This is a genomic window from Moraxella sp. TY6, assembly GCF_048551375.1.
Lineage (GTDB): Bacteria > Pseudomonadota > Gammaproteobacteria > Pseudomonadales > Moraxellaceae > Faucicola.
This window is the reverse complement of record NZ_JBLYZJ010000012.1, coordinates 1-57,671: the sequence shown is the minus strand read 5'-3', so window position 1 is coordinate 57,671 and position 57,671 is coordinate 1. Positions and strand designations below refer to the sequence as shown.

Annotated in this window: 49 protein-coding genes, 2 tRNA genes and 1 pseudogene (1 of these 52 running past the window's edge); 30 read left to right on the top strand and 22 right to left on the bottom strand. The window is 42.4% G+C overall.

Going from position 1 to position 57,671, the window contains the following annotated elements:
- Positions 1 to 214 carry the final stretch of a diguanylate cyclase regulator RdcB family protein gene (locus ACK1U4_RS09495; RefSeq protein ID WP_419401367.1) on the top strand. 683 nt of this gene lie to the left of the window's left edge, so the window shows 214 of its 897 coding nt (coding positions 684-897); the start codon falls outside the window, past its left edge; its stop codon occupies positions 212 to 214.
- A 12-nt stretch (positions 215 to 226) separates the two neighbouring features.
- Positions 227 to 1,291 (top strand): patatin-like phospholipase family protein, encoded by a 1,065-nt coding sequence (locus ACK1U4_RS09490; protein WP_419401366.1) that lies wholly within the window; start codon positions 227 to 229, stop codon positions 1,289 to 1,291.
- Between the two features lie 398 nt (positions 1,292 to 1,689).
- Here ACK1U4_RS09490 and ACK1U4_RS09485 read toward each other — a convergent pair whose 3' ends face one another.
- Positions 1,690 to 3,054 carry a tyrosine-type recombinase/integrase gene (locus tag ACK1U4_RS09485; RefSeq protein ID WP_419401365.1) on the bottom strand — a complete coding sequence of 455 codons (1,365 nt, stop codon included), beginning with the start codon at positions 3,052 to 3,054 and terminating at the stop codon, positions 1,690 to 1,692.
- Positions 3,055 to 3,329: 275 nt separating this feature from the next.
- Here ACK1U4_RS09485 and ACK1U4_RS09480 point away from each other — a divergent pair.
- From ACK1U4_RS09480 to truB, 6 genes are all read left to right on the top strand, one after another.
- Positions 3,330 to 3,406: transfer RNA gene (locus ACK1U4_RS09480), tRNA-Met, on the top strand.
- Positions 3,407 to 3,621: 215 nt separating this feature from the next.
- The gene (rimP, locus tag ACK1U4_RS09475) at positions 3,622 to 4,116 is read left to right on the top strand and encodes a ribosome maturation factor RimP (protein WP_419401364.1); all 495 of its coding nucleotides are present in this window, start codon (positions 3,622 to 3,624) and stop codon (positions 4,114 to 4,116) included.
- A gap of 129 nt (positions 4,117 to 4,245) precedes the next feature.
- On the top strand, positions 4,246 to 5,730 hold the full coding sequence (gene nusA / locus ACK1U4_RS09470) for a transcription termination factor NusA (protein ID WP_419401363.1): 1,485 nt from the start codon (positions 4,246 to 4,248) through the stop codon (positions 5,728 to 5,730).
- 13 nt (positions 5,731 to 5,743) lie between these two features.
- Positions 5,744 to 8,545: a translation initiation factor IF-2 gene (infB, locus tag ACK1U4_RS09465; RefSeq protein WP_419401362.1), complete on the top strand. Its 2,802-nt coding sequence runs from the start codon at positions 5,744 to 5,746 to the stop codon at positions 8,543 to 8,545.
- A 534-nt stretch (positions 8,546 to 9,079) separates the two neighbouring features.
- Entirely contained in the window at positions 9,080 to 9,490 is a 411-nt protein-coding gene (locus tag ACK1U4_RS09460; RefSeq protein ID WP_419401361.1) for a ribosome-binding factor A, read from the top strand.
- On the top strand, positions 9,477 to 10,436 hold the full coding sequence (gene truB / locus ACK1U4_RS09455; RefSeq protein ID WP_419401360.1) for a tRNA pseudouridine(55) synthase TruB: 960 nt from the start codon (positions 9,477 to 9,479) through the stop codon (positions 10,434 to 10,436). The genes ACK1U4_RS09460 and truB overlap by 14 nt, the downstream gene beginning before the upstream one ends.
- A gap of 170 nt (positions 10,437 to 10,606) precedes the next feature.
- Here the strand turns inward: truB and ACK1U4_RS09450 are convergent, their stop codons facing one another.
- From ACK1U4_RS09450 to ACK1U4_RS09435, 4 genes are all read right to left on the bottom strand, one after another.
- The gene (locus ACK1U4_RS09450) at positions 10,607 to 11,107 is read right to left on the bottom strand and encodes a hypothetical protein (protein WP_419401359.1); all 501 of its coding nucleotides are present in this window, start codon (positions 11,105 to 11,107) and stop codon (positions 10,607 to 10,609) included.
- Positions 11,108 to 11,131: 24 nt separating this feature from the next.
- Complete coding sequence (locus tag ACK1U4_RS09445) at positions 11,132 to 12,577, bottom strand: hypothetical protein (protein ID WP_419401358.1); 1,446 nt, start codon at positions 12,575 to 12,577, stop codon at positions 11,132 to 11,134.
- Positions 12,578 to 12,808: 231 nt separating this feature from the next.
- A complete protein-coding gene (locus ACK1U4_RS09440; protein WP_419401357.1) occupies positions 12,809 to 13,039 on the bottom strand; it encodes a YheV family putative metal-binding protein in 231 nt (76 codons plus the stop codon).
- Between the two features lie 81 nt (positions 13,040 to 13,120).
- Positions 13,121 to 15,229: a M3 family metallopeptidase gene (locus ACK1U4_RS09435; protein WP_419401356.1), complete on the bottom strand. Its 2,109-nt coding sequence runs from the start codon at positions 15,227 to 15,229 to the stop codon at positions 13,121 to 13,123.
- Positions 15,230 to 15,657: 428 nt separating this feature from the next.
- Here ACK1U4_RS09435 and ACK1U4_RS09430 point away from each other — a divergent pair, with 428 nt between their 5' ends.
- From ACK1U4_RS09430 to ACK1U4_RS09390, 9 genes are all read left to right on the top strand, one after another.
- Positions 15,658 to 16,785: a hypothetical protein gene (locus tag ACK1U4_RS09430; protein ID WP_419401355.1), complete on the top strand. Its 1,128-nt coding sequence runs from the start codon at positions 15,658 to 15,660 to the stop codon at positions 16,783 to 16,785.
- Between the two features lie 215 nt (positions 16,786 to 17,000).
- Positions 17,001 to 17,459: an NfeD family protein gene (locus ACK1U4_RS09425; protein WP_419401354.1), complete on the top strand. Its 459-nt coding sequence runs from the start codon at positions 17,001 to 17,003 to the stop codon at positions 17,457 to 17,459.
- A gap of 141 nt (positions 17,460 to 17,600) precedes the next feature.
- The gene (locus ACK1U4_RS09420) at positions 17,601 to 18,470 is read left to right on the top strand and encodes an SPFH domain-containing protein (protein WP_419401353.1); all 870 of its coding nucleotides are present in this window, start codon (positions 17,601 to 17,603) and stop codon (positions 18,468 to 18,470) included.
- A gap of 262 nt (positions 18,471 to 18,732) precedes the next feature.
- Positions 18,733 to 19,317, top strand: coding sequence for a BLUF domain-containing protein (locus ACK1U4_RS09415; protein WP_419401352.1), 585 nt, complete (start codon positions 18,733 to 18,735; stop codon positions 19,315 to 19,317).
- Between the two features lie 394 nt (positions 19,318 to 19,711).
- The gene (yegQ, locus tag ACK1U4_RS09410; protein ID WP_419401351.1) at positions 19,712 to 21,190 is read left to right on the top strand and encodes a tRNA 5-hydroxyuridine modification protein YegQ; all 1,479 of its coding nucleotides are present in this window, start codon (positions 19,712 to 19,714) and stop codon (positions 21,188 to 21,190) included.
- A 153-nt stretch (positions 21,191 to 21,343) separates the two neighbouring features.
- Positions 21,344 to 21,826 (top strand): hypothetical protein, encoded by a 483-nt coding sequence (locus tag ACK1U4_RS09405; protein ID WP_419401350.1) that lies wholly within the window; start codon positions 21,344 to 21,346, stop codon positions 21,824 to 21,826.
- 110 nt (positions 21,827 to 21,936) lie between these two features.
- The gene (locus tag ACK1U4_RS09400) at positions 21,937 to 22,317 is read left to right on the top strand and encodes a hypothetical protein (protein ID WP_419401349.1); all 381 of its coding nucleotides are present in this window, start codon (positions 21,937 to 21,939) and stop codon (positions 22,315 to 22,317) included.
- Positions 22,318 to 22,326: 9 nt separating this feature from the next.
- Positions 22,327 to 22,584, top strand: coding sequence for a YfhL family 4Fe-4S dicluster ferredoxin (locus tag ACK1U4_RS09395; RefSeq protein WP_419401348.1), 258 nt, complete (start codon positions 22,327 to 22,329; stop codon positions 22,582 to 22,584).
- 212 nt (positions 22,585 to 22,796) lie between these two features.
- Entirely contained in the window at positions 22,797 to 23,021 is a 225-nt protein-coding gene (locus tag ACK1U4_RS09390; protein ID WP_419401347.1) for a CsbD family protein, read from the top strand.
- A gap of 110 nt (positions 23,022 to 23,131) precedes the next feature.
- Here ACK1U4_RS09390 and ACK1U4_RS09385 read toward each other — a convergent pair whose 3' ends face one another.
- The 3 genes from ACK1U4_RS09385 to cysM form a co-directional block, all read right to left on the bottom strand.
- Positions 23,132 to 23,836, bottom strand: a complete 705-nt coding sequence (locus ACK1U4_RS09385; protein WP_419401346.1) for a fumarylacetoacetate hydrolase family protein — start codon at positions 23,834 to 23,836, stop codon at positions 23,132 to 23,134.
- 20 nt (positions 23,837 to 23,856) lie between these two features.
- Positions 23,857 to 24,690, bottom strand: coding sequence for a 3'-5' exonuclease (locus ACK1U4_RS09380; protein ID WP_419401345.1), 834 nt, complete (start codon positions 24,688 to 24,690; stop codon positions 23,857 to 23,859).
- 61 nt (positions 24,691 to 24,751) lie between these two features.
- Entirely contained in the window at positions 24,752 to 25,654 is a 903-nt protein-coding gene (gene cysM, locus ACK1U4_RS09375) for a cysteine synthase CysM (RefSeq protein ID WP_419401344.1), read from the bottom strand.
- 383 nt (positions 25,655 to 26,037) lie between these two features.
- Between cysM and ACK1U4_RS09370 the strand changes: the two genes are divergently transcribed.
- Entirely contained in the window at positions 26,038 to 29,361 is a 3,324-nt protein-coding gene (locus ACK1U4_RS09370) for an ATP-binding protein (RefSeq protein ID WP_419401343.1), read from the top strand.
- Between the two features lie 91 nt (positions 29,362 to 29,452).
- Entirely contained in the window at positions 29,453 to 30,346 is an 894-nt protein-coding gene (locus ACK1U4_RS09365; RefSeq protein ID WP_419401342.1) for a crotonase/enoyl-CoA hydratase family protein, read from the top strand.
- 146 nt (positions 30,347 to 30,492) lie between these two features.
- Here ACK1U4_RS09365 and ACK1U4_RS09360 read toward each other — a convergent pair whose 3' ends face one another.
- A complete protein-coding gene (locus ACK1U4_RS09360) occupies positions 30,493 to 31,197 on the bottom strand; it encodes a Bsp6I family type II restriction endonuclease (RefSeq protein ID WP_419401341.1) in 705 nt (234 codons plus the stop codon).
- Between the two features lie 157 nt (positions 31,198 to 31,354).
- Here ACK1U4_RS09360 and ACK1U4_RS09355 point away from each other — a divergent pair, with 157 nt between their 5' ends.
- Positions 31,355 to 32,311 carry a DNA cytosine methyltransferase gene (locus ACK1U4_RS09355; RefSeq protein ID WP_419401340.1) on the top strand — a complete coding sequence of 319 codons (957 nt, stop codon included), beginning with the start codon at positions 31,355 to 31,357 and terminating at the stop codon, positions 32,309 to 32,311.
- A gap of 60 nt (positions 32,312 to 32,371) precedes the next feature.
- On the opposite strand, the gene ACK1U4_RS09350 is transcribed toward ACK1U4_RS09355, so the two are convergent.
- Genes ACK1U4_RS09350 through ubiG form a run of 3 tightly spaced genes read right to left on the bottom strand, consistent with a single transcriptional unit; the run spans position 32,372 to position 34,639 of the window.
- Positions 32,372 to 33,142, bottom strand: coding sequence for a YciK family oxidoreductase (locus tag ACK1U4_RS09350; protein WP_419401339.1), 771 nt, complete (start codon positions 33,140 to 33,142; stop codon positions 32,372 to 32,374).
- Between the two features lie 33 nt (positions 33,143 to 33,175).
- The gene (locus ACK1U4_RS09345; RefSeq protein ID WP_419401338.1) at positions 33,176 to 33,901 is read right to left on the bottom strand and encodes an HAD family hydrolase; all 726 of its coding nucleotides are present in this window, start codon (positions 33,899 to 33,901) and stop codon (positions 33,176 to 33,178) included.
- 9 nt (positions 33,902 to 33,910) lie between these two features.
- Positions 33,911 to 34,639, bottom strand: coding sequence for a bifunctional 2-polyprenyl-6-hydroxyphenol methylase/3-demethylubiquinol 3-O-methyltransferase UbiG (gene ubiG, locus ACK1U4_RS09340; RefSeq protein WP_419401337.1), 729 nt, complete (start codon positions 34,637 to 34,639; stop codon positions 33,911 to 33,913).
- 407 nt (positions 34,640 to 35,046) lie between these two features.
- Between ubiG and ACK1U4_RS09335 the strand changes: the two genes are divergently transcribed.
- The gene (locus ACK1U4_RS09335) at positions 35,047 to 35,676 is read left to right on the top strand and encodes a thiol:disulfide interchange protein DsbA/DsbL (RefSeq protein WP_419401336.1); all 630 of its coding nucleotides are present in this window, start codon (positions 35,047 to 35,049) and stop codon (positions 35,674 to 35,676) included.
- Between the two features lie 104 nt (positions 35,677 to 35,780).
- On the opposite strand, the gene ACK1U4_RS09330 is transcribed toward ACK1U4_RS09335, so the two are convergent.
- The 4 genes from ACK1U4_RS09330 to ACK1U4_RS09315 all read right to left on the bottom strand — a co-directional run bounded on the left by ACK1U4_RS09330 (position 35,781) and on the right by ACK1U4_RS09315 (position 42,754).
- Positions 35,781 to 37,019, bottom strand: coding sequence for a lipoprotein-releasing ABC transporter permease subunit (locus tag ACK1U4_RS09330; protein WP_419401335.1), 1,239 nt, complete (start codon positions 37,017 to 37,019; stop codon positions 35,781 to 35,783).
- Between the two features lie 69 nt (positions 37,020 to 37,088).
- The gene (locus ACK1U4_RS09325) at positions 37,089 to 38,519 is read right to left on the bottom strand and encodes a surface lipoprotein assembly modifier (RefSeq protein WP_419401334.1); all 1,431 of its coding nucleotides are present in this window, start codon (positions 38,517 to 38,519) and stop codon (positions 37,089 to 37,091) included.
- A 173-nt stretch (positions 38,520 to 38,692) separates the two neighbouring features.
- Positions 38,693 to 40,357 (bottom strand): transferrin-binding protein-like solute binding protein, encoded by a 1,665-nt coding sequence (locus tag ACK1U4_RS09320; protein WP_419401333.1) that lies wholly within the window; start codon positions 40,355 to 40,357, stop codon positions 38,693 to 38,695.
- A gap of 363 nt (positions 40,358 to 40,720) precedes the next feature.
- The gene (locus ACK1U4_RS09315) at positions 40,721 to 42,754 is read right to left on the bottom strand and encodes a hypothetical protein (protein WP_419401332.1); all 2,034 of its coding nucleotides are present in this window, start codon (positions 42,752 to 42,754) and stop codon (positions 40,721 to 40,723) included.
- 224 nt (positions 42,755 to 42,978) lie between these two features.
- Between ACK1U4_RS09315 and ACK1U4_RS09310 the strand changes: the two genes are divergently transcribed.
- Together ACK1U4_RS09310 and ACK1U4_RS09305 are read left to right on the top strand one after the other, a co-directional pair.
- Positions 42,979 to 44,526: a leucyl aminopeptidase gene (locus tag ACK1U4_RS09310; RefSeq protein WP_419401331.1), complete on the top strand. Its 1,548-nt coding sequence runs from the start codon at positions 42,979 to 42,981 to the stop codon at positions 44,524 to 44,526.
- The gene (locus ACK1U4_RS09305; protein WP_419401330.1) at positions 44,514 to 44,960 is read left to right on the top strand and encodes a DNA polymerase III subunit chi; all 447 of its coding nucleotides are present in this window, start codon (positions 44,514 to 44,516) and stop codon (positions 44,958 to 44,960) included. Before ACK1U4_RS09310 ends, ACK1U4_RS09305 begins: the two co-directional genes overlap by 13 nt.
- Positions 44,961 to 45,169: 209 nt before the next feature.
- Here ACK1U4_RS09305 and ACK1U4_RS09300 read toward each other — a convergent pair whose 3' ends face one another.
- The gene (locus ACK1U4_RS09300) at positions 45,170 to 45,628 is read right to left on the bottom strand and encodes a hypothetical protein (protein ID WP_419401329.1); all 459 of its coding nucleotides are present in this window, start codon (positions 45,626 to 45,628) and stop codon (positions 45,170 to 45,172) included.
- A gap of 145 nt (positions 45,629 to 45,773) precedes the next feature.
- A complete protein-coding gene (locus ACK1U4_RS09295; protein ID WP_419401328.1) occupies positions 45,774 to 46,760 on the bottom strand; it encodes a lysylphosphatidylglycerol synthase domain-containing protein in 987 nt (328 codons plus the stop codon).
- Positions 46,761 to 47,024: 264 nt separating this feature from the next.
- Between ACK1U4_RS09295 and ACK1U4_RS09290 the strand changes: the two genes are divergently transcribed.
- The 7 genes and pseudogenes from ACK1U4_RS09290 (at position 47,025) to folK (ending at position 55,088) form a co-directional block, all read left to right on the top strand.
- Positions 47,025 to 47,639 carry a YqiA/YcfP family alpha/beta fold hydrolase gene (locus tag ACK1U4_RS09290; RefSeq protein ID WP_419401327.1) on the top strand — a complete coding sequence of 205 codons (615 nt, stop codon included), beginning with the start codon at positions 47,025 to 47,027 and terminating at the stop codon, positions 47,637 to 47,639.
- Positions 47,640 to 47,765: 126 nt separating this feature from the next.
- Positions 47,766 to 48,884 carry a hypothetical protein gene (locus ACK1U4_RS09285; protein WP_419401326.1) on the top strand — a complete coding sequence of 373 codons (1,119 nt, stop codon included), beginning with the start codon at positions 47,766 to 47,768 and terminating at the stop codon, positions 48,882 to 48,884.
- A 369-nt stretch (positions 48,885 to 49,253) separates the two neighbouring features.
- Positions 49,254 to 51,137 carry a DNA topoisomerase IV subunit B gene (gene parE / locus ACK1U4_RS09280; protein WP_419401325.1) on the top strand — a complete coding sequence of 628 codons (1,884 nt, stop codon included), beginning with the start codon at positions 49,254 to 49,256 and terminating at the stop codon, positions 51,135 to 51,137.
- Positions 51,138 to 51,266: 129 nt separating this feature from the next.
- The gene (locus ACK1U4_RS09275; protein WP_419401324.1) at positions 51,267 to 51,521 is read left to right on the top strand and encodes a DUF4288 domain-containing protein; all 255 of its coding nucleotides are present in this window, start codon (positions 51,267 to 51,269) and stop codon (positions 51,519 to 51,521) included.
- Between the two features lie 71 nt (positions 51,522 to 51,592).
- Positions 51,593 to 51,970 carry a ComEA family DNA-binding protein gene (locus ACK1U4_RS09270; protein WP_419401323.1) on the top strand — a complete coding sequence of 126 codons (378 nt, stop codon included), beginning with the start codon at positions 51,593 to 51,595 and terminating at the stop codon, positions 51,968 to 51,970.
- 150 nt (positions 51,971 to 52,120) lie between these two features.
- A pseudogene (pcnB, locus tag ACK1U4_RS09265) lies at positions 52,121 to 53,398 on the top strand (polynucleotide adenylyltransferase PcnB); the annotation flags it as partial.
- A gap of 1,192 nt (positions 53,399 to 54,590) precedes the next feature.
- A complete protein-coding gene (gene folK, locus ACK1U4_RS09260) occupies positions 54,591 to 55,088 on the top strand; it encodes a 2-amino-4-hydroxy-6-hydroxymethyldihydropteridine diphosphokinase (RefSeq protein WP_419401322.1) in 498 nt (165 codons plus the stop codon).
- A 46-nt stretch (positions 55,089 to 55,134) separates the two neighbouring features.
- Here folK and pth read toward each other — a convergent pair whose 3' ends face one another.
- From pth to ACK1U4_RS09240, 4 genes are all read right to left on the bottom strand, one after another.
- Positions 55,135 to 55,719: an aminoacyl-tRNA hydrolase gene (gene pth, locus ACK1U4_RS09255; protein WP_419401321.1), complete on the bottom strand. Its 585-nt coding sequence runs from the start codon at positions 55,717 to 55,719 to the stop codon at positions 55,135 to 55,137.
- 22 nt (positions 55,720 to 55,741) lie between these two features.
- The gene (locus tag ACK1U4_RS09250) at positions 55,742 to 56,386 is read right to left on the bottom strand and encodes a 50S ribosomal protein L25/general stress protein Ctc (protein WP_419401320.1); all 645 of its coding nucleotides are present in this window, start codon (positions 56,384 to 56,386) and stop codon (positions 55,742 to 55,744) included.
- Between the two features lie 126 nt (positions 56,387 to 56,512).
- Positions 56,513 to 57,463, bottom strand: coding sequence for a ribose-phosphate pyrophosphokinase (locus tag ACK1U4_RS09245; protein WP_419401319.1), 951 nt, complete (start codon positions 57,461 to 57,463; stop codon positions 56,513 to 56,515).
- 132 nt (positions 57,464 to 57,595) lie between these two features.
- Positions 57,596 to 57,671 (bottom strand) — tRNA-Gln (locus ACK1U4_RS09240).

The window sequence follows — 57,671 nt, the reverse complement described above, 5'->3', positions numbered from 1 at the left end:
CGCTCATCGTGCAAGTACCCAAGATATGCAGTACGCCTTACAATATCAAGGAGATTGGAGTTGGAAAAATCCTAAACATTCCCCAATGGTATTCACAGCAACACAACTCCCCATGCTAACAGAGAACGTAGAAGAATATGATGACCTAGTAATTGAAATGATTGATATCAATCGAGTAAGCCAACGCATGATGCAAAATATATTTGTGGCATAAGGGATAAAAACGATGAATGATAAAATTGGATTGGTATTGTCAGGCGGTGGGGCAAAAGGTGCGTATCACGTTGGTGTTATGCAGGCGATGCAAGAATTGAATATCCCAGTGGATATGATTGCTGGAGCAAGTATTGGTGCATTAAATGGGGCAATTTTAGCTTCTGCCCCTAATCTCAATGAAGGCATTACACGCATGAAAAACGTATGGCGTGTACTCCCCGAGCAAAACCCTATACAGTTTGGAGTGAGGGGGGTTAGATTTGATTTATCACCGAAGCAATCACTAGGCTACATCACATTTTTAGTTTCGGCGGGTTTAAAATTTAGCAACCCTATTGGTATCGCAACAACATTGGTTCAAAACTTAGAAGTTGAAAGTATTATCAAAGATGATGTCTTACAGGATTTGCTACAGGAATATTTGGATTTGTCACACCTTCAAAAATCCATTCCTTTGTATGTATCAATATTCCCACAGACCCATAATGGTAAAGCATTGACCGATTTTTATATGGGAATTAAAGATGGCTTTCAAACTGAAATATTGGGTATAAATAACCATTCATCAGAGTTTCGTCATATTCAATCCTTGCCACTTGAACAACAAAAAGAAACTATTTTGGCTTCTTCTGCCTTACCTTTGCTGTTTAAAGCCTATCAAGATGAAAACCAATCACGCTATACAGATGGTGGTCAAGGTGGCATGATAAAGTCACAAGGTAATACACCGATTGAACCCCTTATCAAAGCAGGTTGTAAACATATTGTAGTAGTTCATCTCGATGGTACGTCATTATGGCATCGGCATGATTTTCCCGAAGCAAGTATTATTGAGATTCGCCCAAGTATTGATATGGGTGGTTTTGGGGCAATGTTGGATTTTTCTGAAGCCACCGTTACTAAACTTATTCAAACAGGCTATCAAGATGCTATAACAACATTTAAGAAAGTACAAGCAAGTTTAGGTAGTCTATATGCCATGCGTGATAGTACCGAGCGGTTAAAAGAAGTTGGAAATAGTGACAGTAGTCAAAATTTAGAAAACGCAATGGCAAGATTAAGAGCGAGTAAGTAAGACATACTGTAATAATTCAAACCTCATCTGACAGATATTCATAAAGAGAAGGTAGGCTTGTCAGATTAGGTTTGGACTAACACATTAAAATGTTTGGGTAATGTGATTATCTTGTATGGTGACTTGTCTGCTATCTTGTACGGCAATATTTATATCGGTCAAACAATCCTCATGAATCGGCAAGCTAATCAAAAAGTAGCTATGTTCATCATCCATTTCAAAAATTGGGAAATTTAGTTCTGCTGTTTTCTTCTGCCACGCCAACAATAAAATAGCTACTGCTTAGATTGTACAAATTATTGATATTAGTCAGTAATTTATGTTGCATACTCAACACTAAAAAGAAGAAATAAAGTTTTTTATAAATACTGTATATTTTATTAATTTTTAATAAATAATCAATTTAATAATTTTAATAAACTTTCTTTGCCCATCTGATTTGCAAGTATCTCAAGCATTTTAGCAGGGTCTTGGATGGTATTGCCTTGTAAGCGATTTTTAAAGCGTGTGGTATCTTCCTCATTGCGTAACGCATCTAGGTAATCCGCCCATGTTTGCATCATCTCGATTCTATCATCTAAAAACTCAAATCGTCCATAAGCTGTGCCGTTTTGGTCTTTGGTGATATGACCCAAGCCCATTTCGACAATGACCGCAGGATACTTTAGCTGTTCTTGTAGCATGGTTTTGGCACTTGCACGAAAACCATGCACACAATGGATGTCTTTATAACCCAGTTCTTTTAAATGGTTATTAGCAGTTACATCTGAAATAACCCCTTTCTTTTTTGCTGATGTACTATGAAAAACATAGTCAGTATGCCCCGTAAACTGATAATGATGCTTCAATATCTCAATGGCTTGTTTTGACAAAGGCACAACCATTTCATGAACCATATTTTCCCTACCCTTGCCTTTCATAGGTTGAAAACGCCATTTACTCTCTTCAAAATCAATATCGCCCCACTTCATATGCCTTAAATCGCCATTACGCACAAATAACAAGGGTAACAGACGTAGCGAGGTGATTGTATTAGCATCTACCTTATTGGCAATAGATTCAATATCTCGCAATAACTGTCCAAACGCCAAAGGCTTAATAATCGCAGGTCTATGTCCATAACGAGGTTTATCCAATTGACTTTTCATAAGCATAGCAGGATTGTTGATACAATGACCTCTAGTAATTGCATAGGTAAATATATCACTGGCAATACTGGCACAACGCTCCGCCTTTTGAGTAGGCACACCATTGGCTTGTAGCGAATGTTGTTGGATATCTAATAATACCTCCAACATTTTAGGTGAACTGATTTCACTAATCGGCATATCCCCTAGATAGCTACACAATAACGCAATATGATTACGCTTACGATTAATTGTATTATCAGCAAGTGTTGATTCAATCGTTTTAAAATAACACTGTGAAAAGTAATCAAACGTATTACGATTCTCATCTATAATGTTTTGCTTTACTTGTTCTCTGTGACTTTTGGGGTCAATGTTTTTGCTTAATAATTCGGTATATTCTTGCCATAACTCCCCTGCCCTAGCTAAAGATATGCTAGGATAAACACCAAGCGAGATTCGTTGTCTTTTACCATTAATTGGTGAAGTGTAACGAAAAATCCAAGACTTTGTGCCATTGGGTCGTACCATCAAAAAAAGATTTGGTCGTTGCGATACCCCAACCAAATATTCTTTATCTTCGGCTTTATGGCTACTGATACTACGGTCTGTGCTTATAGTTTTGCGTTCTGACATATTAATTTCCTTGTCTAACCAATTTTTTTAGTGTACCATGCAGTGTACCAAAAGAGCAGAGATTAAGTGTTCATCATGAAACAGTATGATTTAACCAAATCATGCAACTTATTGATGAATCTAGTGATGTGATACGGTATGGTACTATATGAATGGAAGGTTGTACTCTCTCCATTCGCACCAAAATTTGAGCGTTAGTATATTTTTTTAATAAATCACTCAAATAAGCCTTGACAAGTATATGAATTATCTTTAGAATATGCCTTCTAAATTGTTGCGGGGTGGAGCAGTCTGGTAGCTCGTCGGGCTCATAACCCGAAGGTCGTTGGTTCAAATCCAGCCCCCGCTACCACTTTTTAGTTAATTAAAAATTTGTTATTTGATACGAATTTTTAATTCTACACACTTTTATTAAGTTAAAAGCCCACCAATTTGTTTGTGGGTTTTTTTGTATCTATCGGTTTATCAATTGCATTTTTTTTGCTAGATTAACCCTTATCGTGATTCAACATACCATGAATACATTCACCTTTAACTTAAAAAGCTTTTAGGAAGCCAAAAAAAGACATGAAACTATCAACTAAAGTCGCTGAGTTGACCCAAATTATTGAGCCAGCGGTGACCGCTTGTGATGTGAGTTTGTGGGGAATTGAGTTTGTTCCCCAAGGGCGTAAATCGCTGTTACGTATTTATATTGAGTCATTGCCTGAGGATAAAGCAGGGGGTCAGCAGGTGACCATTGAGGATTGTGCTGCCGTGACCCATCAAGTCAGTGGCGTACTCGATGTCCATGACCCGATTGCAGGTGAATACATGCTTGAGGTGTCTTCCCCAGGGCTTGACCGTTCGTTCTTTTCTGCCAATCAATTACATGATTATGTGGGACAAACCATCAGTTTGCGTTTGATTCATGCGATTGGTGCAGGCACAGAAAAACGCCGTAAAGTGACAGGCGTGCTATCTGCCATTGATGATAAGCAGTTGAGCATTCAGGCAGACAATGAGCTTATCAGCGTGGTGTTGGATAATATTGATAAAGCCAATTTGGTGTATCAATTTTAACCTATCAATATTAACCAATTTAAATAACGACTAAATTTTACTCGTTGTGCAGGGTTAAAACCTTTTGCTTATTCAGTCTTTTGTTAACATGATGATGTTTAACAAAAATAGCTAACCGTAGGTGATTAAATGAATCGAGAAATTTTGACAGTTGTCGAAACTGTAAGTAATGAAAAAGGCTTAAACCCTGAAGATATTTTTGAGGCGATTGAGCAAGCCTTGGTGGTATCAACCAAGAAAAAGGTCTATAGTGAGCAACCTGAGGTCGCAATTCGTGTGCATATCGACCGCAAAACAGGCGATTATGACACCTATCGTTTTTGGACAGTGGTTGCTGATGAAGACCACGAAATGCCCGCTTGCCAACTTGCCATTACTGATTTAGACCAAGATGAGTGGAAAATCGGTGATGTCAAAGAAGAACAAATCGAGTCCATTGAATTTGGTCGTATCGCTGCCACCCAAGCCAAACAGGTGATTATCCAAAAAATCCGTGAAGCCGAGCGTTCATTGGTCGCAGATGCGTTTGAACCTCGTGTGGGCGAGATGATTACAGGTGAGGTCAAAAAACCTGCTCGTGATGGCTATATCATTGATTTGGGTGATAATGTTGAAGGTTATTTGCCTCGTGACAAGATGTTACCTCGTGAGCAATTACGTGCCAAAAGCCGTATCAATGCAATTTTAGAGCAAGTCAATCGTGACAATCGTGGGGCTCAATTGGTGTTATCACGCACCTCACCCCAAATGCTGATTGCCTTGATGCAAAAAGAAGTGCCAGAAATCGCCGAACAAATCATCGAAATCCGTGATGTCGCTCGCCAACCTGGTTTAAGAGCGAAAATCTCGGTTAAAACCAATGACCATCGTATCGACCCAGTCGGTGCGTGTATCGGTATGCGTGGCACACGTATCCAAGCGGTACAGCAAGAACTTGAAGGCGAACGCATTGATGTGGTAGTGTGGTCAGATGATCCTGTCCAATACATCATCAGTGCCTTAGAGCCTGCGGACGTTGACCGTATCATCCTTGATGAAGATACCAAAATTGCCGATATTATTTTCGCCACCAATGACCAATTGGCTCGTGCCATTGGCTCACAAGGGCAAAACGTGCGTTTGGCTTCTGAGTTGACAGGCTATCGCCTCAATATGATGCTTGAAGACGAATACAACGCCAAACAAGAAACCGAAACCAAAGTCTATCGTGATTTATTCTACCATCGCCTAGAAGTAGACGAAGACCTTGCCCAAGCCTTGGTTGATATCGGCTTTACGACCCTTGAGGAAGTTGCCTATGTACCAGCCGAAACATTTTATGACATTGACGGTTTAGACGATGAAGCCATTGATGCCATTCAAGAGCGTGCCAAAGAAGCGGTAATTGCCGATGAATTGGTCAAACAACAAAATATCAAAGAGCCAAGCCCAGAACTCCTTAACATGGAAGGCATGACTGCCGCATGGGCGTACAAACTTGCCGAACGTGATGTTATCACCCTTGATGACCTTGCAGAACAAGCCATTTTTGACATTCAAGACATCGAAGGCTTGGACGAAAAAACCGCAGGTGAGTTGATTATGAAAGCTCGTGAATCATGGTTTAACGAATAATAAAGGTGTATGAATGGCAGATAAAACCGTCAAAGAACTTGCAGAAATGAGCAAAAATACGACCGTTGATGCAATCAAAAAACAACTGGTTGATGCTGGTCTGCCTGCTCGTGGCGATAACGACATCGTCACCGAACGGGAACAAGAACAGCTCGTGGCGTATCTAAAACACAGCCACGGCGAACAAGAAAAATCTCGCATCAGCATTAACCGCAAACAAACCTCGACTGCTAAAGTCACAGGTACGTCTGGTAAAGCGAAAAACGTTGAAGTAGAAAGACGTAAAAAAGTCGTGTTTGAAAAACCCAACCCAGAAAAAATGGCCCAAGAACTTGAAGCCCAAAAGCAAGCTGCTGTTGAAAAAGCTGAAAAAGCCAAAGCCCTAGCAGAACAAAAAGCCAAAGAGCAACAAGCCAAAGAGCAAGCCAAAAAGGAAGCCGAACAACGTCAGCAAGCGACCCTTGCTGCCATGCGTGCCAATTTGGGCGGTGGTAAAAAAGACAGCAATGACAGCAGTGTCACGACTAGCAGTGTCGTAGTGCGTAAAGGCAAAACAGAAGATAGCTCGACCTCTGCGGTCAGCAGTGTATCGGTCGAAGTGCGTAAAGGCGACAAAAAAGCCACTACACCTGCAAAACCTGTCAAAAAAGCAGATGTGAAAAAAGAAAGCGATGCTGAACGCAAAGCCCGTGAAGCGGAAGAAGAACGCTTACGTAAGTTGGAAGCTGAAAGTCGCCGTAAATCAGCGGAAGAAGCTCAACAACGCACTTTAGAGCAAATGCGTCAGATGGCAAGCAAATACGCCAATGACACCGAACCAACCACTACCACTGTGGTACGTGGCAAGGATGAACCCTTGGCTGAAGGTCTAGTCGGAGCGGCACTTGAAGACTCATTTGAACAAGAACGCCGTGAAATCAAACGTGGCTCAACCACCTCTGCCAACAAAAACCGCCGTCGTCGCCGTGATGATGATGGCGAACAGGAAATCAAGAACCGCAGTCGTGGGCTAAAATCCTCACAGGCAAACAAACATAAGTTTGAAAAACCTGTGGAAAAAATCGTACATAACGTTGAAATTGGCGAAACCATCATCGTATCTGACCTTGCTCAAAAAATGGCAATCAAGGCACGTGAAGTGGTCAAAATGCTGATGAAAATGGGTGAATTGGCACGTGAAAGCGAAGCCATTGACCAAGAAACCGCTGCGTTATTGGTCGAAGAACTCGGTCATAACCCTGTGTTGGTCAGCTCGACCCAAGTTGAAGACTCACTGCGTGAAGCGGTGGGCGAAAAGAGTAGTAATATTCAATCTCGTCCGCCTGTCGTCACCATCATGGGTCACGTTGACCACGGTAAAACCTCATTGCTTGACAAAATCCGCTCAACCAAAGTGGCATCAGGTGAAGCAGGTGGTATTACACAGCACATTGGTGCATACCATGTTGAAACTGACCAAGGCGTTATCACCTTCCTTGACACCCCCGGTCACGCCGCCTTTACTGCGATGCGTTCTCGTGGTGCAAAAGCCACTGATATCGTGGTATTGGTCGTGGCTGCCGATGATGGCTTGATGCCTCAAACTGCCGAAGCAATTGACCATGCTCGTGCCGCAGGTACACCGATTATCGTTGCCATTAACAAAATGGACAAAGACAGTGCCGACCCTGACCGTGTGATGAACGAATTGACCACCAAAGAAGTCGTGCCAGAAGAATGGGGCGGTGATACACCGATTGTTAAAGTATCAGCGTTAACAGGTCAAGGCATTGACGAATTACTTGAAGTGATTCACCTACAAGCCGAAGTCATGGAACTTGAAGTTGCCACTGACGGTGCTGCTCAAGGTGTCGTTATCGAATCTCGCCTTGAAAAAGGTCGTGGTGCAGTGGTCAGCGTATTGGTCAAACAAGGTACGCTAAACCAAGGTGATTTGGTATTGGCAGGCGAATATTATGGGCGTGTGCGTGCGATGACCGATGAAAATGGTCAACGTATTACCACGGCAGGCCCTTCAATTCCTGTTGAAATTCTCGGTTTACCAGACACCCCAATGGCAGGTAGTGAGTTCATGGTGGTGGATGATGAGAAAAAAGCCCGTGAAGTCGCTGAATACCGTACCGTGCGTGAGCGTGAAAAAGTGCTTGAGCGTCAAGCCAAATCACGTCTTGAAAATCTCTTTGACCAAATGAACGATGCCAAACTACCATCAGTAAATTTGATTCTCAAAACCGATGTGCGTGGTTCATTGGAAGCATTGCTTGCCTCATTGGATGAACTATCTACCGATGAAGTGAAAGTTAAAGTCATTTCATCAGGCGTAGGCCCTATTTCAGAATCGGATGTGGTACTTGCCGAATCTAGCGAAGCGGTACTATTGGGCTTTAATGTGCGTGCCGACAATGCCGCCAAACGCAAAGCCGATGAATCAGGACTGGACATTCGCTATTACAGCGTGATTTATGGCTTGATTGACGATGTTAAAGCTGCCATGAGCGGTCTATTAGCCCCAGAACACCGTGAACAAATCTTGGGTATTGCTGAAGTGCGTGAAGTATTCCATTCAAGTCGCTTTGGTTATGCCGCAGGTTGTATGGTCATGGAAGGCAATATTATCCGTAATAAGCCGATTCGTGTACTGCGTGATGACCAAGTGGTATTTACAGGTCAACTGCAATCACTTCGCCGTTTTAAAGACGATGTCAATGAAGTACGTGCAGGTATGGAATGTGGTCTAGCGGTAAAAGGCTATGAAGTCAAAGCAGGCGATAAAATCGAAGTCTTTGAAATCCATGAAGTTAAACGCACCCTGTAATCGTGTGTAATCTTAGGTGGGTTAACCAACTTTCTTTGGCTTAATTCACCGATATAGGACTTACGCATTTAGCCAAATCGTAGGTTGGGTAGAGCTTGCGACACCCAACAATTTGAAGGCTTTATGTTGGGTGTCATTCTTTCCACCCAACCTACAAATGGCATTTTTGCGTAAGCCCTACGATATATAGTAGATACAATTAGGAATCATCTTTGCAGATTTTGGGCGTATACAATACGCCCCTACAAAATCCACGTTAATTGCTAATTCAACTCACTATATAAGGCTGTATCAACGCTTTAAATTATTAATAAAAGGTCTAATTTAAACGTTAGACCTTTTTTATAAGACCTTTTAAAAGTAAGGTGCGTCCCACGCACCCAAAAATGACAAAGATATAGTAATTTGAAATAGAAATAATCTACCTTGTTGTAGGGGCGTATTGCATACGCCCTTTAATAACATGGTTATTTCCCATTAAATTAACTATAAAGAGTGCGTAAGACACACCTTACAATATTTTAGGAATATAACATGAACCAACGTTTACAACGATTAGCCGACCAAATCCAACGTGATTTAGCCGTACTAATCCGTGACGAAGTCAACGACCCACGTTTGACAGGCTTTGTCACCATTTCGAGTGTCAAAATTAGCCCAGATTTGGGTTATGCCGACATCTACGTCACCATCATGGAAAAATCCATGGACGATGCGATGGCAAAGGATTATCACACCGAAAGCCTTGATGTATTAAACAAAGCCAGTGGTTTTTTACGTACCCAACTTAGCCATTTGTTAAAAACTCGCACCACCCCTCGCCTACGCTTCCATTATGATGAAGTCACCGCCAATGCCAACTATATGATGAATTTGATTTCTAAAGCGGTGCAAAGCAGTGATGGTAATGCTAGCGAAGAAAATCCTAACAATGATGCAAGCTAAATCCATCGTTTCAGGCGTATTACTCATTGACAAGCCCCAAGGCATGACTTCACAACAAGTCGTGTCCAAGGTCAAGTATTTGCTAAAATCCCCTGTCCATGACAGCAAAAAAGCAGGGCATACAGGTACGCTTGACCCGATGGCGACTGGCTTACTGCCAATTTGTCTAGGTGAAGCGACCAAATTTAGCCATTATCAACTCGAAGCCATCAAATCCTACCAAGCCATTATCAAATTGGGTGAGCAAACCGACACAGGCGATGCCGAGGGGCAAGTGATTGCCACCGCTCCGTTACTCAACCTAGACACAGCCAACCTTGATACCACTACTTTAGAGGGTGTTCGTCAGCAGTTTTTGGGTGAGCAAACCCAAATTCCACCCATGTATTCCGCCCTCAAAAAAGACGGCAAAAAACTGTATGAACTGGCTCGTGAAGGTATTGAAATTGAGCGTGAGGCTCGAAATATTACTATTTTTCAGCTTGACCTCAAGCCACTATCTGCCAATGAGTTACAACTGAACGTAACTTGTTCCAAAGGCACGTATGTGCGTGTATTGGGGGAAGATATCGCCAAAGCTCTCGGTACTTTGGGGCATTTGACTGCCCTTAGACGTACCGCCACAGGTGATTTTAGCCTTGAGAATGCGATAACGTTGGCTGACTTTGAGCAGTTGGATTTTGAGGCACGTTTTGACAAGCTATTGCCAGTGGATGAATGTGTTAAAACTTTGCCAAGGCTACAACTGGATGAAGCACAAGCGGAACGTATCAAACACGGTCAACGTCTTAATATCAAAACGGATGCAACTCAACAACAGGTTTTAAGCGACAATACACAAGAAGTACGCCTATTTTGTGGTGAACAGTTTTTGGGGATTGCTGAATTGGAAGCCAATGGACGATTACAGCCAATTAAATTGGTGAATAACCTAAATTCGGTATAACAAACGCTATTATTATTGATAAGTCTATGATTCTAAAATAATTTACATTCGTAAGGTGCGTCATACGCACCATTCAAAATCAATATCTTCAATCGGTGCGTATGACGCACCTTACCTTTCTGAGGTGAAATAGTTGATGGGCTTTAGTTAAAGCAATAGCTCTATACACACTAACGATATAGTACCACATTCAATCGACTGATAGGCTGTAGGTATTTTTCGACCATCGGTAAAATCGCCCCGTCAAAACTCAAATCCGTTGGGATTATCAAATCATCACTCCCAAGCAATGCCACACGGCGAATGCCATCATAACGACCCCATCGCATCAGCAATGGCTCAAGGGCTTGAAAACACCCTTGTATGGCAGACAGATGCGGTGAGCTTTCACTAACTGTTGTCACTGCCATCATCACGATAAATTTGGGCTTGGATACCGCTCGTCCCACACCCATACCGATTAAATCTTGTTGCACGTCCAATACCAAGATTTCCCCCAATGCCAATTCGCTACGCTCACAGATTTGCTTATATTGGGCATATTGTTCTGGGTATAACGATTGAAATCTTAGCAGTAGGCGATGACGAAAAATGCCCGACACTGGGACGGGCATGATTAACGCTTGATAGCGGTCTTGAAACAAGGTGGATTGATTGGCAATCGTCAGCATGATTTAACGTCAGTCGCCTGAGGGTTATGGCTTGGCTGGTGCGGTTTTACCTGCTTTTTCGGCGGCCTTTTGTTGTTCCAATTGAGCCACTTGTTGCTCTAGCAATTTGATACGCTCTTCTTTTTTGCTTGATAGCTCATTCATCATGGCAAGCTGTTCTTCAATCATTTTTTCTTGCTCTTTTAGCTGATTACTCTGCTCTGCCAAGCGGTCGATTTCTTCTTTGGCAATCGCTGGGTCAGTCGGTACAGCAGGGGCAAGGATTTGCTCTGGGGTAGCAACTGGGGCGACTTTGGTCGCTGTGTCGCTGGCTGTACTGGCTGAGGTCGTGGTGGCGGTGGCAGTCGAAGCCGAAGTTGAGGCGGTAGCTGAGGCACTGGCAGTCGCTGAAGCTACACTGGCGACCGTGGGTGTGGATGCAGGGGCAGAAGCAACAGGTTTTGGTTTGACCACAGGGGCAACAACTGGGGCTGGTGCAGGGGTATCATTGTTCATTTGGGTCAAGAAATACCATGCCCCCACCGCCAATAATACCAACGGCAATAACAATAATAATAGCTTGTTGGGCTGTTTGGCAGATTTGTTAGGGACGTTAGGGGTATTGGGGGTGTTGACAATTTTATCTACTTTTTTATCTTTTTTATCTTTTTTATCTTTTTTGTCTTTTTTACCAAACCCACCAAATGCAAATTTTTTGCCTTTGGTTTTTGCTACAGGTACAGCTGAGTTGGCAGGGATGTCTTCAGGTAAGGATGACTGTAACACTGAGTCATCATTGGCTATATTAAGCAACTCATCATAAGCATCAGCTGGCTTATTCATACTCAAAGGTGCTAAGTTATCTTGAGCATTTTGTTGCAGATGATGGGCTTGGGTATCTAAAGCGTCTAACGTATCTAGATTATCTAAACTATCTAAATTATCTAGGGCATCAAAAGTCGGCTCAGACGTGGTGGCAGATGGCGTATGGATAGCTTGGGCAGTTGATGGCGTGGCGGTCATCTTAGGCTCTTGGAAGTCCAAATTATCAAATGCCATCATTTCATCAAAATTGATGTCTGAGGTGTGTGTTTGCCCTGTGGTGGCTGTGCTAGGCGTATTAACAACAGGCGTAGCCGTGGTCAAATCACCCAAGTCAAAATTGTCAAAATCTAAAATATCGGTATTGTTGGCTTGCTGGGCAACAGGTGCGGTATTTTGGCTAGGTTTTGTGCCGAACAAGTCATCATCTAAACTACTTAAGTCCAACGCTTCTAGCGAAAATTCATCCATGGGGTCTTTATTGGGATTCAGATTAGTATTTGTACTATTTGCAGTCATGGCTGGCTCGTGATTAATTTTTGTTAAGTCTAATCCTTCGTCTAGCAGATTTGGCTCATCAGCAAGGTCAGGGATTGAGGTGTTGGCAAGGGGGTCAGCAGATAACTTTGCTGGTTCTTTGGGTTCTTTTTTTAGGCTAAATAGTTTCATTTGGGGGAGTTTCCCTTTTAATCACTTGATATTATTAGCATTTTATAAACCCTTATCCATCGTCTACATGAGCGTAACACAGAATTTAGGGCGATGGGGCGTGTAAACATTTCATCAAATGGCAATCGTTGTTTACAGTTAATGATTACTATAGCAAAGATACAGCAAAAATAAAATTGTTTAGGATAAAATTGCTTTTTTTTAAGCCAAAATGTTGTATGCAATAAGCCGTTATTTAAACTGTACCACGCCAACTTCATCGGTTTGGTTGACTTGCTGAATTAGGGGCAATTCCTCTTTGGTCGGTCGGCGTTCGCTGTAGCCACAGGCGACACATTCAATGTATTCGTCTAGGATCGGTTCAAAGAGGGTGATTTGGACGGTTTTGTCAAGTTCACCGCAGTTTTTACAGGTCACACCTGCCAAAAATTGGCGTTTTGGGCGGTTGGATTGGTAACGCATGATTTTTTCCAAATAATAAACCAAATATTAATGAGGGCGTATACAATACGCCCCTACCACAATGCGATATTTATCAATATTTTACCACGATTGTGTATGTTGATTATCACTATCATCACTCAGCAATTCATCATAAAACCCTGAATGGCGAAGCAACGCCTCAATACTCGCTTCACGCCCACGAAACGCCTCAAAATTCACTTTGGCATCTCGAGAACCGCCCCTTGCCAAAATCTGCTCACGAAATGCCTTGCCTGTATCGGCATTAAAAATCCCCTCTTGCTCGAATTTATCAAACGCATCAGCCGACAACAGTTCCGCCCATTTATACGAATAATATCCTGCCGAGTAACCCCCTGCAAAAATATGACTAAATCCATTGGCAAAGCGGTTATACTCTGCCACAGGTATAATCGCCACGTCTTGTCGCACTTGGTTTAACAACTCAAGCAAGTCCTCATAGCTCGTTTCAGAACGCTTGGCATGAAGCAATAAATCAAACAACGCAAATTCTAACTGACGAAGCGTTTGCATACCGCTTTGGAAATTTTTAGCAGACAATAAACTGTTGAGCATAGCCATTGGCAAGGTATCGCCTGTTTCGACATGACCGCTAATCAATGCAATGCCTTCAGCGTGCCACGCCCAATTTTCCAAAAACTGACTGGGTAACTCGACCGCATCCCATTCAACACCGTTCACCCCTGCCACATCGCTGACGCTGACTTCGGTGAGTAAATGGTGCAAGCCATGCCCAAATTCATGGAACAAAGTCGTGACTTCATCATGGGTCAACAGGCTCGGTTTACCATCAATCGAGGGGCTAAAATTTGCGACCATAAAGCACACAGGCAACTGCTGATGACCGCTTGGGGTGTGCTGATAACGGGCTTGGAAGCCACTCATCCACGCACCGCCACGCTTGCCTTGACGGGCATATAAATCAAAATAAAAACCGCCAACCAATTCGCCTTTATCATCAAGAATGTGGTAAAAACGCACATCATCGTGCCAACGCTGTACGCTATCGGTTTGTTCGACAATGGTCACCGCAAACAGGCGTTTGACAATCTCAAACAAACCTGCAATCACAGTCGGTAACGGAAAATACGGACGTACCGCTTCTTGGGAGAGGTTAAATTTGCGTTGTTTGACTTTTTCTGCCAAATACGCCGTATCCCACGCTTTTACCTCTTCGATATCAAATGCCAAGCCCTCGGTTTGTAGCTGTTTAAGGTCTTGGAGGGCAAAGGGTTTGGCACGCACCGCCAAATCACGCAAAAACTGCGCCACAGTCGCCACATCATCCGCCATTTTGGTGGCAAGCGACAGTTCGGCATAATTGGTAAAGCCGAGTAATTGTGCCTTTTGTTGGCGTTTTGCCAAAATCTCGACCATGATATCGGCATTGTTAAATTCAGGTTTGACAAAATTTTCAGAGGCACGAGTGACATACGCATGATACAGTTGTTCACGTAACGCTCGGTCATCGGCATAGGTCATCACCGCCAAATACACAGGAATATTAAGGGTTGCGACATATTCAGTCGGTGTGGTGTCGCCTGTTTGCTCACGGTAGCGTTGCCCTGCATCGGCAAGCATCGCAAGGGCGGTATCGGGCAATCCTGCCAACTGGTCTTGGGTCAAGGGTAAAAAATAACTTTGCGTTGCGTCCAGTACATTGTCCGAGAATTTGGCAGATAAACTCGATAATTCGGTAGCAAGCTTGGCAAATTGTTGCTGTTGCTCGCTTGGCAATGCCACGCCTGATAATTCAAAACCTTGTTTGGCAAGGGTTAAGGCTCTTTGACGTGCTGGCTCAAGGTTATCAAAAAATGGCGTATCGGCAATGATTTGTTGATAACGGCTAAATAACGCCAAATGCTGTCCCACACTGGTGCTGTAGTCGGACACTTGGGGCAATAGCTCGTGGTGCAAGGCACGAATGTCATCACTGCTCATCACGCTATTAAGGTGTGATAGCAAGCCCCAACTGCGGTCTAGGCTCATGTTGACGTGTTCAAAGGCAATTATATCGTTAAATGCGTGTTGGCTATCGCTTGCGGTCGGTTCATCATCGAGCATTGCCAAAAATGCCTTGCCATCGTCCAATGCGTCAAGGATTTGGGTTTTGAGGGTAGTCAAATCGACTTGGTGAAAATTCACAAGGTGTAAGTTGTGGGTCGGCATGGGTTTTCCTTTATTCTAAATCGACTGTTATAAATCTAATGCGAATACGTTAGTTTAGCAGACCTTTAGTTTAACAAACAGTGGCGTAAAGTTACCACTTTTCACCATTACAAGGCAATTTTTTACAAACCACGCTTATTTTATCTTAGCGGTTACCCTCTTCATATGTTATTAACTCATTGCTAACAGTTAAGGGATAAAAACTTTACATTGTTTTACTTATCAGCAAGACTAGCTTGGTATAGTCCTATTAAGCCCAAGTGATTAATTTACATTATTAGTCATTGATTTTTATAGGGATTTGGGTGTTTTTTACTCCCTATTATTTTGCCGTTTGCCATCAGCGACTTTGCTGTTATTACTAATTTTTGGCAAATTCTTTACTTATCAAACTTTTTATAACGACAATTTAATTAAGGAATACCTTCATGTCAACCAGCGACTTTAAAGCAACGTTAAAACAATTAAAAACCATCAAAGGTGAACCTGCGGTCAGTGTCTTTGTCCCTACCCATCGCACATTTCCAGACAATGAGCAAGACCCCATTGTCCTAAAAAATCAGCTTAAAGTAGTCGAAGAGCGTGTCACCGAAAGCTATGACAAACGCACAGCTCAAGCGGTACTTGACCAAATTCTTGTAAAAACCAATGAGCTTGACCATAACTACAATTTAGATACCTTGGCGATTTTTGCGACCCCAAATTCTGCCGAAGTGATGCGTTTACCATTTGACACAGCTGAACGTGTAGTCGTGGATACCAAGTTTGCCACTCGTGACTTTATGCGTCACCTATCACAGTCATATCATTATTATATTTTGGTGATTACCAGTGAAATGGCACGTCTGATTGAAGCGGTGGATAACCGTGTAATTAAAGAGGTCAAAGGTGGTAGCGAACGTCAACAAAGCATGAGCGAATTGACCTTCCCTGTCAATAACACCACTTTACCAACAGGCTCGAAAGCTGACCGCACAGGCTCATCAGACGATGATAAATACCTTAAAGAGTTCTTTAACCGTGTGGATAAAAGTTTGCAAGAGCTATATAACAAAACCCCACTACCTGTGATTTTGGTGGGTGATGACCGCAATGTTGGCAAATACAATACCATCGTTGACCGTCCTGACATGATTGTGGCAAGCGTGTCGCATCTATCTGCTGACCTTGATGACGATGCTCCAACTGTGTTTGTCGAAGGTGTGCAAGAGATTGTTGGCGAGCAACGTCAAACTCGCTTTGACAGTGCCAAAGGCGACCTTGAAAAAGCCCGTAACGAAAAAATGGTACGCAATGACCTGCAACAAATCTATCGTTCTGCTTTTGAAGGCAATGCGGTGACCTTGTTGGTACGTCAAGGCTATAGCGTCCCTGCGATGATTGACGAAGCCAAGCAGACACTACAAGTCACAGACGATGCCACCCAAGCAGGCGTAACCGATGATGCGGTAGCAGAAGTGATTGAACTTGCCAGCCATAATGGGGCAAACGTGGTATTTATGCCAGTTGACATGATGGATGAAAAAGAGCCGATTGCATTAATCACACGTTACTAATTCATCAACGTTTAATCATAAAAGTTTTAATCATAAAAAACAGGACATTGATTGTCCTGTTTTTTATTGTACGCTTCTTAGTATACACACCATTTACTAAAACATCATTGCGTATATTACTACTAGGCTTTATTCTTTTGTCATATAACTATTGGATAATGGGTGAAAACCACCCAAACAAACTCCACCCCAATAACTCAACAAAAGGACACCACATGACGCTACAACCTTGGTACTGGCTGATATTAGGTTTGGTGCTGATTATTGGCGATTTATTTATTACCAGTTTTGTCAGCCTCACCATCGGTATGGGAGCTATCATTACTGGGCTGTTGGCTTGGGTATTGCCGATTGGTTGGTTTGGACAAGTGGTGATTTGGTTGGTGTTGTCGGTCATCATTACCATTGTCGGCTTTAAATTTATCAAACCTCGTTTGACCAATCGCACTACCGCAGGCTTAGGGGCTGGCTCAATCGTTGGTGAAACAGGCATGCTTATCCACAGCCCCCAACTGGATAAACTCGGCAAAGTTCGCTTTAGTGTGCCGATTTTTGGGGCGGATGAATGGGCTTGCCGTAGCTTAGACAATATGCCATTAGCCGTGGGTGAACGTGTGGTGGTGGTCGATGTGATTGGTAATGAATTGTTGGTAAAAGCCACGACAGTACATTAAATTTATGCTAAACCCAAAATTTCAGTTGTAGGGGCGTAAGGCTTACGCCCTGTTTAAAATTTTAAAGATTGGGCTTATACAATAAGCCCCTACAATACGATAGTTATTGGGTTTGTTTTTATAACAATAAGAGGAAAAATTATGGAGTTTTTTGGCGGATTTGGCATTGTGTTAATTGCCTTTGTGGTGATGACCTTATATAAAGGGGTGAAAATCGTACCGCAAGGCTATAAATGGATTGTGCAACGACTGGGGAAATACCACCAAACCCTAGAACCCGGTTTGAGTTTTGTAATTCCGTATGTCGATAATGTCGCATATAAAATCACCACCAAAGACATCGTACTGGATATCCCATCCCAAGAGGTCATCACTCGAGATAACGTGGTCATCATCGCCAATGCGGTGGCGTATATCAATATCGTGCATCCAGAACGTGCGGTATATGGGATTGAAAACTATGAGCAAGGGATTCGTAATTTGGTACAAACCTCATTGCGTTCGATTATTGGTGACATGGATTTTGACAGTGCGTTGTCCTCTCGTGACCAAATTAAGGCTTCGTTAAAAAACAGCATTTCTGATGACATTGCTGATTGGGGCATCACCCTAAAAACCGTGGAAATTCAAGATATTAGCCCATCACCCACCATGCAAATGGCAATGGAAGAACAAGCCGCCGCCGAGCGTCAACGCCGTGCTACCGTCACCAAAGCCGATGGTCAACGACAAGCAGCCATTGCCGAGGCAGACGGTCGCCTTGAAGCATCCAAACGAGATGCCCAAGCCCAAGTGGTACTTGCCAAAGGTAGTGAGCAGTCGATTCGCTTGATTACTGATGCGGTTGGCGAACAAGAAATTCCACTGCTATATCTACTAGGTGAGCAGTACATCAAAGCTATGACCGATATGGCAAAATCACCGAATGCCAAAACCGTGGTATTGCCTGCCGATATTTTAAACACCGTCAAAGGTATGGTAGGTGACGTGGGTGGTAAAGTGACTCGTTAACATGATTCGTTAACATCGCTAGCTATATGGCTAATCAGCATCTTTAACTCCAGCTAAAATCTGACTTTAATTTGTTGTTTAGTTTTATTTATCATAAAGATGATACAAAATTGTTTATAAAGATTATTTTTTGTGCAAACGATACGCCCCATGCGATTTTCTCATGGGGTTTTTATTGTAACTTTTATTTCCTTTTGGTAAAATTTTGCTACAATAATTGTTTAAATTTCAATCAATAAGCAATCGTGTGGTGAACAACGTTATGTCAGGTTTTTATTATTTAGCGTATGCTAGCACCATCACTCGCAAAGGATGGCTGAATCCCAATACTCTTTATGACATCATTACGGTTGCTCATGCCTTTAATGCCAAACATGAAATTTCAGGCTTTTTATGTTATGGCACACGCCAATTTTTTCAGTATATCGAAGGCACGGAAGCTGAAATCAAAGGCTTATACCAAAGCCTACTCACCGATGATAGGCATAAAAAACTCCAGATTTTAGCCGAAGGTTATCACCCCACTAGACGGTTTAACCAATGGTCGAGGTTTGGCGTTACCTTTGACCAATTTATCACCGAAAATGTGCGTGCTTATGAGTTTATGCCATTTCGCCCTTATCAATGGAGCGAGTATCAAGTGATGGATTTTGTGGCATTGTTTGAAGATTATTATTCGATTCCCAATCGCGTGCTAGCCAACTTACAATTGCCTATTGTCTATAATGATATGGGCGTTGCCCTGCTCCGCCGTGCCTCTCAGCATCAATTGACATTATATTTTTATCTATTTATTGTGGGATTGTTGCTTGCTATTTTATGGCTATTGTTTGTAATCTATTTTTAGTAAAAAATCAAACAATTTCAAATAATTATCTCAAATGTCGTGGGTAATGCCTTATTAAACCTACTATCAGCGTTAATCTTATCAGATAAGTAGGACTTACGCAAAAGACACTGGATTCCTGCATTCGCAGGATGAGAGCCGTTAAAGTAAAACACTGTTTTGCAGGCTCGCAAGACGAGGGCTATGCCCGAAGTAACGAACATTTTAATTACTCGTCACCCCTGCGTAGGCAGGGGTCTAGCGTCTTTATTCAGCAAGATAAATTTAAAATTTGCGTAAGTCCTAATAAGTTTATTTTGACAGTTATTTCCCACTAATTTACTCAAGTATTTTCCGCAGGGGCTAAAATTTTGTTATAATACAGCTAATTTATTTATTAATTAGCTACTGACTTATGAGCCACTCTAACCTTTCTGCACCAACTTCCCCTATCAAAAAATCCGAACTACTATGTCCTGCTGGGACGTTTCGCAATATGCAATACGCCTTTGCCTATGGGGCAGATGCGGTTTATGCGGGGCAAGCCCGTTATAGCTTGCGTGTGCGTAACAATGACTTTGATGAAGACAATCTGCGTAAAGGCATTGAATATGCCCATTCACTCGGCAAGCAATTTTATGTCGTAGTCAATATCCAAGCCCACAATGCCAAGCTCAAGACCTTTATCGAAGATATTCGTCCTGTCATCGAGATGAAGCCTGATGCCTTGATTATGTCGGATGCTGGTATGATTATGATGGTGCGTGAGGCGTTTCCAGAGCAGGTCATTCATCTGTCGGTACAAGCCAATGCGGTGAACTGGGCGACGGTGAAATTTTGGAAACAAATGGGCGTAAGCCGTGTGATTTTGAGCCGTGAATTGTCGCTCAAAGAAATCGAGCAAATCATCGCTGAAGTGCCTGATATGGAAATCGAAGTGTTCGTGCATGGGGCATTGTGCATGGCGTATTCAGGGCGTTGCTTGCTGTCTGGCTATATCAATAAGCGTGATGCCAATCAAGGCACTTGCACCAATGCGTGCCGTTGGTCATATAACACTTATAAAGCGGAAGAAAACGAAACTGGCGATATTGTGCCTGTTACGCCTATTTCTACTACCTCACCTGAAGTTTTTATTCCCAATCAAAATCAAGATGACAATGCCATTCAAAATGTGAATCTAAACGGCGACCTTAATCTAAATGGTGATAGGGTGATGGGTGATAATTATGTCGAAAAACCGTCTGATGAGGTGGTGCTAATCGAAGAACAAGGTCGTAAAGGCGAGTTAATGGCGATGTTTGAAGACGAACATGGCACGTACATTATGAACTCAAAAGACTTGCGAGCGGTGGAGCTTGTACCTGATTTGGTCAATATGGGTGTGCATTCGCTTAAAATCGAAGGTCGTACCAAGTCGCATTATTATGTGGCTCGTACCGCCCAAGTGTATCGCCAAGCGATTGACGATGCGGTGGCAGGTAAGCCATTTGATACCAATTTGATTACTGCCCTTGATGGTTTGGCAAATCGTGGCTATACCGAGGGCTTTTTACGCCGTCATGTGCATAGCGATTACCAAAACTACGAATACGGCTCATCAAAAACCGATTATCAGCAATTTGTTGCCGAAGTGAGTGATATCACGCCAGAGCGTTTGACGTTAATTATCAAAAACAAACTGATGGTCGGTGATACCATCGAAATCATGACCCCGCAAGGCAACGTGAGCTATGAGCTGACCGAAATGTGGGATAAAAAAGGCGAGTCAATTGATGGAGCGTTAGGCTCGGGTTGGGTTTGTCAAATCGCCAATCCCTTTAAAGACATGAGTGATGACGTGCTACAATTTGCCTTGATTATGAAACACGTGAATGAGCCGATTTTCACCTAATGGTTGGCAAAAAATCACGTGATTTAGGATTGGATAAAAAATTTGTTAATTTTTGACCATTTCCGACAAACGGTAAAGATTTTGTAATAAAAGGTGTGTATTATACCCCTATGCCATCTGATTTCAGTATGAATGGCTAATCAGGGAGATAAAATGAGAAGACTTGCCACACCATCGAACTTAACCACCCAGCAACCTATTGGTACGGTTGGCTTGCTAAATACCGCTAGTGTACCTGCCAAGACTGGGGCTTCTATCGAGCGTGAGCAAGCCAATCAAACATCAAGCTTATTAAGTCATCGTAACTGTTGGCTAGAAGCTTATGCACAGCGAGATGTTCAGACCTTTAATGCCCTCGCCTGCAAAGATTTTTTTATGGTGTGTGCCAAAGAAGTGAGCAAAAAAAGCGACTGTCAGCAATTTTTAGCTACAGGTATGGGGCATGCCATCTACCCTGCGTTGACCACTGCGATTGACAGCAAAACCAGCTATGACTATAGCCTAAATAATGCCTGTATCATCACTTGTTACCATAAATTTGACGCAGAATTGATTATTATCAAAGAAATGTGGCTTCTCAATAGCGACCAATGGCAAATCAGCTCAATTACCAAAAACCACATGCGTTACTGGTAAGTATTTATTGCTTGTTACCACAGGTTTATATTGTAGGCTAACCGTTTATCCCTGTTTTTTACTGGTTAAATCGTGTATGATTTAGCCAGTTTTTTTATGATTACTGAGTCATGCCAACATTCAACGATATTCCCCAAATTCAACCTTGTGAACAACTGGTGGAACAACGCCAACATTGGTTTTCTGCCTATCAAAATAAAGACATTGGCACGATGTCGAGCATCGAAACCAGTGAGTTTTTTGTGGTGCATTATCAAAATGTTGAAAAAAAAGCCGATTGGCACAATAATGTACAGAATGTCACTGAGCCAAATGACGTGTTGTTAACTATTCATAACCCTAACAAAATTCGCCATGACTGCTTGGGAGATAGCTCATGTATCATCACCTCGTATTTTAAACAGCCCACCCAGACCATCTTGGTGAAAGAAATGTGGACGAATCAACACGGTCACTGGCAAATCAACTCATTGGCGATTGCTAAAATTTAAGCGGTAGCTATGGCACTCAAAATCACTTCCGACTGTATCAATTGCGACATCTGCGAGCCAGAATGCCCCAATGAAGCCATCAGTTATGACAATAAAGTCCAAAAAACTTACGTCATCAATCCTGACCTTTGCACCGAATGTATCGGCTTTTATGACGAGCCGACTTGCGACAAAGTTTGTCCCATCGACTGCATCATCACCGATGAAGAGCGACCCGAAACGCCAGAAGATTTGTTAATAAAATATAAAAAAATTTGGCAAAAATAACCCTTCATTCGCAAATTACTTAAAAAGTTTACTTTCTTTCACATTTTACCTTGCATTGGTTACAGAAAATTGCGGTGAGGTGTGGCAAAATGATTTTATTCAAATTTTTGGATGAAGGGGCTTATTACATAAACCCAATCTTTAACATTTCAACTAGGGCGTAAATATTATGCCCCTACAAACTAAATTTCATATAACAAAAGGAAAGACATATGAACAGCGATAGACTACAAGGTAAATGGGAACAATTAAAAGGCGAAGCCAAACAACAATGGGGCGAGCTAACCGATGATGACATGACCAAACTTGACGGCAAAACCGACAGCTTAATTGGTGCATTACAAGAACGTTATGGTCATGCCAAAGAAATGATTGCCAAAGAAGTCAATGAATGGCTTGATAAATTTGATGATGAGAAAAAAGAACAAAACGTCTAATTTTGTTTTTGATTATATCCAAAAACCCAATCGCAGACCGTCATATGGCTTGTTATTGGGTTTTTTGTTGTTAATAATTATCCCAAAGATTGGATTGTAGGGGCTTACAATTAAACCACCACCAATTCCACTTTTGGCAATCCCTCAACTTCTACCACCAACTTATCGCCTTTCACCACCGCCCCCACGCCAGCAGGTGTGCCTGTAAAAATCAAATCCCCTGCTTTTAGCTCAAAATAAGTGGATAAATTGGCAATCGTTTCTGCGATATCCCAAATCAACTGATTAATATTGCCCTGTTGCTTGACCTCGCCATTCACACTTAGGCAAATATCAGCATTTTGAATATCAGCCACATCCGCCACAGCAACCAACTCACCAATCGGAGCAGAATAATCAAACGCCTTGCCGATTTCCCACGGACGACCGACCTTTTTCATCTCATTTTGCAAATCTCGGCGTGTCATATCCAGTCCCACCGCATAGCCAAAAATATGCTGATGGGCGTTTTCTACCGCAATCGCCTGACCGTCTTTACCAATCGCTACCACCAATTCAACTTCATAATGCAAATTATTGGTTAAGGTTGGGTATGGTAAATTCGCCACTGCATCCGCTTTGACAGGGACTATCGACTGGCTGTCATTGGCTTTACAAAAGAAAAACGGTGGCTCACGGTCGGGGTCGCTACCCATCTCACGGGCATGGTCGGCATAATTGCGACCCACACAGTACACACGGCGAACAGGGAATTGTTTTTCACTTTGGGCGATTGGCAAACCGACAATCGGCATGGGGTCAAATACAAAGTTCATGGGGAGTCCTTTTATTAAATTTAGCTATTTTGATTGTCTATAGTTGTTTCAGCCACATTCGGCTGAATAAATTGCCAAGCATCCAAGAATTTTTGGTGGCGTAAGCTATCGTCATTATCACCTTTTAGCGATTGCAAATAGTCATGGGTCGCTTGTTGCCATTGTTCGCTTAGTGGTGCGGTCATCTTACCTGCTAGACGTAAATAACGCAGATAAATCAGCCAAGTATTCAATACATCGCTTTCACAATAAGTGGTGAGTTTATCCCACTCGCCCGCCTGCACCATCGGCACAACATCATAGCCGTCAATGTCTTGCTTACCTGCAAAACCGCACACGCTTGCCACAATATCGAGTTTTTGGAATGTGCCACCCATTGCTAGTTTAACCATCAAATCGGTGTGGCGGTCGTGGTAGCGGTTGAGGTAGTTGTTGTATTTCATGTCGCCTGTGTCTTGAAATAGCTTTGGCACGCTCAAGCCATGTTGCAAGGCTCGATATAGCATCACAGGGATATCAAAGCCTTTGCCATTCCAACTGACAAGGCTTGGGGTTTTGTCAATCGAGTTAAAAAACGTCTGCAATATCTCGCTTTCGCTATGGTCAGCGAGGGATAGGGACTTAAGGGTCATTTTGCCATTTGCGACCCATAGCACGGATAGACAGGCGATTTTATGCAAGGGCAATGGCATAAAGGGGTTGCCATCGGTTTCGGCTTTTCGCAAGTCGATAAGTTGGCTAAGGGCTTCATCATCACTTAGTTCGGCAAGCTCTGGGTATAGGCGTTTACCTGTGGCAACATCAGGGATGGTTTCGATATCAAATACCAAAATCGGGGGCTGTTTTTGCGTCATTTAATATCCTTATTATCAACACTAATCGTTAATGTTGCCATCGCTTCCACACTCCTTTTGCTTAATCCTTAACACCAAACAACCCAGTCGATAGGTAACGGTCGCCCCTATCACACACGATAAAAACAATGACCGCATTTGGATTGTCTTTGGCAATTTGATAACTCGCCCAACTCGCCCCACCCGATGATACCCCTGCAAAAATCCCTTCTTCTCGTGCCATTTTTCGCATAAACACTTCGGCATCTTGCTGGTTCACATCCATCACGGTATCGACCAAACTTGGCTCAAAAATCTTTGGCAAATACTCAGGCGACCAACGGCGAATCCCTGCGATATTCGAGCCTTCAGCAGGTTGTAAGCCTATGATTTGGACATCGGGATTTTGTTCTTTGAGGTAGCGTGACACGCCCATAATTGTGCCTGTCGTCCCCATTGAGCTGACAAAATGGGTAATTTTGCCCCCTGTTTGTTCCCAAATCTCTCGCCCTGTGGTGAGGTAATGGGCGTTTTTGTTATCTGGGTTGTTAAACTGGTCAAGTACCACGCCTTTGCCTTCCGCTTGCATTTGCAGTGCCAAATCCCTTGCCACTTCCATGTTTTCCACTTCGATTAAAGTCGCACCGTAGGCAAGCATCGCATCTTTGCGTTCTTGGGTCGAGTTGGCAGGCATAATCAAGGTCATCGGATAGCCTTTCATTGCCGACACCATCGCCAACGCAATGCCTGTATTACCACTGGTGGCTTCGATTAAGCTATCACCTTGCTTGATATCGCCTCGCAATTCGGCTTGGGTAATCATGTTCAAGGCAGGGCGGTCTTTGACAGAGCCTGCTGGGTTATTACCTTCGAGCTTGGCTAAAATCGTGGCGGTTGAGGGAGAAAAACGAGCCAGTTTAACCAATGGCGTTTGCCCAACGCAGTCGGCTAACGTGGCGGTTTGGTGAATAAAATCGGTGGGCATGGGGATTCCTTGGGTATGAATACCAAATCCAACATGGTAGGGGCGTATTGAATACGCCCAATTGATTGATAAAGGGCTTATGCAATAAGCCCCTACCCTACCAACTTGCTTGGAAACGGTATTTCATCTATTAACGTGATTGTCTTTTGGCATTATTTTAACAAAACTTCTCATCCCTTGCGTGGTAAAACCGTTAAATGGATGAGCAGTTGTATGTATTGGCACAAGGCGATAAAATAGCTAAACTTGACAAAACTATCTAAGGTTTTCCGTTCACACTGAGCCTGTCGAAGTGGCGGAAAACCGTTATACTTCGACAAGCTCAGTACCAACGGTTTTTATCATTTTATTTAACTGGTAACACTGAATAAAGGCATCACACGGTGGCAAAACGCTTTCGACTCGACTTTTCGACCGCTTATGGGCAGTTGATTTTATTGGTGTTTTTGCCGATTTCGGTGCTTGCTATCGTGGGTGGTGTGTTGGTGCTGTCGGATACCAGCCGAGCGGCTCGCACTTTACAACAAGCCAATGCGGATAATTTGCTTAATCATTATCAGTTGTTAAGCCATTCGATGCAAGACAGCCTTCATCAGTTAAATGCCAGTTTTGCCACGCCCACACTTGCTAATTCCTCCGCCACCTTAGCCAAAAATTCTGCCAATAAAACCGCTCCGTTGACTGCCGTTGAGCTTGCCAATTTACAAGCCTCATTACAAGCCAATTTGCAAAACAGTATCCATGACGAACATTTACTTGGCATGGCGATTGTCAATGAAAACAATCAGATTTTGGTGAGTTATGGCAATTTATTTGACCCCAATCAAACCACCGCCACCCACCCCAATTCGCCTATTTTGACCCAGTTGCCGTTACTCAAACAGTTGGAACAGCAACAACACAGCCTGTTTAGTAGCAGTGCAGGTACGCTGTATGGCAAAAAGTTGGATGATAAAAAACAGGGGTTTAACTCAACGTTACCCTCACCCTTACCGCCTTCGCCACGCTCACCGACCAACGCTACCATGAATGCCAGTGAGCTGTCGCCCTTATGGTTGGTGGTGAATTTGGACAATGAGCCGTTACGCATTGCTCGTTATCAAGTGTTGTTGGCATTGGCAATTACTGGGCTGTTGACGATTTTATTATTGTTATTGACCATCAATGTGTATGCCAGACGTTGGATTGCCCCAATTTATGAAATGCGATTGCACCTCCAACGCACCAATGCCAATAATTTATACAAACCCATGACCATTGATTCGAGTGGTGAGCTAAACCAGTTACAGCAGGATTTGGTCAAAACGTTACGGCGGTTGCACACCAGCTTTCAAGGCTTAAAAAACCATGCCGAACAGACCGAAGACGATTTACGCCTCGCCTTTGACGAGATGGAAATGCAAAATATTTCCATTCGTAACGCTCGTGATGCCGCCGTGTCCGCCAGTCAGACCAAATCGGCATTTTTAGCCAATATCAGCCATGAATTACGCACACCACTCAATAGCATTGACGGCTTTATCAACCTATTGGCACGGCATGGCGGTTTGAGTGATGAGCAAGATTTGTATGTACAAACCATTCGCAAATCTTCCGCCCATTTATTAGCCCTTGTTAATGATGTGTTAGATTTTTCTAAAATTGAAGCAGGCAAATTGGTACTGGATAAACACGAATTTGACCTATACGCCACCATTTATGATGTGGTGGATATGTTGTCACCCTTGGCGGCTGAAAAGGGCTTACGCTTGGCGGTGTTTTTTTATGATGATGTGCCAAGAATGTTGCTCGGTGATGCGTTGCGTGTCAAACAGGTGTTGACCAATTTGGTAAATAATGCCATCAAATTTACCGATGATGGCGAAGTGGTGGTGCGTGTCAGCCTTGATGAAGACAGCGAAGATTTGATTGCGATTGCGGTGAAAGACACAGGCAAAGGCATTGAGCCAGAACACCAAAAGGTGCTGTTCCAAAGTTTTTCGCAAGGCGACCCCTCGATTACTCGTCAGTATGGCGGTACAGGGTTGGGCTTGGTGATTTCCAAACAATTGACCTTTTTGATGGGTGGCAAGATTGGCTTTTTTGACAATAATAACGACCCTGCCCTCGATACCACCACCACCCACCCCAAACTCAAAGGCACGACCTTTTGGTTTACCCTGCCGATGCAGTTGACCGACCAAGAGCAACAACGACTTCTGACCGCCAGTCCGATTTGGCAACCGCCCACGTTGTTGGTCAATCAAAGTCATCTTGCCAGTCGAGAAAATCCGCTAAAAATATTGGTATGGATAGCCCATACTGCCAGTTTGCAAGTGTTAAAAGGCAGTCTAAATACCTTGCCGATTGCGATTAGTACCGCCAGCACTTTGGCAGGGTTGTTGGAATCGCTTAAAGAAATGGGCAATCGTTGGGATTGGGTGATAGTCGATAATGGCACTGCCGAAGATACCACATCCCTACTCAAACAGGTGCGACTGCATTACGCAGGCAAATTGGCATTATTTAGCTATCAAGTGGATTTAGAACCGACTTTGTTAAGCCGTTATCAAGCCCTTGCCCTGTACCAACCGCTTGGCCGCCGACAACTGTATCAATTGTTGGACAGCAACGCCCAAAATCAAGCCTTGCCGAATTTACCAAAATGGCACGGTTTTCGAGTGTTGGCAGTCGATGACCATTTGCCCAATTTATTGGTACTTGAAGCCTTGCTTGCCGAACTTGGCATTGAGGTGGTGAAGGTCAACAGTGGCTTTGAGGCGATTGACTACATCACCCAAAAACAGCCGTTTAGTGAATGGGCGGTGGATTTGATTTTTATGGATATTCAAATGCCTCGCATGTCTGGTAGTGAAGCCTCTCGCCAAATCCGCCAAATCGAAACAGGGCAAGGTCGCAAACACCTACCCATCATCGCCCTCACCGCCCACAGCCTGTCGGATGAACGTGATAATTTGCTTGCCTCTGGCATTGATGACTATGTTGGTAAACCAATTAGCCAACCACAACTACTGCAAATTTTACAACGTTGGCTGGGCAAACAAGGGCTTATCAGCGACTCAGAACGTCCGCTATGGCAAACCACCGAACTGGAAAATAGAGGGTCAGAAAACAGGGAGCTAGAAAGCAGGGAGCAAGATAACAGGGGACTAGAACAAACGCCACTGGATAAAACCGCTGAAAATATGGTTGAAAGACGCTATGCTGAACCCAAAGACTCACTAAAACACTCGACCAGCCACACAGATAACCCTGTGATGACAATTGGTTATGATAAAAAACCGCTCGAACAACCCACTTTAGCTGTGATTGACTGGCAAGATGCGGTCAATCGTGTCGCAGGCAAAACCGACCTAGCGGTGAATTTGATTACCTTGATGATTGAATCGGTGGAGCAAGAACAGCAAGACCTTGCTAAAGCATGGCAAGCCCAAGACCGCAAAGAATTGGCTCATGTGGCTCATCGGATTTTGGGGGCAAGTCGCTATACAGGCGTACCACAGCTTCGCCACGCCAGTCAAAATTTTGAGGATAAGTGTTTATTAAATGTGGATAACCACTCGCCTGCCCAATTTGCCATGCTCACCCCGTATTATGAGGCGTTGGTTGAGGCGTTGACCCAACTACAACAGGCGGATTTATCGCAATTCCCAGCCCTAAAATACGCCCAACTCAAAGAAAATGACATGGCGTGGAAAATGATTTAGGTAAAACTTAGCGGTAAATCCTTGTCGCTTGCCGAAGCCCACAAAAACCGCTAAAGTAAAAGCAATGTACCATCATATTTTAGGATAAATCATGATTGCCCTACCTCTGCCCACACTACTTTCTCAGCGTATTCAAAAATCCCAAACCACCAAACCACTAAGCGAGCGTATCGAAACTTTGAACGCCACCCTTGCCCCAGAAGTGCGTATCGAAGCCACCGACCACGATAGCCTTATCATTTGGCTCACTCGTACTGATAAACGCAATGCGTTAAGCTTTGTGATGATGGATAAACTGATTGCCTTGGCAACCACGCTTGCGACTTGGACGGACGTGCGTGCGGTGATTTTGGCAGGGGAAGGCAAAAGCTTCTCGACTGGGATTGATTTGGCGGATTTAAACAATGCCAAAAACCTCAAAAAAGTCGCTTGGGAGCTTATCAAACCTTGTCAAAGTAAATTCCAAAAGGTGTGCTTGGCATGGCGTGAATTACCAATACCTGTCGTTAGCGTATTGCATGGGCATTGCTTGGGGGCAGGGTTACAGTTGGCATTGGCGAGCGATATTCGGTTTGCGACTGCGGATTGTCAATTTGCCATCATGGAGAGTAAATGGGGCTTGGTGGCGGATATGGGCTTGACCCAATCGGCGTTTGGACAGCTAAAAACCGATGTGGTGAAAGAATTGGCTATGACGGCTCGGATGTTTGATGGTAAGCAGGCGTTGGATTATGGGGTTATTTCTTATGTGTCCGACACGCCTATGGATGATGCTAAGGCGTTAGTTGCTGAGTTGGTGAGCCGTTCGCCTGATGCGGTATTGGCAAGTAAACGCATTGTCAATGCGATGTACCGCACCTCAGCGATTACGCTATATCAAGAAAAGTTTTGGCAAATCAAATTGTTAATTGGTAACAATCGTAAATTAGCGGTGAAAAAAGCCAAAGATGAAACGGTCAAATTTATGAAACGGCAGTTTGGCTGATATTTTCTAGTCGTTAAAATTAGACTTAATGTAGTTTAGTAGGGGCTTATTGAATAAGCCCAATATTTCAAATTTCCAACAGGGCATAAGCATTACGCCCTTATGGCTTTACATTTTGGGTTTTGTATTACGTTTTAAAAGTATATTTATGCCAAGTTAACAATCGTAACTGGTGGAATTTGGTGATTATCAATATATTTAATCAAAGATAATCTAGGTCTTCGACCTTGCCTTTGGTGGTCACTAACTAATTGGTTACTATTTACCTGTAACCCACCAAACTGCTGTCCATTTAAACCTAAATCATAGATATAAGCTTGGTCTGTATCAAGATTAAGCCTTACAAAAATCAATCTATCAAAATGAGTATTTGGGCTAAAAGAACTCAAATCACTATTAAAATTAGCACTTGCTTTGATTTCTATTAAATTCCCATTCTCATCTGTTGCATCACCTGTTACACCTGTCATATTTCTAGTTAAACCCAGTGCAGTACACGCTATATTCTCTGACAAAGCTTCTGGAAAATTAACTTTCCGACTAGCCATATCTTGCCCAATAATTAAGTTTAATGCTTTCCAATTTTGGTAAGCTTGCTTGATGATTTCAAAATCTACAACCATAATTTCTTGTTCCTCTTCAACTGTAAGTAGTCTATTTAATAAAGCAGGAGGGGCATAATCCAAGCCTTTAGCAAGTAACAAAAACATAGCTAAACTCATGTTTTTTCTATTGTTTTCAATATCACCAACATAATTATCAGATATACCCATTTTCTCTGCTAATTGAGCTTGTGTTAAGCCCAATTGGTGTCTAATTTTGCGTATATCTTTGCCAAATTCTTGTTGCATGAAAATCACCCCTCGCTGTTCTAAGCAAACTATACTGCTATCTATTTATGTCTAACACAAACCATAGTTGGTATTTACTATTTTTTATAAAAAACTTGCTGCTTTTTACAAAGTATTAGCGTAAAATCAATCCCTAATCTTAGGTAAGGTATTTATTATGAAGTGTGCTTCTTTTTTTGCTGGTGTCGGTGGTATAGATTTAGGTTTTGAGAAGGCAGGATTTGAAACTATTTATGCCAATGAGAACGATAGCTATGCAGCTGAAACATTTAAGGCGAATCATAAAGCATTTATTGACACTCGAAGCATTGTTGATGTTAAAGCTGAAGAGATACCAGATTTTGATATTTTACTGGCTGGTTTTCCTTGCCAGCCATTTTCTGTTGCAGGGTATAGAAAAGGGTTTGAAGATGAAGGGAGGGGTGATGTTTTTTTTGAGTTAGAACGTATTTTTTTAGCAAAAAAACCTTCAATCATGTTTATTGAGAACGTAAAAAACCTAGTAGGTCACGACAAAGGTAGAACTTTTGAGATTATTAAAAAATCGATAGAAAATGCAGGATATCATATTAAATATCAAGTTCTTAATGCGAGTGAGTATGGGGACATACCCCAAAATCGAGAGCGTATTTATATCGTTTGTTTTAAAGACAAAGTTATTGCGGATAAATTTGAATTTCCCAATAAAATAGCGTTAAAAAAACCGATTGCTGAATTATTAGAAGATGAAGGTAATATTGATAAGCAATTCTATTACACAGAAAAAACACCATTTTTTGATAAATTGGTTTCAGATATAACCCATGCAAATACGCTCTACCAATGGCGAAGACAGTATGTAAGGGAAAATAAAAGTGGGGTTTGTCCAACACTTACTGCAAATATGGGAACAGGGGGTCATAATGTACCCTTACTGAATGTGCAAGGTAAAAAAGACACTATTAGGAAACTCACACCTAGAGAATGCTTTAATTTTCAAGGGTTTCCTAGGGATTTTAATTTGCCAAATCATCAAAGTAATGCAAGACTTTATAAACAAGCTGGTAATAGCGTTGTTGTCCCAGTGATAGAAAGAATTGCAATACAAATTAAAAATGCCCTTAACGAAACCTAATACATATCGTATTGTAGGGGCGTATTGCATACGCCCAATATTCACCCCTATTTTATGAATTTATTTAGGCTGTAAATCAATCACTTGACCTTTTACGCCCGATGCGTCATCGCACATCAAGTTAACATACGCATTCATCAAATCTTCTGGAGCAACTAAGCTATTCGGATTTTCACTCGGATAGGCACTAGCACGCATTTGGGTGCGAGTCGCCCCAGGGTTGACGCAATTAAACCGCAATGCCGTGGTTTTTTGGGTTTCTTGCGTCCAAATATCGCTCATGCCCTCGACTGCCAGTTTTGACAAGGCATACGCTCCCCAAAACGCACGAGGCACACTACCCACGCCACTTGAGGTAAACACCACCGAGCCACTTTGAGCCGATTTGAGTAGCGGAAATAACGCTTGGGTCAGCATAAAGGTAGCGTTAAAGTTGACCTTCATCACTTGGTCAAAAATGATGGGGTCGTACATCTCAAGCGGTGTCAACACGCCCAAAATCCCTGCATTGTGAAGCACACCATCAAGATGCCCCACTTCTCGCTCAATCAAAATCGCCAGTTGTTGCATTTCAGTGTAACTGGCACTTTCTAGGTTCATCGGTAGCAAGGCTGGCTCTGCACCGCCATTGGCTTCGATTTCGTCATACACGGCTTCGAGTTTACTGGCAGTTTTGCCGAGTAGTAGCACGGTTGCCCCATATTTGGCATAGGTCAAGGCAACGATTCTGCCAATACCGTCCCCTGCCCCTGTGACAAGGATATTTTTGCCTTTTAGACAATCGGCTGTGGGGGCGGTGTTACGGATATCATCGTGGGTCATTAATGTCATATGTTCCTCAAAATTTTTCAAAGTTTTATTAATTTAAACGCCTGTCCAATCACGAATATAATCCGTCATTTCCTCGACCGAATGGGTAATCACATCCGCCCCCCAACTATTTAAATCATGTTGGTCTTGCGGTGGAATATACCCATACCCTGCCAAAATCGTCCGCATATTCGCAGACTTACCTGCTTGGATATCACGGATATGGTCGCCGACATACACGCAATTTTCGGCAACCAAGTCTAAATCAAATTTATCATTTAACTTGCTCACTGCCAAAAACATCGGCTCTGGGTCGGGCTTGGTGTTTTTCACATCATCTGGGCAAACCAGTACAGAGCAACGCTCGGTAAGATTGAGTTTATCCAATAAAATCTCAGTCAAATAACGTGGCTTGTTGGTGACAATCCCCCACAAAATGCCATTACTTTCAAGTGTCAGCAATAACTCATCAAGCCCATCAAACAAGCGACTATCCACGCAAATATCCGCTTCATAAGTATCCAAAAACTCTTGACGGTATGCCAACAACTGTTTTTCAGCTTGGGGGGCATCGTCTGCGATATTGGCAAGCTCGCCAAACATCAGCTTAACCATCGCCCTCGCCCCTGCGGATACTTGCTCACGAATAGCTTCATCGGTGGGGCATGGGTGGTTGTGTTTGGCACACATCACCTTGATAATGCGGATAAAGTCTGGGGCGGTGTCAATCAATGTGCCATCAAGGTCAAATAAAACTGCCTTAATTTCTGTATTATTCATTATTCTATCCTATTCAGACTTAAAAACCGCCATCATATAGTTGACATCGACATTTTGAGCGAGCCAGTAGTGCTTGGTAATCGGATTATAATGCAAGCCAATCATATCTTGACGCTTAAAGCCACCACGCTCGGCAAAGCGGTCAAGCTCGGCAGGGGTGATAAATTTTTCATAATCATGCGTGCCTTTTGGCAATAATCGCAACACATACTCCGCACCGATAACCGCAAATAAATAGGCTTTTGGATTACGGTTAATGGTCGATAGCACCAACACACCATTTGGCTTGAGCAGTTTAAAACACGCATCAATAATCGATTGTGGGTCGGGTACGTGTTCGAGCATTTCCATACAAGTCACCACATCAAACTCACCTGCATGGGCATTAGCGAAGTCTTCCACCGCCACACACTCAAAGTCAATGGCTTGCCCTGTCTGCTTGGCGTGAATGTTTGCCACCTCAATATTGGCTTCCCCCATATCAATGCCTGTCACCGTTGCCCCACGACCTGCCATACTATGCGACAAGATACCGCCACCACAGCCAACATCAAGGACTTTCTTACCTGTCAAACCGCTATTTTGGTGGGCGATGGTCTGTTCTTCTATCCAGTTTAGGCGTAGCGGATTGATTTGGTGCAAGGTGGCAAATGCCCCATTTTTATCCCACCACTCATTGGCAAGGTCGGTGAATTTTTGGATTTCTTGGTGGTCAACGTTTTGAATTTGGCTTTGCATGATTATTTTCCAATTTTTTTTAAATCATTGGATGGTATTTTAACAGGTTTTACTATATTGGCTAACAATATAGTGAATTAAATCAAAAATCAGACCTTGAAATGTTGGGCGATGCCATACGCCCCTAAAAAACTGTCCAATTGCTAATTTAAACAACTATAGTTAGTTGATTATTGAAACGGATTAGATTTTTATTTAAAATATATTAAACAATATAAATTATTATTTAGTATTTTTTATCAAATTATTGCTTAATATTTACGTCTATGTAGATTTTTTTGTAACCTGTCAAATAGTCATGCCAAAGGTTCAAATTTGATGATAGTATAGTCATAGAAAATTTTACTAAAGATTTGGCACAAAACGCTTTAGTGAAACAAACTAATTTAGTATAACAGAGGTCATTTATGAAAACATTGGCATTTCCCCTATTGGCAATCGCTTTAGGCTTCACTGGTGTGGCAACTCATGCCCAAGCCGCCGACTTTGTTGCTGGCAAAGATTATACCGTCTTGCCAAACCCAGAAGTGATTGAAGGCAAAAACATCATTGTACGTGAATTTTTTTGGTATGGCTGTCCACATTGCTATAATTTAGAGCCTTATATGCAGACATGGGCAAAAAACAAGCCTAGCGATGTGATTTTTTTACAAACCCCAGCCGCCATGAACCCAGTTTGGGAACAAAATGCTCGTGGCTTCTACGCCGCTCAATTGTTGGGCTATCAAGGCAAAACCCACCAAGCCATGTTTGATGCGGTACAAAAGGACCGTCAAAAATTATTTGACCAAGCTTCTATTGGCAATTGGTATGCCTCAAAAGGCGTAGATATTGGCAAATTTAACAGCATGTATAACTCTTTTGCCGTAAACACTCGTATCGCTCGCTCAAAAGATGCAACCAAACGCTACCAACTAACAGGCGTGCCTGCCGTGGTGATTGATGGTAAATATGTAGTACAAGGTGAAGACGGTAAAGTGCCACAAGTAGTTGACTTTTTGGTCAAAAAAGCCCGTGCTGAGCGTGGTGGTAAATAATACCAAACCAATCAACATGATATTTTAGGGGCGTAATGCTTACGCCCAATTAAATAAAAAAGCTAGAATCCTCTAGCTTTTTTTATGTCATTCATTTAAGACAACTAATCCCCTTTTAAGCCATCAATTGGGCGTGTTATTGATGCCTTATAGGCAGGATAAATCGTTGAAATAACGGCTAATATAGTGCTTGCTAAAATCACCAAAACCACTTCAAGGCTATTAATTTTGGAAGGTAATTGGGTCACATAATAACTATCAAATAAATGCAAATCAAATACCCTATTAACCCACCCAGATAGCCTACCCACTGACATCGCCATTACCACACCCAACACACTACCCAACGCCGTACCGATTAGGGCGATAAATCCCCCCTGTACCATAAAAATCTTAATAATGGTGCTAGGTGATGCCCCAAAGGTTTTTAAAATAGCAATTTCCGCTTTTTTATCCGTCACCATCATCATCAATGTGGACACAATATTAAAACAAGCTACCAAAATAATCAGCATCAACACCAATCCTGTCATGGATTTTTGCATATTGATGACCTTAAACATATCACCATTTGTTTGTGTCCAGTTTTGTGTGGTCAACCCTTGTTTTAAGGTCGTTGCTAATTGAGCAGAATGACTCGCTTGAAACACATTTTTTAACTTTAATCGGATACCTTGAGCCCCATCCGCTTGATTCACCAATGTATTCGCCGTGGTCAAAGGAATAAATACCATCAACTTTTCTGCATCTGGCTTCAACTGATAAATACCCGTCACCGTTAGTTGGTAATAATGTGGTGTAATGCCTGCAGGCTCATTCGTTCCTTGTGGGATGATAACCATAATCTGCTCACCCACCCCCACTTTTAGGACTTCTGCTAAAGCTTTACCAATCACAATATTTTTTGTATTAGGCTGTAAGCTATCGAAGCTACCCTGTATCATTTGCTCATCAACAACGGATACCTGTTTTTCTAATGTGGGTATCACCCCAGTTAGCAATAACGAACTTAATTTACTATCTTTTGCACCTGCCATGCCTTGTAATCGATTAAACGGGGCAGTTGCCAAAATATTAGGGTCATTTTGTTTGGCTTGCTGTGATACTGCCTCCCAATCTAACATTCGCTGTGGTGATAAGATTACCGCATGAGGCACAATTCCCAATACCTTTTCCTCAAGCTGTTGTTCAAAGCCATTCATCACCGACAACACAGTAATCAACACACTAACGCCCAACACCAACCCGCCCATAGAAATCAATGAGATAAAAGAAATAAAGGCATTGTCATTTTTAGCACGAACATTTCGTAAACCAATAAAAACTGCAAACGGACGAAACATACAGACGGCTTCCTAAACAAAAAAGGCGAAGATAACTTCGCCATTTTATCAGAAAAAAGAATGGATTAATTAGAAGGTTTGAGTCAATTCAAAATTGACATTGTTTTTAGAATACTCATCAAATGGACTATTACTGGTCACCTTATGATAATTCCAACTTAACCGTGGGGTCAGCTTAAAGATTGTGAAATCTCGCTTCCAAATGCTTAGACCCAAATCGTATTCTTTATCTTTTCTCTCAATATTAGTCAAAAACTGTTGACCATCAAAGTCTTTTTTACCAAAACCTAAATTTACACGAGTCGAAATACCATGATTCCACGCCTCACTCCAGCCAAGGCGAACGCCTTTTTTGTCATAAGAATTATAATCATATCCTTTGCTATTATCACCATTAATCAAATCAAGCCCAGCATAAAATGAACGAGTTTGTTTTGGTAAATAAACTAAAGTATTAGAGAATATTCGTGTATTGATATCATTGGAATCAAATGGCTCTTCATAACGAATTTTGCCATATTGAGAAAAGTTTTGATACAGTAATTTTGGGTCAAACCAATGGCTAACAGAGAGATTGAGAGCGGAATTTTTAGAATACTTTTCTAAATCACCATCACCACTCGTACCACCACCATACCACCCTTGCGTAAATGATGGATATAACTCAATTTCACTGGTGGCATTTTGATAGCCAATACCAGCCCCTACATTGGCATTTGCCTCATTAAACTTTTTATTATCCCAGTAATTTTTGCCGTAAAGGTTGAATTTTGCTGAAGTAAAGAATCTATCATCTAATGACCATTTTTTATCCGCACTCAACCCATAGCCAATTCCCTTCCCTTCTTGATGGGATTGATTATTCACGAGTCCATTATAGCTAGTACCTTTAGGGGAGGCATTGGTTAAATTATTGTCATTGATAAAATACGCATTAACATTAAAATTCCATGAATTTTGATGATCAATGGCTTGAATGAACTGATTGATTTGATCAATATCAGCTTGGGCAGTATAGCTACTTCTCAACTTTTCAAGCTCATTTTTGGCAGCTTTATACTGTTTATCTTGAAATAAGGCTTGAGCCAACTGAAATCTCAATAGCTTGATATTGGGTAGAACCGCATTAACTTTACGATACAGCTTAATACTCTGTTGAATATCCCCTTTGCTCATCGCGATGATGGCATTACCCCACTCAATCATAGATTCATCACGCATCGCATATTCAGAATAAATAGGTAATAACTCTGCTAATGCGTCAGCATTTTGTTTTTGAATCATTTGAGTAAGAAGCTTTTCTAGCTCTTGTGGGTTTTGTTTTAAATAGGCATGTAATTCTTCTTTGCTCATTGCGTGTGATGTAGACTCTTGAGTTTGAGTTTCATCTTTTGGAATTGAGGTAGCTGATGAGTTATCCGTTGCATGAGCAACTGATACACTAGATACAAGTATAAACAAAATACTGGTAGGTAAAAAACGTGGTAACCATACTTTCATAAGATAAGCTCTAAGCAAAACAAAAATACTACTATAATACATCAAGTTAAAATAGTATATTTAATTAAAAAAAAATTATGTTTGTTAATTAAACAGCAACAATCATAAAAAAAACAGCTATATCACTATAGCTGTTTTTTCATTACAAACATTACTGTACGTAATAATGCTTATTATGGATTTACTTCAACCAAGCTGATGTTACCGCCAGTAGGTGGTGTTACAACAACTGGGATTTCACGTTTTGCACCGAATACACCACCCCATGCAGAGTGACCATAGCTTTCACCCTCAAGTGAATTTACAGCACCACCTAATTCTTGAGCAGCATTACCGTAGAATGATGCTTTGAACGCACCTTTAGGATCAGTTGCACCAGCTACTAGGTTAGTTGCATCACCAACAACGGTGTTACCAGCTACTTTACCTTGGAAGCTAACTAGGTTGTTTTGTTTACCTTCGTTACCTGTGGCAGTAGTATATTTGATGTTATAAATATTACCAACAACTGAAGCTTTGGCTACATCATACTGAGCAGCAACGAAGTCACCCAATGTGATTTGAGTTGAGCTGTCACCCACTGAGTTAGATTGACCATTTACAGAATTGGCAGTACCATTCAAACCATAAGTCAAAGCATGACCGTAGTAGTCATATTTAGCATCTTTCGGTAAAGCACCCATTTGATCCAATGTTGTTTCATTCAAACCACGGTAGTAGTAAGTATTAACAGCATTTTTTGCGTTATGAGGTAATGCGGCTGTACCAACAAATTTTTGACCGTCAACAGTTTCTTTACCAACGGTATCTGAAGATAGAGCGTCAACATTGGTACTAACACGACCGTATTGAACATTGTCTAACTTCATAGTTTGGTAAGTAGAAGTATTGCTGAATTTAACTGGCTGACCTTGTGCGTCCAATAGTGGTGCGCGGTATGAGTTAGCAGCAGCCGCATTGGTGAAGTCTTTGAACTTAGCACCAAAAATACGAGTGTCGGTTGCATCGTTTTCAGTTTCTAGTTCAACCGCATCAGTTGCACCTGCATTGAATACTGAAGCAGTATTGCTACGATAAGTCAAACCTGCTTTATCAGATGGTTTGGTTAGGAAGGTAGCAGCAGCAGCTAATTCTGTGTCATTACGTGCTTGTAATGGGCTGTTGTCAGTTTGAACACTTGCTTTTTTAACAAATGTTTTGGTTGCGTCATCATAAGCTAAAGTAGTATATGCTTTAGTGGCTTGTTCGTCACCATTGATTTTACCTGCGTAGCGGTTTACAGTCAATGAAGCGATTTTAGTACCAGCAGCGTTGTCAACGTTGGTGTATACTTCACGACCGATAATGATATTTTTCATATCTTTATCTTGTAGGGTCATACCACCTAAAGCAACTGGTTGGCTGTCGTTGCTAGCGTTAGTGTTAGCAACATAGTCAAAGTTGGCTTGTGATTTACGGTTATAGCTTTGACCTACAACAGTAGATTTTTTAGCAATTTCAACACCATTGATAACTGGGTTCTCTTTTACGTCACCAGTACCAGGAGCAGTGTTAGTCGGTGTGCTAACAGAAGCAGCAGTTGAAGTGCTTGCAGCAGTTGAAGTGCTTGCAGCAGTTGAAGTGCTTGCAGCGGTTGAAGTGCTTGCAGCGGTTGAAGTGCTTGCAGCGGTTGAAGTGCTTGCAGCGGTTGAAGTGCTTGCTGCAGTTGAAGTGCTTGCACCAGTACCATTGTCAACTGATGGGGCAATTACTGTATCGCTATCACTACCACCACAAGCTGTCAAAGTTGCTGTAGATAAAAGGCTCATTACTGTTAGAGCCAAATATTTCATTTTCATATGTATTTCCTCATGATCAGAGAGTCAACCAAAAGCTCGAGGTGGGTCACATCGATGTAAAAATAGAGCTTTTGTATGTAACAACACTATAAGTTATGCTGTGGGTTCAATAATAACAAAAAAAAATCTAAAACGTCAATAGCTTTATACAGTTGTTAATCAACCAGTAAGTTTTGAATAACAAAAGAATTTTTTATTTAAAATCACTAATATATGATAAAAATCATACAGTCACAAGCAGTTTATAGCTATGTTTAGCTTATTTGTAGCCAAAATATACCACATTTAATTATTAAATTAAATAAAATTTCTCTACAATTATACCGTACCACTCATTTTTAATGACTATAAAAACTATCCAGATTATGAATCTTGCGTATCCATAATTAACAATGTTTCTGGTTTTTTGCCTTGCTTAGCTTGCTCAAAAATCTGCTGGTAAGCAGATTCCAAGTTTTTGGTATAACGTACTGTGTCAAATAATGGATAATGCTCACGGTTGGTTTGTAGTCGCTGTTTGATAGCAGTAAGTTTATCACTATTTGTTGCCAGTGCCACTGCCAATGTTTCATAGTCCGCCATTGATTCAGTAATGAGTTCATCAAGCTCGCAAGCATGAAGCAAGCTACCTGCCACTCGAGAGGCAAATGATTGCCCTAAACACGTTAAGACAGGTAAGCCTGCCCATAACGCATCACTGGTGGTGGTATGGGCATTACAAGGTAACGTATCAAGGAATAAATCTGCCAATTGATGCCTTGCCAAATGGTCTTGCACCAATACTCTATCCGCAAATACCAAGCGATTGGGGTCAATACCTGCCAGTTTGGCTTGTTCTCTTAAATTATTTTCGGTTTCAACCACATCACGCAGTAACCATAAGACACTATTTGGTACTTGATGCAAAATACGCATCCACACGGCAAATGTTTCCGGCATAATCTTAAATGGGTTGTTAAAACAACAGAACACAAATGCCTCTTCTGGTAGTCCTGCCTGCTGTTTGGTGGGGACATTTGAGCCAATGATACGATGGCGGTCGTTGGGTTGGTAGCTGTGTGGTAGTTTGATGACTTTTTCGGTATAAAATTGCTCAAGGTGAGGTGGAATTAAGGTATTATCAGCGATGATATAATCAATAAATGATGCACCCATCGTACCAGGATAGCCAATATAGTTGATTTGAATTGGGGCTGGGCGATAGGCAAAAATATTGGTGCGTGATTGTCCTGTATAGCCTTTTAGGTCAATGACAATGCTGATTTGTTCATCATATATATGTTGTGCAATGCTTTCATCGTCCCATTCTGAAACTTCATAAAAATACTCAAACGCATTACGCAGACGAATCCGCCATTCATCCTCGACATTAATACCATAAGAATAGGCATAGACTTCAAAACGGGATTTATCGTGAAGTTCAAATAGCTCTGCCATCAAAATTGCCGTGGCATGATTAAAAAAATCTGCCGATACATACGCTATCTTGATGCGTGAATTGGCTTGTTTGCTAAAGTCAAAGGGCTTATCCACCCCCAATTTTACCGCTAAGGGTTTTTCAATAAAGCCATTGCGTTGTAAAAATGACTGTGAACAAAAAATCTGTTGTTGTGGGCTATCCACTGATGCCATAAAATTGAACGGTGAACTGGTCGGTTGTCCTGCATCTAGCCCATCACACATTGTTTGGATTAACGCATTCAAGCCATCCCAATCGCCCAGTTTGGCTTTAAGCGATACCAAAATCCCCAATACCTCAGGATAATTGGCATCAATATCCACAACTTTTTGGAAGCTTTGAATTGCCAATGCAAACTTACCTTGGTCTTGATAAGCACAGCCCTTCATAAAATAAAAATAACTGACGTTGGGTTGTCTTGCGATGGCTTGGTCACATACCGCTAGCATTTTGTCATATTGTTTATGCCAATAGGTAGAATAAATCAGCTCATAATGAATCCGATGATAATTTTCATCTTCAGTTAAAATTCGTTCAAAACAACGGACAGCAATGTCAAACTGCTGATTATCTTTTGCCATAATACCAATCTGATAAAGGTCATCAAGGCTGGGTTTATCTAACTGAAAGCCTTTATCAAAGCAACTGACAGCCTGTTTGGTATGTCCTTGCTCCAGTAAGATATTGGCTTTATCATACCAAATATCGGCTCGTTTTACCGTTAAGCTAAGTGCCTTATCATACCAATCTAATGCTGTGGCTAAATCGCCTTTTGACCAAATCGCCCTCGCCATGATTATAATCGCATCAATCGACTTGGGTTGTTGATAAACCTGTGAGTATTGAAAAGGATTGGGCAATAGCTGAGTATCTTGCTCACCTTGTTTGGAGGCTTGGGGTTTTTGGCTTTTAGCGTCACGCATCTTGGTATTTTTCATAACAACCGCTTATATCAATTTTATACAAAGCATCATTATAACCAATCCTTACAACCAAAAACATAGTTAATTCGGTATACGCAATTAGACAAAATTTTACAAATAATCATCATTCCCACGCTAAAAATGGCGAAATGCTAGACTTATGCGATAAACTATAGTTAAATGCAAAGGTATAAAATCCTTGACACAGCATTCACTTATCCAACCTTTTGGAGCTTATCATGGTCAGCAAAACCAAAAAACAACCACAGTTACAACTTACCCTCACCACCACAAGCAAAAAACTCCCTGCCAAAACTTGCCATGTGGTATTGCTAGATGACAATAACACCAGCCTTGCCAATTTATCCAACGAATTACAAACCCAAGTCACCGACTTGATTGCCCAAAGTCAGTTTAAAGGCGAAGTCGCAAAAACCGCCCTTCGCTACGCCACTGAGCAAACCCCTGCCTTATTGCTAGTGGGCGTGGGCAAAACCGCTAAAATCCTTGGCAATCCGCTTCAAAAAATCGCCAAAGCCATCTACAGTACGCTAAGTGGCGTGTATGCCTCGGCAGTGATTTATCTCGATGACAGCCTTGATACGGTCGCATTTGGACAATTTAGCCTTGCGTTAATGAGCCAAAGCTATCAGTTTGACAATTATAAAAGCAAAAAATCTGACCCTGCCAAACTCACCCAGATTAGCCTACAAGTCGCCAAAGATTGTCAAGCCAGCCTTGAACCAATCCTTGCATTACAACAAGCAATTTTCGTGGGACAATCCGCCACTCGCAACCTTGCTAATGAGCCGCCCAACGTCTGTAACCCAAGCTATCTTGCCGAGCAAGCCCTTACCCTTGCTAAACAATACCCAGAGCTATTGACTGTCAAAGTGCTAGAAGCAAAGGATATGCAAAAACTTGGTATGAACTGCTTTTTGGCGGTCAGTCAAGGCTCAGATAACGCCCCAAAATTGGTGGTGATGGAATATAACGGCACGTCAGCCTCCGCTAACAATGGTAAAACTAAAAAAGCCAAAAAAACCGATTCAGCATTACAAAATCCGATTGTATTGGTGGGGAAAGGCATTACCTTTGATTCGGGCGGTATTTCGCTCAAACCTGGCTTGGGCATGGGTGAAATGAAATTTGACATGGGTGGAGCGGCCGCCGTGATGGGCATTATGACCGCACTTTGTCAAGCTCGCCTGCCATTACAAGTCGTAGGAACGCTTGCTTGTGCCGAAAATATGCCATCTGGCAAAGCCACTCGTCCAGGCGACATCGTCACCGCCATGAATGGTAAAACAGTCGAAATCCTCAACACCGATGCCGAAGGGCGATTGGTACTGTGTGATACCTTGGTGTATGTACAACGCTACCAACCCAAAGTCATCATCGACATGGCGACTTTGACAGGGGCATGTATCGTGGCATTGGGCTATGTTCGCTCTGGCTTATACAGTAATAATGAAGACGTAATTTTTGAGCTAGAACAAGCCAGTGAAGACGCTCACGACCGTGTATGGCACATGCCATTGGATGAGGATTATCAAGAACAACTCAAATCCAATATGGCAGATTTACAAAATATTGGCGGTATGCCAGCAGGGTCAGTGACGGCAGGCTGTTTCTTATCGCAGTTTGTGGAAGATACGCCGTGGGCTCACCTTGATATTGCAGGCACAGCATGGCAAACAGGCAAAGAACCATCCGCCACAGGTCGTCCTGTGCCGTTACTCATGCACTATTTGCACCGTCAAACGCAAACATCATGCCCCAACTAAGCTTTTACGTTTTAACAGGCAAAAAACCCTTATTGGACTTTGTTTGCCAACTGACCCAAAAAGCCCTCAACCAAAGTGATGAGGGCGTGCTGATTGTCGCCCCCAATAACGCTGAAAATAGTTTAATGGTAAAACTCGATGAGCAGTTATGGGCGTTTAGTGATACGGCATTTATCCCGCATCAATGTATCACCGCTACTGACCCACAGCAGGCAGGATTTTTGGGCGTGGGACTCACCGATAACTTAGCGATTGCCGAGGCATTTGATGGGGTGATTATCAATCTAATACCCCAAGCGTTAGTCAACACCCTTGCCAATCGTGTGTTAGAGGTGATTGACAGTGATGAGGCAAGTATTGTCCAAGGGCGAGAAAAATACGCCCAGTATCGGCAATACTTTCCCAATTTGGAGATTAAGACCCATAAGATTTAGCATAGTATCTTGCTAGATAGAGCTATTTTTTCTTTCTTCTAATCTCCCCCAACCCACTCTTTACAAAAGAGGCGACTATTACCTCTTACATAGACTTATTTTCGGGTATAAGTCCCCCTTTAAAAAAAGGGGGATTTAGGGGGATTAAATATTTTACAAAAAAACAGGCTAACCCTTTGATTAGCCTGTTTTTTTGTTAATTATGGAAATTATGGATTTACGACCACCGCAGGAACAGTCACGGTATCAATTTGTACTGGCACGCTGGTGGTAATGGTTTTTTGTACGGTGTTTTTGTTAATTGGTGTCACAGTCACGGTTTCGACTGCAGGTGCAGTTTGAGTGACTTGAGTCGATGTCACAGGTACGACCACGGCTGTGGCTGGTTGTACATCAGGTGTGACGGCATAAGGACGTGGATTGACGGCATTTTTTTCATCAATTTTGATATCAGCAGGGATATCCATGTTAATTTCGTTGCCTTTTTTACCTGCTTTCTTACCTTTTACTTCTTTTTTAGCATCTTTATCAGATACAGCCTTTTTAGCGACTGCTTTTTTCTCAACAGTTTTTGTGTTAGTAGTGCTTTTCATCACGGCCGCCTGTGCAGAAACAGTTAGACCCAATGAGGCGATTAATGTAGCAAGTGTTAGGTTTAGACGTTTCATATAATAACTCCTGTTTTTCATTTTAAAAAATCAATCAAAAAGTAACTATGGTGCGTCATTATCCTAACAATCCACTTCCGCAAAAGCTGTAAGGGATATGCTTCAAAGCGTTAGAAAATGTAACTTTTTTCAAGGTTTATCACAGCTATGTAACATTTGAGTTTTTACGATTAAAAAACAAATAGGCTTCATACGCCATTAACAATAGCAATGCTACCAAAAACGGTAAAATATAATACATCAAGCGAAATACCAACAATACAGCCAACATTTGAGTTCGGTCAACTTGGGGCAAGGCACTAATCATGGTGACTTCAAACACCCCCAATCCCCCCGGTACATGACTCAAAATCCCCACTGTCATGGACTGAATAAATGCCGAAAAAGTCGCCCAATAGCTAATATGCTCAGAAGTGGGTAATAATAAATACAACACCAACGCCACCGTGCTTAAATCCAAAATCGAAATGGCGATTTGTTGTAATAAAATTTTGGCAGGCGGTAAGTCAAACCGCCATCCCTTGATGAGCAAGTGCCTGCCTTGACGACCTGCATACAGAATAGTTGCCATAATAAGGGCTAGCAAGGTGATGCCAAGCCCACGGATATAGGCAATATTATCAAAAAACCCCAACGACTTATCCAACTGTGATAAAAGCTGTAAGGTAATTTCTGGATGGGAAGTCAACGAAATACCAATTAATGTGCTAATCCCAAAGGTGAATGCCATCGATACCATCAACACAATATTGGCAATTTCATTATGGGTCAAATTGGCTTGGGAATAATGGCGATAACGCACGCCTGTTGCCGTCACCAAATTCGCCCCCACGGTATGGCTAATCGCATAAGCGGTAAACGAAGTCAATGCCACACTGGGATAAGGCAGTTTTCGACCCAACTGACGCACAGCGATGACATCATATAGCGTCAATGTCAAATAACCAAACGCCACCACCACCAATGCCAAAAACACGTGTAATGGCGGAATACTAGCAATTGCTGATATCACATCTTCTACATGCACAGTCTTAGTCAAACGGTACAACGCTTTCATGGCTAGGACAAAAATAAATATTGCCACTCCTGCCAAAACAAAATGCCATACGTGTTTAAACCAAGATACTTTCATGCGTCAACCTGTCGTTTTTTTGGTATTGTAGTGGACGATATCGGTCAAGAATAGCCTGTTTTTGTAAAATCATCCGCACCACAGTTTATCATTTTTTCGACCCTCTGCGAACCATCATAAGTTGATTGTTATAAAGCCTACCCTCACAAATAAAACGACAGCCGTTAACGTGTGCCATCCCACACGCATGGCTATTTTGAATTTTCAATGCTAAGATAACCATCAAATTCCGCACTCTGATAAACACAAATTTAAGAGAAAACCATGCAAATCGTCTATATTCATGGGCTAGATAGCAACGCCAATGCCTCAAAAGCCAACCAACTTCGCACCTTTTGTGCCAAACACTTTCCCCAAATCGAAGTGGTCGTCCCTGACCTGAACTGCTCGCCACAGCTTGCGATTGAGCGTATCAAAGCCATTATCGCCACCAATGCTGATACTGGGCTAGTCGGCAGTTCGTTGGGCGGATTTTATGCCACTATCTTGAGTAATATGACGGGCAAAAAAGCGGTATTGCTCAACCCTAGCGTGCAGTCTGGCGAAAGCTTGAAGCGATTTTTTGGCGAAGATTTTGATAGCCTAGCGGAGGATTATGTGGGGCATACCACGCCAGATGGTTGGGCGATTACTAAAAAAGATATTGAATGGTTGGTGGAGCATTGCCCCACGCAAGCCAGTTATCCAGAGCGGTTATTGGTGATTGTTAAAAAGGGTGATGAGTTGTTGGATTATCAAAAAGCGGTGGATTTTTTTAGTCAAAAAGATAATCAAAGCCATTTGATTATTGAGGAAGGTGGCGACCATCGTATGAGTGATTTTGAAACCAAATTACCGCAAGTGGTGCAGTTTTTGTTTGGGTTGCCGATGTTAAAATAAGTGGAGATTCGCTAGACACTGTCTAGTGAATTTGAAAATTGTACCAATTACGCAGACAGTGTCTGCGGAATTTAAAAATTATGGTAGAAATGGCAGTTCAGTTAGAAAATTGGTTAATGATTTTTGATGAACAATGTGAGTGATGACGAAAAATACCAAGCCTACAAAAAACTCAAAGGATTTGCAATGAATAACCATTTACCAAATCAACCACTAGCAAACAAACAATCTCTAATTCAAGATAAAATGGCAAAAACTTTAGCAATCATATCGTTGGTATTGTGGGTTATCTCTTTATGCTTGGTAGGTTTTGCTTCTAGTGATGAAGGCGTAAACGGTTATTTAATACTGATTTTGGGGATTTTTGCAGGTTGGGCGAAGTTGGTTTGGTGGACGGTTTACTCCAATCTTTTTTATATTTATGCACAGTTTAAGTTCTTAATTATTAAAAGAAATCCGAGTATTTCAGTCATTTTGATGATGATACTTGGCACATTATTGATATATGATTTTTTCATTGATGTGCCTATGTTAAAGAATGAAAATGGCGGTATAACACTTATCACGTCATGGGGTTGGGGGGCTATCATTTTATTGGTTAGCCAATTTTTAATGGGCATTGCGATGCTGTTACAACACCATAAAATTTCAAAAAAAGTGAGTTATATTTTACTTAGTATGTTGATGATTTTGGTGGTTGGTGTGGGATTTTATGGGTATTGGCAAAGACAACATACCAATCAATGGGAGTATGAAACGTTTTTTGCCCCACAAGGTGACTATGATGCAAAATTTTCATACGTTGAAATTGCCTTTACGAAAGCTCATTTAACGAATTATCCTTATATACCCATTCGTCATCAACTAGCATCAGAAGCAACCGTTGAGGTTATTTTTGAAACAGATGTGCCAAAAACTTTTAAGGACAATGAGTTTTTGTATCCTTATACATTTTGGCAAAATGGCAAATATTGGGAAGTGGCACACAAATCAGAAGATAACTCTTCGGCAAATATTGAGTTTATAGAGATTCCGAAAGTTGATGTTATTGCCAAACCGACTTATCAGTTAAAAGTCACTCAACCAAAGAATAATCTTTATGTATATACACTTTATGATTTGAGCAAAAATATACTGTATCAACAAGCATTTACGCTAGAAAATGATAAATATAAGTCCCCATTAGTAAGAACATCGGTCAATATGCTACCGAGTGAAATTCGTGAATTGGGCAAAGATATTTAGAGTAAAACTTGGGTATTTAACATACGTGAAAGAAAGTCTGTTTATGAAATTTAACAATATAAACAAATCTGCAATTAAATTATTGTTAATTGGTTGCTCACTATCTTTACTTTCATCAATCTTTTTCCTGTTTATGAGTACAGGATTTGATGAAATAATCTTTATAATTTTCTATAGCTTAACTACATTGCCCTTTTTTACTGTCGCTTTTTATCGCTTATTTAAACGTCAGTTAATCGCAATTATATTAGCCGTTATTTTTGCTATTATTTGGTTTTTTCCAACACTATTCTTTTTATGGGTTTTTTATATAACCAGTTTTAACACTTATTAGTTTTACAAATGATTTAGACAAAAATTAGGAACACCATGTCATACACCAGTCAAAGTTTAGAAGTATTAGAAGGTCTTGAACCCGTCCGCCGTCGCCCCGGAATGTACACCGACACCACCCGACCCAACCACCTCGCCCAAGAAGTCATCGACAACTCAGTCGATGAAGCCCTTGCAGGACACGCCAAGACCATTACCGTCACCTTACACACGGACGGCTCACTATCGGTCGAAGATGACGGACGAGGGATGCCCACCGACATTCACCCAGAGTTTAACCAATCGGGCATTGAGCTGATTCTCACACGCCTACACGCAGGCGGTAAATTCTCCACCGATAACTACCAAGTATCGGGCGGACTGCATGGCGTGGGGATTTCGGTGGTCAATGCCCTGTCGCACAAAGTCGAAGTCACCGTGTGGCGTGATGGCGAACAGTTTGAGATGCAATTTGCCGATGGCGAAGCGGTCGCTCCGCTATCAGTCGCCCCAAGCCCACTCAAACGCAAACGTGGTACATTGGTGCGGTTTTGGACGAATGAAAAATACTTCGACACGCCAAAATTTAACCTAAAACAACTCAAACACCACCTTAAAGCCAAAGCCGTGTTATCAGCAGGCTTGCTGATTACTTTTATCAATGAAATTGACGGTGAAAAGGACGTTTGGCAATTTACCGATGGGCTGTCGCAATACCTCACCGAGCAGTTGGCGGACGAAATCACCTTGCCAGAACAGCCGTTTGTGTTTAATTACGATGCCAAAAAAGGCGAGCGAGCAGGCTTGAGTTTTGCGATTTGTTGGCTGACCGAGGGCGGTACGCCTGTGCAAGAAAGCTACGTCAATCTGATTCCCACCGCTCAAGGCGGTACGCATGTTAACGGCTTGCGGACTGGCATTACCGAGGCGTTAAAGGAATTTTGCGAACTGCACAACCTATTGCCACGCAATGTCAAACTCACCGCTGATGATGTGTGGGATGGGGTGAATTATATCTTGTCGCTCAAGTTTTCCGAGCCACAATTTAGCGGACAGACCAAAGAACGGCTATCGAGTCGTGAAGCGGTGGCGGTGGTGCAAGCCTTTGCCAAAGATGGCTTTAGCCTATGGCTAAATCAAAACTCGGATATCGCCAAACAAATTGCCGAAATCGCCATTAACAAAGCAGGCAAACGCCTCAAATCTGCCAAAAAAGTCGAGCGTAAAAAAATTACCCAAGGTCCTGCCTTACCCGGTAAGTTGGCGGATTGTCGTGGCGATTTGCGAGATGGGGCGGAGTTATTTTTGGTTGAGGGTGACTCGGCAGGTGGTTCTGCCAAGCAAGCCCGTGACCGTCATTTTCAAGCGATTATGCCGTTGCGTGGTAAGATTCTCAACACTTGGGAGGTGTCACCCGATACCGTTTTGGCAAGCGAGGAGATTCATAATATCGCCATTGCGATTGGCGTTGACCCAGATTCGGATGATTTGAGCGAGTTACGCTACGACAAAATCTGTATCTTGGCGGATGCGGATTCGGACGGTTTGCACATTGCGACCTTGCTGTGTGCGTTGTTTGTCAAACACTTTAAAGCCGTGGTCGAGGCAGGACATTTGTACGTTGCCATGCCACCTTTGTACCGCATTGATATTGGCAAAGATGTCGAATATGCCCTTGATAATGACGAGCTTGATGCGATTTTGAAAAAAGCCAAAGGCAAAAAAGCCCAAATCACTCGCTTTAAAGGGTTGGGGGAGATGGATGCCGAGCAACTGCGTGAAACGACCATGCACCCAGATACTCGCAGATTGGTGCAGTTAGAGTTGGATGACAGCTACCATACCGATGGGGTGATGGATATGCTCCTTGCCAAAAAACGCTCGGCTGACCGTAAAGTGTGGCTGGAGCAAAAAGGGGATTTGGCGGATATTGGGGTGTAATTGGTTATGAGCGATTCAAATATTTCCCCTATTGGTTGGTATTATTGTAGCTACCTAATTCGGTTTTGCGAAGTTGGCAATCCGATAAATGAGGACTTGGAATCTCGCTTTGGTTCATGAGAAAATACCGTGTTAATCCAAGCCAATTCTATTGAGCAAGCTTTTGATAAAACAGTGGAAATTGGCTTATCTCAACAAGCAATTTACACCAATGTCGAACAAAAGCAAGTGCAATGGGTTTTTGAAGGAGTGACGGAAGTTTTGCCAATTTATGACAAACTTGAGGATGGTGTAGAAATTGCGTTTACCGCAAGAAATCACCGAAAATTAAATAATTTAAGAAAACTGGTTTCAAAAAAGGAAGATTTTGTAGTAAAAAGATAAGCTAGACGAAAAATTCTAAGTGATGACATAATTCTGGATGGTAGGTTTTCTTTAGTCGTTGAGGGGAATTTATGATAAATCTAAAATTTCTTTTATTAATGTTCATTGGCGTATGCACTGTCACCCACGCCACGCCCATTTGCACCCCCAACTTAACCGCTGAACAAGCCTATTTAGCCATCAAAAATCCCACCCCCTCTACCACTTTAACCACCAATCCAACTTTACCCAACAACGCATCCCCTACTTTACCCCAACTCATCAACATCAACACCGCCAGCGAAGCAGAACTCACCCAACTGGATGGCATTGGGGCAAAAAAAGCCCAAGACATCATCCTATATCGAGAAATGATTGCCCCCTTTGCCACAATTGACGACCTTGATAAAGTCAAAGGCATTGGCACAGCCACTGTCCAAAAAAACAAAAATCGGATAACCTTACGATAAATTGACCCAAAGCCTCCCCCAAACTGTCAGAAATTTGCTACACTATCGCCTAATTATATTTTTATTTTTACCCCTATTTTCAGCACCCCTTTGACGAAGAGACACATGGCAAAAAAAACCAAAAAGTACCTAAGTCCCACCCCATCCGCAATGACCTGCCAACTTGACCGCAAATCCGCACGCCGTGATGCCAAACACCTCGGCTTAAATAAAGCTGACTTGCCCAACTCCATCAAGGAAGTCATCGCCACGCTAACCGATGCAGGTTTCGAAGCCTATATCGTGGGCGGTGGGGTGCGTGACTCGCTACTCGGCTTACAGCCCAAAGATTTCGATGCCGTCACCAACGCCACGCCAAACCAAGTCAAAGACGTATTTGGCAAGCGTTGCCGTATCATTGGCAAACGCTTTCAGCTCTGCCATGTATACTCTGGGCGTGACATGATTGAAGTAGCGACCTTTCGAGCCCCACCCAAAGACAGCAACCATACCACCTCAGATGGGATGATTGTGCGTGACAATGTATGGGGCGATATTTTTCAAGATGTGGTACGCCGTGATTTCTCGATTAATGCCCTGTATTACCAACCGCATGAAGGTTTTGTGTATGACTTCTGCGGTGGGCTTGATGACGTGGCAAACCGCACCATTCGCTTACTGGGCGATACCCAAAAACGTATCGAAGAAGACCCAGTCCGCTTGCTTCGTGCGTTACGCTTTAAGGCAAAATTGGGCTTTGAATTTGAGCCTGCCTTAGAACAACAATTTAATCCGCAAAACTGGTCTTTACTTGCCCAAGTATCGCCCCATCGTCTGTACGATGAAACACAAAAAATGTTTACAGGTGGCTATCTGATTCCGCTATTGCCCTTGTTGTTTGATTATCAAGCATTTGAACATTTGTTGTTTTACCCACCCAAATTGACACCGCTGATTGAGCAAGTCACGCTCAATACTGACAAACGCATTAATCAAGGTAAAAGTATCAATCCTGCGTTTTTTTATGCGTCATTATTGTGGGAAAACTACTTGTATTTATTAGAAAAATTCAAGAAAAATACCCCATTTGTCGAAGCCCAAAGCCAATCCGCCAATAAGGTGATGGACAAGCAACGCCAACATACCGCCATGCCGAAGTTTGCCGAGCAATTTATCAAAGATATTTGGCTCATGCAGTCACGCCTTGCCGAACCTCGCAAGAAAAATATCCAAAAATTGTTTGAAAATCCTCGCTTTAGAGCAGGTTTTGACTTTTTGATGTTGCGTGAGCAGGTCGAAGCACGCAACAAGGCATTGCAAGCCGAACTCGGCAAACCTGTGACCCTTGACAATGAGTCTACTAATGGCATGGGGCATTGGTGGGCATGGTTTCAGACCTTAAACCACAAGCAACAGCAACAAGCCATTGACGACTTTGACATCAATGCCGTGCGTTTGCGGTTTGCCAATTTTGTCAAAGCCGATTTTACCCAAACTGGCGAAGCCTCGCACGCTCTTGACGATAGCAATTTTGAGCATAGCAATCATCATGCCAATGCGGACGCTCAAGCTGATTTTGCAGGTAATACACCGCCAAAAAATCGCCGAGAACGTCGCCGTCAGCGTGAAGAGCAAGGCTATGATAAACCCAATCATGGCAAAGAAAAATTCAGCCTAACCGAGCAACAACAGCAAGAAAAAGACCAGTTACAACTGCTGTCACTTGCCAATGACACCCCTGCCAATACCAAACCTGCACAGCCATTGTGGGGAACGCCATTTAACCATCAGGTTGCTGAAACGGCTGTGATTGGCATGGGTGAACAGACAGACGTGAGCGAAAAGTCAAATGTTAGCCAAAACTCAACCTTTACGGAAAATAAAGCGAGTAATAGCAAGGCAAAGCAAAACCGCAAAACGTCACGTTCAAATGACAAGCCAACCGCTCAAACTGGCATTATGACTGCCATTGAACGTCAAATGAACGTACCTGCCAAACGCCAACGCCGTCAGCCAAGCTCAAACCTGTCAGTTGCCGAACGCCGTCAAGTGCAACAAACCTTAACCGAAAATTTAAGTGAGAAATCAGTTAAACCACCGATTGAAAAACTCACCGAACAACCAAAAGACACGACAGCCAAACCAACCGCTAGAAAACGCTCCAAGGCGAACGTAGTGGTAGAAACTCCTGTTAAAGACAGCCCTGCGGTGGAATTGATGACGCTTAATGATACGCCAATTCCAAAAAAGCGTAGCCGTAAAAAAATCGTGACAGACGATACTACCACGACCAGTGATACGGTAAACGCCACAGCCAATACGACCGCTGTTAAAACTAAAACCACAACTGAAACTGTCACCGAAGCTGAAACGCCAAAGCCCAAACGCTCCCCTCGCCCACGCAAAAAGGCAGTATCGGACGAGCCTGTGAAAAATGGCGAAGTTGAAACTGCCACGCAAACAGCAACACCATCAACTAAACCACCTGCTAAACGTACTCGTAAAAAGGTAGTGAGTGATTTGGATGATGTGAAAATAAGCGAAGTAAATGAAACGGTAAGCCAAACTGTCACGCAAACAGCAACTCAGGATAGTAAGCCACCTGTTAAACGTACTCGTAAAAAAGTGGTGAAAACCGATAATGAATAATCTTATCACTTGTTATATCGGTTTAGGCGGTAATATCGCCAACGAACTTGGCACACCTGCCGAGCATATCACCCATGCGATTGAGGCGTTTAGGTCATCAGATGACTTTGCCAATGTGCAAGTATCATCCTTGTACCGCTCAAAAGCCTTTGGCGTGACCGACCAGCCCGACTTTATCAATGCCGTGCTAAAAGCGGATACCAGTCTTGCCCCACTTGCGTTATTGGACTTTTGCCAAAGCCTAGAAACCACCGCCAAACGTGAGCGTTTACGCCATTGGGGTGAGCGTAGTCTTGATGTCGATGTGTTATTATATGGTGATGCAACGATTCAGAATGAACGACTGACCGTCCCCCATGCAGGGCTGTTTGAACGTAATTTTGTCATTATTCCGATGTTAGAATTATCGAAAGATTTGGTAGTAAATGGACAAAGATTGGCAGATTTGCCTATAGCAAATAATTGGCAGGGTTTAGAAATTGCCCCATAAAAAATTGATTTTTAATGTTTGTTTTGATGACTCATTATTTTAATGATTAGCTAGGCAGTTTAAAGCTATTAATTGCTTGTTGGGCTTTATTCATATTACCCTGTACCAAATCAGGCAAGCTACGCATTGCCATATCCAGCATATTATCCAAGGCAATCTGCTCATCAGCCGTGGGTTTCCCCAAAACATAGCCCGATACTTTGGCTTTGTCACCGGGATGACCGATACCTAAACGTAGGCGATGAAAATCCGCCCCAATATGTGGCACAATATCTCGTAAGCCATTATGACCACCATGACCGCCCCCTGTTTTGAGTCGCATACGAGCGACCTCAAGGTCTAGCTCATCATGGGCTATGAGTAATTCATCATTGGCGATATCATAGAAATTCATCATCGGAATCACTGCTTCGCCAGATTTATTCATAAAAGTTTGTGGTAATAATAGGCGAATATCCACGCCATGCACTTGCCCACGACCGACCATGCCATGAAACTTTTTATCCAAGCTCATCGCAATATTAAACTCGTGTGCAATACGCTCCACAAACCAAAAGCCAGCATTATGCCTTGTTTGGGCATACTGCTGACCCGGATTACCAAGTCCGACAATCAATTTGATTTTAGACATTGATGATACCAACGACTGCTAATTACTCAGCATCTTCGCTGGTGCTAGCTTCTTCAGCCACCACTTCAGCTTGAGCTTCAGGAGCAACGGTTGGTGCTTGCATGCTAGCAATCGCTGACTCAAGGTTAGCACTATGCGTTAGTTCAACACCTTCTGGTAGTTTAACATCCGATAAGTGTAGTGAATCACCAACATTCAATGCAGACACGTCAACCGCAATGAACTCTGGGATTTTTGATGGGATACAAACCACTTCAATCTCATTCACATTTGAGGTGAAGATACCGCCAGCTTTACTACCTACTGAGGCTTCTACATTTTCAAAATGTACAGGTACGTGTACGTGCATCGCTTGACCACGGACAATGCGTTGGAAGTCAGCGTGCATTGGCACGTTTTTGGCTGGATGGCGTTGTAGGGCTTTAATAACCACTTCTTCAGCACCTTGACCTTCGACATTGATGGTCAAAATGTGTGAGAAGAACGCTTCAGTTTCTAGTGATTTGATTAGCTCGTTGTAACGTAAGGCAACGGCTAGTGGCTCTTTGTCTGCACCATAGATGATAGCAGGTACTAGGTTTTGTTTACGTAGGCGGCGGCTCGCACCTTTACCTTGTAAATCATCACCACGTAGTACCGCGTTTAATTGAAATGCTTGATTACTCATAATGAGTTCCTTTTAATGATAAAAAAGCATAAATTTGCGACCAATTTATGCCAATGGCAGTGGCTGTTTGTCAAAGCAGTGTTAATACCACCTAAACAATCAAGCCACCAAAAATTCAATAACTAATTAAATCATATCGAACATCGCACTTAGCGATTCTTCGTTATTAATACGGCGTAACGCCTCTGCCAACATCGGTGCAATAGACACTTGGCGGATTTTACCGCAAGCTTGAGCATCTTGTGACAATGGAATGGTGTCTGTCACCACAATCTCATCAAGTACCGATTCAGAAATGTTTTTCACCGCTTTACCTGACAATACAGGGTGGGTGATATAACCCACCACACGTCTTGCACCGTGGGCTTTTAGGGCAGCAGCAGCCTTAGCTAGCGTACCTGCGGTATCCACCATGTCATCAACAATCACACAATCACGGTCTTTCACATCACCAATCAAGTGCATGACTTCAGATTCATTGGCTTTGGCACGGCGTTTATCAATAATCGCCAAATCGGTCGTTCCCAACGATTTTGCCATCGCTCTGGCACGCACGACCCCACCGACATCAGGTGAAACCACCATTAAGTTTTCATATTTTTGTTCTTTTAAATCTTTTAGTAGAACAGGTGTACCATAAATATTATCAACAGGGATGTCAAAGAACCCTTGAATTTGGTCAGCGTGTAAATCCACGGTCACCACACGGTCAATACCCACAATATTCAACATATCTGCCACGACTTTTGCGGAAATTGGCACACGTGCCGAACGTGGACGGCGGTCTTGGCGAGCATAACCAAAATAAGGCATCACCGCAGTGATACGCCCTGCACTCGAACGGCGAAGGGCATCTGCCATCACCATGATTTCCATTAAATTATCGTTGGTTGGACTACAGGTTGACTGCAAAATAAAAACGTCTTTACCACGCACATTTTCTTGAATTTCTACGGCAATCTCACCGTCCGAAAAACGGTTTACATCAGCACGTCCTAACGGAATATGTAAGTGATTCGTAACATTCTTTGCAAGTTCTGGGTGAGCGTTGCCCGTAAAAATCGCCAAATACGGCATAATGCAATCCTATAGTCCTAGTGACAAGTGATAAACCATGCTGAAATAGGCATAAAACAACAAAAACACCGACTAAATGACTCGCATTTACGATGTGCTGTTTCGCCAACGGATAAAATTAGGAATGAAAAATGGCAGGGGTAGCTGGACTCGAACCAACGAATGCCAGGATCAAAACCTGGTGCCTTACCAACTTGGCGATACCCCT

What these genes read in the sequence shown, in the direction of transcription:
- ACK1U4_RS09490 (WP_419401366.1), top strand. Translation starts at nt 227, where the DNA reads ATGAATGATAAAATTGGATTGGTATTGTCAGGCGGTGGGGCAAAAGGT.
- ACK1U4_RS09485 (WP_419401365.1), bottom strand. Translation starts at nt 3,054, where the DNA reads ATGTCAGAACGCAAAACTATAAGCACAGACCGTAGTATCAGTAGCCAT.
- rimP (WP_419401364.1), top strand. Translation starts at nt 3,622, where the DNA reads ATGAAACTATCAACTAAAGTCGCTGAGTTGACCCAAATTATTGAGCCA.
- nusA (WP_419401363.1), top strand. Translation starts at nt 4,246, where the DNA reads ATGAATCGAGAAATTTTGACAGTTGTCGAAACTGTAAGTAATGAAAAA.
- infB (WP_419401362.1), top strand. Translation starts at nt 5,744, where the DNA reads ATGGCAGATAAAACCGTCAAAGAACTTGCAGAAATGAGCAAAAATACG.
- ACK1U4_RS09460 (WP_419401361.1), top strand. Translation starts at nt 9,080, where the DNA reads ATGAACCAACGTTTACAACGATTAGCCGACCAAATCCAACGTGATTTA.
- truB (WP_419401360.1), top strand. Translation starts at nt 9,477, where the DNA reads ATGATGCAAGCTAAATCCATCGTTTCAGGCGTATTACTCATTGACAAG.
- ACK1U4_RS09450 (WP_419401359.1), bottom strand. Translation starts at nt 11,107, where the DNA reads ATGCTGACGATTGCCAATCAATCCACCTTGTTTCAAGACCGCTATCAA.
- ACK1U4_RS09445 (WP_419401358.1), bottom strand. Translation starts at nt 12,577, where the DNA reads ATGAAACTATTTAGCCTAAAAAAAGAACCCAAAGAACCAGCAAAGTTA.
- ACK1U4_RS09440 (WP_419401357.1), bottom strand. Translation starts at nt 13,039, where the DNA reads ATGCGTTACCAATCCAACCGCCCAAAACGCCAATTTTTGGCAGGTGTG.
- ACK1U4_RS09435 (WP_419401356.1), bottom strand. Translation starts at nt 15,229, where the DNA reads ATGCCGACCCACAACTTACACCTTGTGAATTTTCACCAAGTCGATTTG.
- ACK1U4_RS09430 (WP_419401355.1), top strand. Translation starts at nt 15,658, where the DNA reads ATGTCAACCAGCGACTTTAAAGCAACGTTAAAACAATTAAAAACCATC.
- ACK1U4_RS09425 (WP_419401354.1), top strand. Translation starts at nt 17,001, where the DNA reads ATGACGCTACAACCTTGGTACTGGCTGATATTAGGTTTGGTGCTGATT.
- ACK1U4_RS09420 (WP_419401353.1), top strand. Translation starts at nt 17,601, where the DNA reads ATGGAGTTTTTTGGCGGATTTGGCATTGTGTTAATTGCCTTTGTGGTG.
- ACK1U4_RS09415 (WP_419401352.1), top strand. Translation starts at nt 18,733, where the DNA reads ATGTCAGGTTTTTATTATTTAGCGTATGCTAGCACCATCACTCGCAAA.
- yegQ (WP_419401351.1), top strand. Translation starts at nt 19,712, where the DNA reads ATGAGCCACTCTAACCTTTCTGCACCAACTTCCCCTATCAAAAAATCC.
- ACK1U4_RS09405 (WP_419401350.1), top strand. Translation starts at nt 21,344, where the DNA reads ATGAGAAGACTTGCCACACCATCGAACTTAACCACCCAGCAACCTATT.
- ACK1U4_RS09400 (WP_419401349.1), top strand. Translation starts at nt 21,937, where the DNA reads ATGCCAACATTCAACGATATTCCCCAAATTCAACCTTGTGAACAACTG.
- ACK1U4_RS09395 (WP_419401348.1), top strand. Translation starts at nt 22,327, where the DNA reads ATGGCACTCAAAATCACTTCCGACTGTATCAATTGCGACATCTGCGAG.
- ACK1U4_RS09390 (WP_419401347.1), top strand. Translation starts at nt 22,797, where the DNA reads ATGAACAGCGATAGACTACAAGGTAAATGGGAACAATTAAAAGGCGAA.
- ACK1U4_RS09385 (WP_419401346.1), bottom strand. Translation starts at nt 23,836, where the DNA reads ATGAACTTTGTATTTGACCCCATGCCGATTGTCGGTTTGCCAATCGCC.
- ACK1U4_RS09380 (WP_419401345.1), bottom strand. Translation starts at nt 24,690, where the DNA reads ATGACGCAAAAACAGCCCCCGATTTTGGTATTTGATATCGAAACCATC.
- cysM (WP_419401344.1), bottom strand. Translation starts at nt 25,654, where the DNA reads ATGCCCACCGATTTTATTCACCAAACCGCCACGTTAGCCGACTGCGTT.
- ACK1U4_RS09365 (WP_419401342.1), top strand. Translation starts at nt 29,453, where the DNA reads ATGATTGCCCTACCTCTGCCCACACTACTTTCTCAGCGTATTCAAAAA.
- ACK1U4_RS09360 (WP_419401341.1), bottom strand. Translation starts at nt 31,197, where the DNA reads ATGCAACAAGAATTTGGCAAAGATATACGCAAAATTAGACACCAATTG.
- ACK1U4_RS09355 (WP_419401340.1), top strand. Translation starts at nt 31,355, where the DNA reads ATGAAGTGTGCTTCTTTTTTTGCTGGTGTCGGTGGTATAGATTTAGGT.
- ACK1U4_RS09350 (WP_419401339.1), bottom strand. Translation starts at nt 33,142, where the DNA reads ATGACATTAATGACCCACGATGATATCCGTAACACCGCCCCCACAGCC.
- ACK1U4_RS09345 (WP_419401338.1), bottom strand. Translation starts at nt 33,901, where the DNA reads ATGAATAATACAGAAATTAAGGCAGTTTTATTTGACCTTGATGGCACA.
- ubiG (WP_419401337.1), bottom strand. Translation starts at nt 34,639, where the DNA reads ATGCAAAGCCAAATTCAAAACGTTGACCACCAAGAAATCCAAAAATTC.
- ACK1U4_RS09335 (WP_419401336.1), top strand. Translation starts at nt 35,047, where the DNA reads ATGAAAACATTGGCATTTCCCCTATTGGCAATCGCTTTAGGCTTCACT.
- ACK1U4_RS09330 (WP_419401335.1), bottom strand. Translation starts at nt 37,019, where the DNA reads ATGTTTCGTCCGTTTGCAGTTTTTATTGGTTTACGAAATGTTCGTGCT.
- ACK1U4_RS09325 (WP_419401334.1), bottom strand. Translation starts at nt 38,519, where the DNA reads ATGAAAGTATGGTTACCACGTTTTTTACCTACCAGTATTTTGTTTATA.
- ACK1U4_RS09320 (WP_419401333.1), bottom strand. Translation starts at nt 40,357, where the DNA reads ATGAAAATGAAATATTTGGCTCTAACAGTAATGAGCCTTTTATCTACA.
- ACK1U4_RS09315 (WP_419401332.1), bottom strand. Translation starts at nt 42,754, where the DNA reads ATGAAAAATACCAAGATGCGTGACGCTAAAAGCCAAAAACCCCAAGCC.
- ACK1U4_RS09310 (WP_419401331.1), top strand. Translation starts at nt 42,979, where the DNA reads ATGGTCAGCAAAACCAAAAAACAACCACAGTTACAACTTACCCTCACC.
- ACK1U4_RS09305 (WP_419401330.1), top strand. Translation starts at nt 44,514, where the DNA reads ATGCCCCAACTAAGCTTTTACGTTTTAACAGGCAAAAAACCCTTATTG.
- ACK1U4_RS09300 (WP_419401329.1), bottom strand. Translation starts at nt 45,628, where the DNA reads ATGAAACGTCTAAACCTAACACTTGCTACATTAATCGCCTCATTGGGT.
- ACK1U4_RS09295 (WP_419401328.1), bottom strand. Translation starts at nt 46,760, where the DNA reads ATGAAAGTATCTTGGTTTAAACACGTATGGCATTTTGTTTTGGCAGGA.
- ACK1U4_RS09290 (WP_419401327.1), top strand. Translation starts at nt 47,025, where the DNA reads ATGCAAATCGTCTATATTCATGGGCTAGATAGCAACGCCAATGCCTCA.
- ACK1U4_RS09285 (WP_419401326.1), top strand. Translation starts at nt 47,766, where the DNA reads ATGAACAATGTGAGTGATGACGAAAAATACCAAGCCTACAAAAAACTC.
- parE (WP_419401325.1), top strand. Translation starts at nt 49,254, where the DNA reads ATGTCATACACCAGTCAAAGTTTAGAAGTATTAGAAGGTCTTGAACCC.
- ACK1U4_RS09270 (WP_419401323.1), top strand. Translation starts at nt 51,593, where the DNA reads ATGATAAATCTAAAATTTCTTTTATTAATGTTCATTGGCGTATGCACT.
- folK (WP_419401322.1), top strand. Translation starts at nt 54,591, where the DNA reads ATGAATAATCTTATCACTTGTTATATCGGTTTAGGCGGTAATATCGCC.
- pth (WP_419401321.1), bottom strand. Translation starts at nt 55,719, where the DNA reads ATGTCTAAAATCAAATTGATTGTCGGACTTGGTAATCCGGGTCAGCAG.
- ACK1U4_RS09250 (WP_419401320.1), bottom strand. Translation starts at nt 56,386, where the DNA reads ATGAGTAATCAAGCATTTCAATTAAACGCGGTACTACGTGGTGATGAT.
- ACK1U4_RS09245 (WP_419401319.1), bottom strand. Translation starts at nt 57,463, where the DNA reads ATGCCGTATTTGGCGATTTTTACGGGCAACGCTCACCCAGAACTTGCA.